Below are 57671 nucleotides of genomic sequence, written 5' to 3'. Positions count from 1 at the left end.
CTTGTAATTCACTTGCGCGATATTTCGGACCCGGACACTGCCGCGCAGGCCGAGGATGTGGAACGCATCCTGGCCGATCTTGGTGTGGATGCCGCCAACACCGACCGTGTCGTCGAGGTCTGGAACAAGATCGACCTGCTAGACGAAGGCAATCGCGACCGCCTGCTGGCGGAGAGCGCCGACGGCAGGCGTCCGCCGGTTGCCATTTCCGCGGTGACGGGCGAAGGCATCGATGCACTTAAGTCGCTGATCGAGACCCGCGTGTCGGGTGAATTGCAGCGGGTCGAAGTCACCTTGCAGCCGGCACAGCTTGGGCTGGTCGACTGGCTCTATCGCAACGGCGACGTTGTTGCGCGCACCGACAACGAGGACGGCAGCGTTTTACTTTCGCTGATGGCGACGGAAAGCGCGCGGGAAGAGATCGAAGGTCGCCTGCATCGCCGGATCCAAGGCTAGCTTGCGCTCGCTATAGCCATTTCGCCAGGATTAGTCGTCGTTTAGGGCTCGCTCTTGGCTTTCTGCCAGAGCGCTTCCATTTCATCCAATGTCGCCTGCTCCAGGCTGCCGCCTGACTGGTCCAGCGTCCGTTCCACATAGTGAAAGCGTTTGCGGAATTTATCGTTGGTGCCGGCGAGCGCGGCCTCCGAATCGACCTTGAGATGACGGCCGAGATTGACGACGGCGAACAGCATGTCGCCGAATTCGTCCTTGATCGAGGCGGTGTCGCCCTTGGCAAGTGCTTCGCGCAGTTCGGCGACCTCTTCCTCGATCTTGTCGAGGATCGGAGCGGCCTCGCTCCAATCGAAACCGACACGGGCCGCTTTCTCCTGCAGCTTCAACGCCCGGGTGAGAGCGGGCAGGGCGACCGGCACGGAATCCAGGAACCCGTTGCCATGATCCTCGGGGTCCTGCCCGCGCTCCAGTCGGGCGGCGCGACGCTCCGCCTTCTCCTCGGCCTTGATCTTTTCCCACATGCCCTTGGCCATGCCGGCATCGCGCGCCTCTTGGTCGCCGAAGACGTGCGGGTGGCGGCGGATCATCTTCCTGGTGATGGCTTCGACCACATCGCCGAAAGCAAATTCACCTTCTTCGTCAGCCATTTGCGCGTGATAGACAACCTGAAGCAGGAGGTCGCCGAGTTCCTCGCGCAGGTTGTCCATGTCGTCGCGGGCGATGGCATCCGCCACCTCGTAGGCTTCCTCGATCGTGTAAGGCGCGATGGTAGAAAAGGTCTGCTCGACATCCCACGGGCAGCCGGTGACCGGCGCGCGCAGCGCCGCCATGATTTCGATGAGGCGGGAGATGTCCTTGGAGGGCTTCATGGCCGGATGCTAGCCCGCGCTCGGCAAAACGGCCAATGCCGGTATGTGGCATTGGCCGTTTGTCCACAGTCTGGCTGACTGTCGCGGCAGCCTAGTCGAGCACTGAAACGATCGCCTTGGCGAGCTTGTCCAGCCCATCCTCAGGTAGACCCGCTACGTTGATGCGGCTGTCACCAACCATATAGACGCCGTGTTCGGCCCGGAGCCGCTCAACCTGGTCTTCGCGCAGGCCGAGGCGCGAGAACATGCCGCGATGCTCGGCGATGAAGTCGAAGCGATCGGAATTGGACTGGCGGCGCAACGCCTCGGCGAAGGCGACGCGCAGTCGCAGCATGCGCTGGCGCATTTCCTCAAGCTCGGCTTCCCAATCGGCTCGCAGGTCCTTGTCTTCGAGGACGATACGGACCGCCGCCGCACCGTGATCCGGCGGCATGGAATAGAGCGTGCGGGCTGCGGCCAGCATGTGGCCTTGGGCCATGTCAGCTTCCGGGCCAGTCCTGCCCATGATCATCGCCGCGCCAACGCGGTCGCGATAGACGGCAAAGTTCTTGGAACAGCTGGCCGCGACCAGCATTTCCGGCACCTTGCCCGCGACGATGCGCAGACCGGCTGCATCGGCCTCAAGGCCTTCGCCAAACCCCTGGTAAGCGATGTCGACGAAAGGCAGCAGGCCGCGCGCTACCAGCAGGTCCGCCACTTCGGCCCATTGAGCCGCTGTCAGATTGGCGCCGGTCGGGTTGTGGCAGCACCCGTGCAAAAGCACGGCATCGCCGCTCTTGGCTTCCTTCAACGCCGCCAGCATGGCGTCGAAGCGCACGGTGCCGCTTTCCGCATCGAAATAGGGGTATTCCCGGACAGTCAGGCCGGCGCCGCGCATCATGGGGATGTGGTTCGGCCAGGTCGGGTTGGAAATCCACACCACGGCATCCGGCCTGGTGCGCTTGAGAAGCTCGGCCGCCAGGCGCAGCGCACCGGAGCCGCCCGGCGCTTGCGCGGAGCGAATGCGTGTGACGTCGGCGCTCTTACCGAATACGAGATCCGCCATTGCGGCGTTGAAAGCAAGGTCGCCGGCCAGACCGAGATAGGTCTTGGTGTCCTGCGTCTCCAGCAGGCGCTTTTCAGCCGCGCGTACGGCGCGCATCACCACGGTCTTGCCCGCGCGGTCCTTGTAGACGCCGACGCCGAGATCGACTTTGTCGGTGCGCGGGTCCGCGCGATAAAGGCCGATCAGGGCCAGGATCTTGTCTGTCGGCGCGGGCTGCAAGTCTTCGAACATCGGAGCGGGTTCCATCGTATAGCGCCGCCGGGCGGGCGCGGCGCTGTGATACGAAAAATGCCCGGGTATCGCCAGAGTTTTTGCATTGGCCGCCAAAGCGAACGGCCAGAAAGGACGATGCGGATATTGGAGCGCGCCTAACCGCGCCGCATGGCAATTTCGCGGAACAAAGTTCGAAGCCGTCGAGGCATCTGAGAAAGCCATGCTATCGCTTCGTCAAAAATAGCAATCGACAAAATCTACTGAGTTTATAGACTAAAGGAAATGGAGGACGCTGTGGCGCATTTCCAAATCCAGACCGCCGGTCGCAAGACCCGCAAGAATAGCAGCCCAGCAGCGCCGGCTCTTGCAGGTGCGTTCGCGCCTTATGCGGTGTTCGCCATATCCTTCCTCTTTGCCGGCGCCTTTGTCCTCGGCCTCGTGCACTGAGGCTCTCGCCAGGCAGCCTGCAAGCGTCTGGCGTTTTGTAGGAGTTGAATCACCCGCCTGTCAGCCACAACAAGGGAGAAGTTGTGATGAGCGTCGTGTTCACTTTCGTGCCCCCCAATAACACTGAACCACTGTCCAACACCGGCGATGCTCGCGTCCGGAGCGGCGATGTAGCGCCGGCGCTCGCCTGGAATGCGGGCTTCCGGTCCTGGCAACTCGAAGAACGGGGCGCGCCACTCGCAGAGCTCGATGAGGCCGTTGCGGCTCGCTTCAAATCGCTGCAACTCGTCGTCACGCATGGGGCCGGAGAACTGGATCCTGTGACGGCCGCGCGTCGCGTGGTTGCCTTGCAAGCACTGAGCGACGGCCGCATCTCGTTGCGCGTACCTGCTCGAGGCTTCGCAGACACTGAGTGGCAACCCAGCCACATCGCATTCTGGCGGCGTACGGACGAGTATCTGATGCTGTTGAAGCGGCTGTGGGCGAATGAAAGGCCGATCGACCATGAGGGGCCGTTCTACAGCGTTGCCGGCGGCTTCGTGCCGCGCAAGCAGCCTCCGAGCGTCCATGTGCCGATCCGCATGAGTGGGCTTTCCGGAACAGCGCTGAACGTTGCCGGCAAGCATGCCGACGTCTTTGAACTGACAGCCGGTTCTCCGGACGAGGCGCGGCTATTGGCAGGCCGGGTCCGCGCGGCGGCGGCAAGGCACGGTCGGCAAGGCAAGGTTCGCTTCGCATTGCCTGTTCATTGGGTTGCAGACGATGCACACGCCAATGCCGGTTTCGCAGACCTGCCTCGGTTGCCGGCGCAGGCAGCACTTTCGCTGCTTGGCTTCATCGATGCGGGCGTATCCGAGTTCATGGTTGCGGGCATCGAGACCACGGCCGATCTCGATGCGTTCGGCCATGTCGCGTCCTTCGTGCGGAACTCGCTGGCACGGCGGGACGCAGCTTGGGCCGCAAGCTCAGCCGTCGCGGCCGGCCGTTTCGATCTGGTTCAAAGATACGGCTTCTGACGCTTCGGGCAACAGATGGAGGGGCGCGGTCTATACGGATCGCGCCGCTTCCGTTTCTGCAATCAGCGAAAGCCCGGCGCGCTTTGCTGCGTCAATCTTCCCGCCAGCCTTGCCGTCTGGTTGCGGATATCGGGGACGGCGTCGATCTCGAAGAATGTGCCGCGCGTCAGCGGGCCGACAGCGAACAGCCGGTCGGAAACCGAGCCGCTTGCGTCGATCACCGCACAGTCCGGCGTGACGTCGAGACCGAGGCGCAACGGGTCAGGGCGTGCCAGGCCGCGATCAGTCAGCGAGCGGATGACGGCAATCGAACCGGTCGACACGTCCTTCACGATGCCGGTGCAGTCATAGACACGACCGACATGCAGTGTTTCCGTTTCGCGCGAGCGGCGCGGCAAGAGCCGCACCTTGCGTCCATGATCACCGTCCGGCTGCGTATCGAGGACGCGCGCTGCAAGGAGCCTTAACCGGCCGGAACGCACAGCTTCGCTCACCTTCGCATGGATCTGCGGCGCCATGCGGTGGCGGTGGATATCCCACCAGGCCTTGGTGTGTTCGAGAAAGCGGCGTTTGGCGGTAGCAGGCCAATTCTGCCAGATGCGCTGGTTGAACGGCCTCAGCCCATCGACGACGTCGCGCCAGTTGCCGCCGGCTTTTTCGGTCTCGCGCACCAGTTTGTGGAACCAGTCCACGAAATAGGAGAGCTCAGTACCAAGTGGGATGTCGGCGCTGTCGAGCTTGATCGGGTTGCCCTTCTGGTGCGGCCAGGGCAGCAGCCCGCGTCGCGATACGGCAACGACTTCGCCCTTGTGTCCACGATGCTGGAGCGTGAGCCACGCGTCGGCCATGCTGAGGCCGGTTCCGAGCACAAGCACCCGGGCGTCAGGGTCCAGTGGCGTATCTTCGGCCGAGCCGACACGGAGCGCGAAATTCTGGTCCGTGGCCGGCGCCTCGTCGTGACCGGTGGCGAGCACGACGACATGACCGACCAGGCTGGTGCCGTCGGCCAGCCGTGCCTCGACGCCGCCCTGCGTGGTGGCGACACCGATGCATTCCTGCTTCACCAGCCGCAGGCGGCCGGTAGCGCTTTCGCGTTCGACGCAAGTGGCCAGAACATGCTCGAGATAACGCCCATAGATGCCGCGTGGCGTGTAGACCGGCCCGGCATTGGCCGCGACGAGCCGGTTTTCCACGAGCCAGCGCCAGTAGTGGCCAGGATCATCGGGAAACGCGCTCATATTGGTGGCGGCGACGTTCAGGAGATGGTCGGGCAAGATGGTGGAATAGGCCATGCCCTTGCCGAAACTGTCGCGACGCTCGACCAGCGTGACACGCAAACCCGGATCGGTCGAACGCAACAGATGTGCTGTGAGAATGACGCCACTGGCGCCACCGCCAATGATGATGACGGAATTGCGCGAACGCTCGATCATCGTCGCTCCTCCCTTAAGTCCATAAGGATAGTGAACTTAAGGACGAATGCGCGAAATGGAATGCTGAAATTCTGACATTGCGTAACAATCGAATGCGCATTCGGAACGGCACGATGGAATGGTGTTGCTCGGTATGGCCGGTTGGCGGATGTCCATTCGTGTCCTTTCGCGGGGCCGGTCTGCGTTGGACGGATTCCGTTCCCGGCAGGTCTCGCAAAATATACCGATGGCGCCTATGTCCGCTTCACTCGATGATTGTGGGAGGTTCGTTTGGTGGGACGGTTTGCAGGGAAGCTGGTCGTTATCACCGGTGCGGGAAGGGGGCTGGGTGCGGCTCTTGCCATATCGCTGGCGGAACTCGAAGCCCGTCTCGTTTTGTGCGGTCGCAACGAACAAGCGCTGGCCGATATCGCGTCGATCATCGTGGAACGCACTGGAAATGCACCAACCTGTATTGCCGTCGACCTGGCTGATGTAGGCAGTGTGACTGAGGCAAGCCGGGCGATTTTAGCTTCCAACCCGACAGTCGACGTTCTGGTCAACAATGGCGCGATGTGGCTGGAGGGGCGGAAAGAGCCCTATACGGCCGATGAAGTCGCAGGCGTGGTCAACGCCGCGATTACCGGCACGTTCCTGTTCACGCAGGCGCTTCTGCCCGGGCTGGAGCGTTCGGAAAGCCCCGACATCGTTACGATCGGGTCGATCAGCGGCCTACTCAACGCGTCGTTGCATACGGTCTCGGTGCCATTCTATGCCGCCAAGCATGGCCAGTCAGCGATTGCCGAAGGATTGAAGCAGATGCTGGTCGGCTCGCCAGTTCGCTCGATCACGATCCATCCGCCCTATCTGGACGATATTTTGCCAACCGATCCCGAATGGGAGGAGGTGGCGCATCGCGCCAAAGGCGGGCGCGGCACCAACCGCGATGTCGTCGAGGCTGTGATCTTCGCGCTGACGCGCCCGCGGCATGTCACCTTGTCGATGGTGTTGGACACGGACAATGGTGGCCAATATGCCGCGCCGTGACGGCGACAAGGTTGGTGCCTTGCCGCCGTTGCCTGTTTCGGATCAGAAATGGTGACGCGTCAGCGGGCGTTCAGCAGACCCGGCTGTTTTTCGATGGCCGTGATGATCTGATATGCAGCCTTGACCCGGATCGGGTTGGGATAGCTTTTGTTGGCCAGCATGACGATGCCGATCTTTTCCGCCGGAACGAAAACGGCGTAGGCACCAAAGCCGTTGGTGGAGCCGGTCTTGTTGATCAGCACGTCATCTCCCGCCTCTTGCGGCGGAACCAGTCTTTCCACCTTGTGTGGCTTGAGAGCCATGTCCGATGAATTGCCGGCAAGCAGCACGTCGAGTGTCGTCGGATAAGAATAGGTCTCCCATCCCAGGCCCTGGGTGGTGTTGTCGACTTTGTAATATCCGGTGTGGGTGGCGACGATCGCGCCTTTCATCGCGGCATCGAGGCTGGAACTGTCCATGTTCAGTTCCAGATACCGCGCCATATCCGTCGAGGTCGTCTTGACGCCATAGGCTTCCGAACCGAACGGACCTGACGAGACTCGGATCGGCTTGTCGGCCTTCGAATAGCCGAAAGCATAATCGGCCATGCGGGATTCAGGGACCTTGATGAAGGTGCTCGTCAGGCCGAACGCGGGGAAAAGCTTCTGCTCCATCAGATCAGCGAAAGGCTTGCCCATGCTCTTGGCGGCCAATTCTCCGAAGAGGCCGATGCTCGGGTTGGAGTACTGGCGGTAGGTGCCGGCAGCATAGTCCGGCCGCCAGCTCTTGAAGAAGGCGACAATTCCATCCTGACCCTTCACGCTGTCCGGAAACTGCAGGGGCAGGCCGCCGGCGGCATAGGTGCCGAGATCAAGCAGACTGACCTTCTCGAGCGCGCTGCCAGCCAAGGCCGGCATGTATTTGACCGCTGGATCCGATAGAGCCATCGTACCGGTTTGCTGCGCATAGGCGGCAAGCGTGGCGGTGAAGGTCTTGCTGATCGAACCGATCTCGAAAATGGTGTTTTCAGTGACCTTCTGGCCGCTTTCCTTCGATGCCACGCCGTAGTTGAAGAAGTAGCGCTTGCCCTTGATGGTAACGGCAACGGCCATGCCGAGAACGTCGTTTTCCTTCATGACCGGTTCGATCGCCTTGGCGACGATGCGGCCGAGTTGACCTTGTTCGCTTTCCGCCGCCTGCGCATTCGCGCCGAGCGCGAGCCAGGCAAAAGCAACAGACCCAAGCCTCGAAAAGGTAATATTTCTCATGGCAGCTACAGCATCCTCGTGGTTGTGCGATCCGCGGCGCCTGGGAGGGCTGCGGTCGTTGATCGCTTTTGTATGTCCAAAGACCCGCATATCGAAATCCGGGCTGTAATTTGAAGCAGGGAAGCCGATCGGGTGAAGCTGGTATAGGTGGCCTGTACGCATCGAACAAACGACGATATCTAGCGCCAGCCATTAGAATAATTTGGGTGTTCCGTGGTTCGACCTCATCTTCCCCTCAACGCGCTGCGGGCATTCGAAGCTTCGGCGCGGCACCTTAGCTTCACCAAGGCGGCGATCGAGCTGTGCGTGACGCAGGCCGCCGTCAGCCATCACGTAAAGAGCCTCGAAGGCCAATTGAACGTCATCCTGTTCAACCGGCTGCCTCGCGGCCTGATGCTGACGCCGGAAGGCGAAACGTTGCTGCCGGCGCTGCGCGAGGCGTTCGACCGCATCGCCGGAACGCTGGAACGTTTCGAGGGTGGCCACTATCGCGAGGTGTTGCGCGTCGGTGCGGTGGCGACGTTGGCGGTCGGCTGGCTGTTGCCGCGCCTCGCCGATTTCCAGGCGCGGCATCCTTTCATCGATCTGCGTCTTTCCACGAACAACAACCGTGTCGACATCGCCGCCGAGGGGCTGGACTACGCGATCCGCTTCGGGGCAGGGGCATGGCATGGTGTCGAGGCGGTCCGACTGCTGGAGGCACCACTTTCGGCGCTATGCGTTCCCAGCATCGCGGAGCAGCTCCACACGCCGGCCGACGTTTCCAGGCACACGCTGCTGCGTTCCTACCGCGCCGACGAGTGGCCGCAATGGCTGGCCGCGGCCGGCGCGCCGGCTAACATGCCGGTGCCGAAGAGCATCGTCTTCGATTCCTCGCTCGCCATGATGGAAGCGGCCTTCCAGGGTGCCGGCATTGCCTTGGCGCCGCCGCTGATGTTTTCCCGCCACCTCTTGGCCGACGCCATTCGGCAGCCCTTCTCCGTTGCCGTGACCATGGGGAGTTATTGGCTGACTCGCCTGCAGTCGCGCGCCGAAACGCCGGCAATGGTGGCTTTCCATGACTGGCTGGTGGAGGCAGCGAACGCCTGATGGGTTCGACCTGCTCGACACATCTTCTCGCTGCCTGAGATCAGCTCGGAATTGGCGCGGCCCCGCGCTTTCGGCGCGAGCCAAGCGCCCACAAGCGGAACCGATCGAGATAAATGTAGATGACCGGCGTCGTATAAAGGGTGAGCATTTGGCTGAGGATCAAGCCGCCGACGATCGCAACGCCGAGCGGCTGTCTGAGCTCGCTGCCTTCGCCAAGGCCGATGGCAAGGGGGACCGCGCCGAGCAGGGCTGCCATGGTGGTCATCATGATGGGCCGGAAACGCAGAAGGCACGCCTGGGAGATGGCGTCGCGCGCCGACATGCCCTGCTTGCGCTCGGCGTCCAGCGCGAAGTCGATCATCATGATGGCGTTCTTCTTGACGATGCCGATCAGGAGGATCACGCCGATCATCGCCATGATCGAGAACTCGATGCCGAAGGCGCCAAGCGCCAGCAGCGCGCCGACACCCGCCGACGGCAAGGTCGACAGGATGGTGAGCGGGTGGACATAGCTCTCATAGAGCATGCCCAGCACCACATAGACCGCTAGCAGTGCTGCCAGGATCAGCATCGGTTCGTTCGCAAGCGATTGCTGGAAGACGTTGGCGGTACCCTGGAATCCACCGTGGATGGTTACCGGCATGCCGATACGGTCCTGGGCCGCGTTGATCGCGGCAATCGCTTCGCCCAGCGCGACGCCCGGCGCCAGGTTGAAGGAAATGGTGGTGGCGACGAACAATCCCTGGTGGTTCACCGACAGCGGCGTGTTGCCTGGGGCATAGCTGGCAACGGCCGATAGCGGCACCATGGTTTCCCGCGCCGTGCTGACGGCGGCCCCGGTCGAACTCGCCGTCTTGCCGACAGCGCCAATGGAATTGTTGGCCTGATTGACCGCGGCATCGGAAACCTGCGCCGACGCGGCGCTCTTCTGACCCGATACGAAGGTTCCAGCCACCGCGTTGGTCTTTTGCGAGCCGCTGACCGAACCGCCCGACTTGCTGATATAGACCTGCTTGAGCGTGTCGGGGTGCTGCCAGTATTCCGGCGCCACCTCCATGATGACGTGATACTGGTTGCGGGCCACATAGATGGTCGAGACCTGGCGCTGGCCGAAAGCATCGTAAAGCGTGCTGTCGATCTGGCTGACGGTGATACCCAGCCGCGCCGCCGTATCCCGGTCTATGGTGAGGTCGATGTCCAGCCCCTTGTTCTGCTGGTCGCTGTTGACGTCGGTGAGCTTGGGTTCGGTTTGCAGGGCTATCGTCAGCTTCTGCGCCCAATCGCGGATTTCATCGGCGTCGTCGCCCTGCAACGTGTATTGGAATTGGGCATTGGACTGGCGCCCGCCAGCGCGAATGTCCTGCACCGACTGCAGGAAGAGCGTGGCGCCGGGTACGACGGCGAGTTGCGTCCTCAAACGCGCGATGACCGCGTCAGCCGAAACGTTGCGTTCGGCCTGCGGCTTCAGCGCCACATACATGGCGCCCGAATTGGTCTGGCCTCCGCCTGTGAAGGCGACCGCGCTGGCGACCGCCGGATCGTTCTTCACGATCTCGGCGAAACGGTTGACCTTGTCAGACATCGACTGGAACGAAATAGACTGATCGGCTTGGACAGAACCGACCAGCAACCCCGTATCCTGCTGGGGGAAAAAGCCTTTCGGGATAATGACATAGAGGTAACCGTTGAGGCAGAGCGTGGCCAGAAGCAGCAGCATGATCAGCCGCGGATGCCCGAGCGTCCACGACAGCGTGCTGCGATAGAAGTTGAACATGGCCTCGAAGGCGGCTTCGCTTGCCCGGTAGAGGCGCCCGCGCGGACCGCGTTCTTCCTTGCGCAACAGCACCGAGCACATCATGGCCGTGGTGGTCAGCGAGACGACCAGCGAAATCAAGATCGCCGCCGAAAGGGTGACCGCGAATTCGCGAAACAGCCGCCCGATGATGCCGCCCATCAACAGGATCGGGATGAAGACGGCAATTAGCGAAACGCTCATCGACAGGACGGTGAAGCCGACCTCCTGCGTACCCTTGATCGCCGCCTGGACGGGAGACAGGCCTGCGGAGCGGTGCCGTGCGACGTTTTCAAGGACGACGACCGCATCGTCGACGACAAAGCCGGTCGCCACCGTCAGCGCCATCAGCGACAAATTGTCGAGACTGAAGCCAAGCAGATACATGACGCCCAGCGTGCCGACCAGCGAGACCGGGACCGCCACGACCGGTATCAGCGTGGCGCGTACGTCGCGCAAGAAGGCGAAGACGACCAGGATGACCAGGCCGAGCGCGATCATCAATGTGAGCTCGACCTCCTTCAGCGAGGCGCGGATCGTGTTGGATCGGTCGACGGCGACCGAAAGATCGATCGCCGGCGAGATCGACGCCTTCAGCGTCGGGATCAGATCCTTCACCCGGTCGACGGTATCGATGATGTTGGCGTTCGGCGACCTGGTCATGACGATGAGAACGGCCGGCTTGCCATTGGCCAGGCCGGAATTGCGGATATTCTCGACGGAATCGACGACCTCGCCGACATCGGTCAGCCTGACCGGGGCGCCGTTGCGGTAGGCGACGATGAGGGGACGATAGTCTTCCGCACGCAGGCTCTGATCGTTGGCATAGATCTGATACCGCTCCGGCCCGACGTCGATGGCTCCTTTCGGCGCATGCGCGTTGGCTGAGCTCAATGCTGCGCGCACGTCTTCCAGCCCGATGCCGTAATGATAGAGGGTCTGCGGCGTTAGTTCGACACGCACTGCTGGCAAAGAACTGCCCGCGACGTCGACCTCGCCGATGCCTTCGACCTGCGAAAGTTTCTGCGCCAGAACGGTGCTTGCGGTGTCGTAGATCTGGCCGCGCGTCAGCGTGTCGGAGGTCAGCGCCAGGACCAAGATCGGCGCGTCCGCCGGGTTGACCTTCCTGTAGGTCGGGTTGGAGCGAAGGCTGGCTGGCAGGTCCGCCCGAGCTGCGTTGATGGCGGCCTGCACGTCACGCGCGGCACCGTCGATGTCACGATCGAGACCGAATTGCAGCGTCACCCGCGTCGAGCCGACACTACTGGACGAGGTCATTTCATTGACGTCGGCGATTTCGCCGAGATGCCGTTCGAGCGGGCTCGCCACCGTGTTGGCCATCACCTGCGGACTGGCGCCAGGCATGGAGGCGCGCACGGAAATGACGGGATAGTCGACCTGCGGCAGTGGCGAGACCGGCAACAATGGAAAAGCCACCAGTCCCGTCGCGAACAGGCCGATAGTGAGCAGCATGGTCGCCACCGGACGCCGGATGAACGGGACTGACAGGTTCATGGCGCGAAGTCCGCGCCACGTCCCCGGGCTATTTCCGGGCCGGCGCCACGCAGGCGGGTCGCCAGCCGGTCGAACCACAGGTAGATGACCGGCGTCGTGAACAGAGTCAGCACCTGGCTGAACAGCAAGCCGCCGACGATGCTGACGCCGAGCGGATGGCGCAGTTCTGAACCGACACCGGTGCCGAGCATCAGCGGCAGTGCGCCAAGGACGGCGGCGACCGTGGTCATCAGGATCGGCCGGAAGCGCAGGAGACACGCCTGGAAGATGGCATCGCGCGGCGACTTGCCTTCGTTGCGTTGTGCGTCGAGCGCGAAGTCGATCATCATGATCGCGTTCTTCTTGACGATACCAATCAGCAGGATGATGCCGATCAGCGCAATGATGGTCAGGTCTTCGCCGGCGATCATCAGCGCAAGCAGTGCGCCGATGCCTGCGGATGGCAACGTCGAGAGAATGGTGATCGGGTGGATGAAACTCTCATAGAGAACGCCGAGCACGATATAGACCGTCACCACCGCCGCCAGGATCAGGAACAGCTCATTGCCAAGCGAGGCCTGGAAGGCACTGGCCGTGCCCTGGAAAGAGGCGGTCACGGACGCCGGCATGCCGATTTCGGCCTGCGCCTGCTGGATTGCGGCCACCGCGCCGCCGAGCGAAGCGCCCGGCGCAAGATTGAATGAAACGGTCGTCGCCGGGAACTGGCCCATATGTGTGATCTGGAGCGGCACCGTGTCGACCCGCATCTTGGCGAAGACCGACAGCGATATCGGGCCACCGCCGGTCGATGTCGGCACGTAGATCGACGAAAGCGATTTGAGGGACTGCTGCAGTTCGGGATCGGCCTCGAGGATGACTCGGTACTGGTTGGAGGCGGTGAAGATGGTCGAGACGATGCGCTGGCCGAAAGCATCGTAGAGCGCGTTGTCGACCGTGGCCGGCGTGACGCCGAAGCGGGCAGCCTGGTCGCGATCGATATCGACGAAGACGGCGAGACCACGATTAGAAAGATCGCTCGCAACGTCAGCCAGTTGCGGCAAGGTGTTTAGTTTGTCGATCAGCTTCGGCGTCCATTCGGCCAGCTCGCCGGCGCTCGCATCCTGGAGCACGAATTGATACTGCGTGCGGCTGACGGTGCCGTCGATCGTCAGATCCTGCACCGGCTGCATGTAGAGGGTGATGCCGGGCAGGGCGGCGGCTTCCTTTTTCAACCGGGCGATGACGGTCGAGATGTCAGCGGTGCGCTGCTCGTGCGATTTCAGATTGATCAGCATGCGGCCGACATTCAGCGTCGTGTTGGTGCCGTCGACGCCGATGAAGGAGGACAGGCTTTCCACGTCCTTGTCTTGCAGGATGACTGCGGCAAGCCGCTGTTGCTGGTCCGCCATCGCTGCATAGGATGTCGATTGCCGCGCCTCGGTGACGGCCTGGATCACGCCGGTATCCTGAACCGGAAAGAAGCCCTTCGGGATTTCGACATAGAGGATCGCGGTGGCCACCAGCGTGGCAAAGGTGACCGCGAGCGTCACTGCCTGCCGGTCGAGCACCCAGTTCAACATGCGACCATAGCCGCGGATCACCCATTCGAAGAAATCGTGGCTGGCGCGCTGGAAGGCGTTTTCGCGCACCTCAGAGATCGGTTGCAGCAGCCTGGCGCAGGCCATGGGCACGAGCGTCAGCGAGACCACCGCCGATATCAGGATGGTGGTGGCGAGGGTGACGGCGAATTCGCGGAACAGCCGCCCGACGACGTCGCTCATGAACAGCAGTGGGATCAGCACCGCGATCAGCGAAACGGTCAGCGAGATGATGGTGAAGCCGATCTGCTCGGAGCCCTTAAGCGCCGCTTGCAGCGGTGTGTCGCCTTCCTCGATGTAGCGCGAGATGTTCTCAATCACCACGATGGCATCATCAACGACGAAGCCGGTCGCCACTGTCAGTGCCATCAGCGACAGATTGTCGAGGCTGTAGCCGAACATGTACATGACGCCCAGCGTGCCTACGAGGGAGAGCGGTACCGACAGGCTGGGGATCAGCGTGGCGCGGGCGCTGCGCAGGAAAACGAAGATGACCAGCACGACCAGGACGATGGCCAGCGACAGCTCGTATTCGACATCGTGCACCGAGGCGCGGATGGTCGTGGTGCGGTCGGTGAGCACAGCGACGTCGACGGAATGCGGCAGCGAGGCTTGTAGCTGTGGCAGCAGCGCCTTGATGCGGTCAACCACGTCGATGACGTTGGCACCGGGCTGGCGCTGCACGTTGACGATGATCGCCGGCGTGGTGTTCATCCAGGCGGCGAGCTTGTTGTTCTCGGTGGCGTCCACCACGGCGCCGACATCGCTCAACCTTACGGGCGCGCCGTTCTTGTAGGCCACGATCAGCGACCTGTACTGATCGGCGCTCTGCAGCTGGTCGTTGGCGTTGACGGTGTAGGCGCGCGAAGGGCCGTCGAAATTGCCCTTGGGCTGGTTGACGTTCGCGCTGGCCAGCGTGGTGCGCAAATCGTCCATGTTGAGCCCGTAGGCGGCGAGCTTGCGCAGATCGGCCTGGACACGCACGGCCGGTCGCTGCCCACCCGACAACGAAACCAGGCCGACGCCGGGAAGCTGCGAGATTTTCTGCGCCAGACGCGTGTCGGCGAGCGCCTGCACGTCGCGCAGCGCCATGTTCGTCGAGGTGAGGCCGAGCGTCAGCACCGGCGCGTCGGCGGGGTTGACCTTGGCATAGATCGGCGGTGCCGGCAGATCGGCTGGCAGCAGATTGCCGGCCGCGTTGATGGCCGCCTGGACCTCCTGCTCGGCGACGTCGAGCGAAATGGCCAGGCTGAACTGCAGCGTGATCACCGAGGAACCGGCCGAGCTGATCGAATTCATCTGCTCCAGATTGGGGATCTGGCCAAGCTGCACCTCAAGCGGTGCAGTGATGGAAGAGGTCATCACGTCCGGGCTGGCGCCGGGATAGAAGGTCTGGACCTGGATGGTCGGGTAATCGACCTGGGGCAGGGCGGAAATCGGCAGGAAACGAAACGCCAGAATGCCCGACAGCATGATCGCGACCATCAGCAGCGATGTCGCGACCGGCCGCAGGATAAACGGGCGGGACGGATTCATGGCGATTGGCCGGTCTGGTTGCGCCGGTGTTTGCCGTCGCCGTGCTTGTGTGCTGAGGCATCCGGCTTGGCCGGGTCGCCTTGCTGCGGCGCGGGCGGCGTGGCTGCGACTGGTGGCGTCGCGGCATCATTGCCCGGTTGCGCCGCGTTGATCTTCATGCCGTCGCGCAACCTGTCGACGCCATCGACGACCACCGTCTCGCTGGCCTTCAAGCCGGAGAGTATCTGGGTTTTCTCGCCATTCATGGTGCCAAGCGTCACGGTGCGCACGGAAACCGTGCTGTCGGCGTTCACCACATAGACGAAGGTGCCCGGCGCGCCGCGCTGGACAGCGGCGGTCGGCGCGATGATGGCGTCGGCATGGGTGTCGACGAGAAGCCGGATGTTGACGAATTGGTTGGGGAAGAGGGCGTGGTCCTCGTTCGCGAAGGTCGCGCGCAACTTGATCGTGCCGGTCGTCGGGTCGATCGCGCTGTCGAAGGTTTCCAGTTGCCCGTCGCCCAGTTTGGCATTGCCGGTGCGGTCGAACGCGGTGACGGGCAGCGTGGCGCCCTGGCCGAGACGCCGGCGGATTGCCGAGAGCTGGTCCTCCGGCACGGTGAACAGCACGCTGATCGGCTGCAGCCGCGTGATGACCACGATGCCGTTGGCATCGCCGGGCGTTACGTAGTTGCCTTCGTCCACCAGGCGCAGGCCTGCACGGCCGTCGACCGGCGAGACGATGCTGGTGTTGGAGAGATTGACCTTGGCCGCCTGCACGGTTGCCAGGTCCGACGCCAGCGTGCCCTGATACTGCGTCACAAGGGCCGCCTGTGTGTCATAAGCCTGGCGCGTGGTGGCGCCGGTCTTGACCGTCGTTTCGGCTCGGGTCAGATCCAGTTTCGCGTTGTCCAGGAGGGCCTGGTCACGGGCCAGCTGGCCCACCGCCTGCCCGAGTGACGCCTCAAAGGAGCGCGAGTCGATCTTGGCGAGCAGGTCGCCTTTCTTGACATCCTGTCCTTCCTTGAAGGCGATCTGGACAAGCTGACCGGTGACCTGGGTACGCACCGTCACGGTGGCGAGCGATGTCACCGTGCCCAGGGCGTCGAGCGTGACGTCGACATTGCCGGTCGAGATCGTCGCGGTGCCGACGGCGGCGGGCGGCGCGGAGCGCCGGCTGAAACTGGGAGCCGGTTGCTGCGTCGGTTGCGACCGCTGCCACCACCAGTAGCCGCCGGACGCGATCACCGCCAGAACGACAAGCCATGCCAGCCAACTGCCCGATCGACGTTGCTCGGCAGCCTGCGCTTCCTTTGGAAGTTCCACACGCTGTTCCAAGGCCGCACTCTCCAGCGATTCGCCTGTTTTTTAAGACGAAGGCCCCGGCGTGTCGAATTAACAGTTCGCAAGGTTGGCTTGTCGGGACCAGTGCTCAGGGACCAATGGCGGCGCGGAAACGGAACGCGAAATCCTCCATTACGCTCGGTTCCGCATCCGAAACGGCCCAGTAGGAGAAGGCCCCGTCGTCCCATCGCAGCATTGAGAAGCCTCCACCTGTCGGCTTGGAGGGCATCGGCGTGGCGGTTCCTTCACGGGGGATTGCAACCAGCGTGATCAGGTGTTCGCGATAGCGGTAGACGAGTGCAGGCACCGGCCGATTGCCGACGACTTCGACGCGCCCGCCGACGAGCGAGAAACCGTCCTTGGTCAGATCCGGCGCAGGAGGAGACACACCGATCCTGGCATCCAGCCACGGTTTCACCGTATGGCGATCCGAAGAGACGACATCCACTGGCGCGGCTGCCAGCAGGCTGCGGCGATGGTCATTGGCGATCGCCGTGGCAAAATCCTCCTGCATGCCGGGCGCCATCATCCAGTAGGTTGCTCCGCTCGCCAGCCCGGCGGTGACAACGACCGACGCGGCAAGGGCGCGCCAATCGTCCCACCGAGCTTTCCATGAGATGTTGTTGTTGGCTGGCGAGGGTGCCTTTTCGCCTTCCTGCGCCAACGCCGCCATGCGCGCGGCAAAAGCGGGATCGGCTTCCGTTCGAGGCAATGCGAGAACTGCCCGCCGCAGGGCGACGATGCGCTGATGTTCCGCAGCAAGCGTTGGGTCTTCGGCGAGCCGCCGCTCGAGCGTCATGGCCTTCGCTGCGTCGAGTTCGCCATCGACAAGCGCGTGAAGGAGCAGGTGCAAATCCCGAGAATCTCTGGGCAATCCGTCCTTGTCAATCATGACTTGCCCCCGAGCTTCGAGATCAGCGCGGCACGTGCCCGCGCGAGGCGCGACATGACGGTGCCCAGCGGCAGATCAAGCACCGCCGCGATCTCGCGATAGGCCAGATCGTTGACATCGCGCAACACGATCACCTCGCGAAACGGATGTGGGAGTGCCGCGATGGCAGCCTCTAAGGCCGCGTGGTCGCTCTTGGCGATGAGCGCTGCCTCCGGACCATTGGCGAACGGAGCGTCGTTGCCGTACCCCGTCGCCAATTCATCAAGGTCGGTCATGTCGCCGACCACGACGACATTGCGCGGACGATTGCGTGCAAGCCACGAATAGGAGGTGTTGCGTACGATCGTCAGCAACCAGGCCCGGGCGTTGCCGCCGGCATAGGTGCCAATACCGGCATGGGCCTTGAGACAGGCCTCCTGGACGACATCTTCCGCGTCGGTTGCGTTGCCGGTGAGCCAGCGAGCCAGCGACAAGGCATCGCCGAGATGGGGCAGAACCACCTCGCCAAACCGTCCGGCAGGAGCCTTGCCGCTCAACTCCACAGCATCATCCGGCACTCCGTAGCAGTGTCCAGAACCGCATTCAGGGCGTGACGACGACCTTGCCCTGCATGTGGGGGTGCAGTCCGCAATAATAGGCGAAGTCGCCAGCCTTGGAAAAGGTGAAGGTATAGGTGTCGCTGGTGTCAAGCGCCTTGGATCGGAAACCGCCGTCCGTTGCCACGATCTGGTGCGGAATGTCGTCATCGTTACGAAAGGTGACCGTTGTCCCCGCCTTCACGGTCAGGGTCTGTGGGGTGAAGGCGAAGTTCTCGATCTTGATTGCGGGCGCATCCGCGGCATGCAGCGGTGCATTCACCGCAACGGACAGGCTGAGGCCGAAGAAGATCGCTGCCAGTTGCGGGGCAGGGGGACGAAAACGGAGCATAAGGTGTGTTCCTTTCCATTGGAATTCAGACATCTGCGAGGGTGGTGTCGATGATGGCGAGTTCGTTGGAACCCTGCTTCACCGAAACGCCGCTGGTACCGAGCAGGCCGCGCAATTTGCCAGCGTCGACCGTCATCGGTCCGGGCGCGGGGGCGGTGCCGGGCGCAGGCTGGGGGAAGGCGGTCGAACGCGCGGTATGGAATGTCACATTGCCTTCCACCTTCTGCATGATCTGGTGGATGTGGCCGTTGAGGACGGTGACCGAGCCGAAGCGCTTGAGCAGTGCCAGCGCTTGGGCCGCGTCGTCGGTGCCCCATCCCCATTCGGGATAGATGGCCCAGAGCGGAATGTGGGCGAAGACCACGATCGGCGTGGAACTGCTCAATGCGCGTAAATCATCGGCCAGCCAGGTGAGCTGCTCGGCGCCAAGATTGCCAAGTCCTCCTGCCTTCAGATTGACGACGTTGACGAGACCGACGAAGTGCACGCCGTTCTGGTCGAAAGAATACCAGCCGGCGCCCTTGGTACCCTTGCCGTAACGGTCGAGATAGGCTTGCCCGTTGGCGTCATCGACGAGGTCGTGCTCGCCGGGCACGTAATGCACGTCAAAGCCCGCGCCACCGATAATCTGGGCGGCGTTGTCGAACTGTGCCGGCTTGGAAAGATGCGTGATGTCACCGGTGTGGATCAGGAAGGCTGGCTTCACCTGCAACGTCGCGATCTTCGCCATCGCCTCTTTCAGCGTGTCGATGGCGTGCGGGTTGGCGGCCTTGTCGAAGCCGATATGGCTGTCCGATATCTGCAGGAAGGTGAATCCGGACGAAAGCGCCTCGGCTGCCTCGGCCTGGCCGAGCAGATTGAGCGATTTGGGAACGCCGCCTGAAATCGTCCATAACACGCCTGTACCCGCCCAGATCATGCATTCGAGTGCGTGGCGCCGGCTTATGCCATGCTCGTCATTGTCGTGATGGTGGCTCATGTGGATCTCCCATCGCGCCGTGTGTGGCGCATACTGGGGAGACCCGTGGAGGCGGCCGTTTATTCCATCGGTCCCTGCGTTGTTCGGTCACGAAGGCGTGATGGTGGATCGGTGACCTGTATGATCTGCAAGCCGGGCTGTTAGCGTCCGCCAGCGCCCAGGGTCAGCACTTCGAGCGGGGTTGTGATAACGATGTCCGCGGCTGACGACAGCGACTGCCCGATCCCTTGCGCGAAGCGGTTGACGCGGCTGGTCACGTCGGCATTTCTCCCAAGCGCGCGTGCATCTTCTTCGTTCAACCCTTGTCCCAAGAGTTTGATAACATTTGCATTGTCGGCAAAAGTGGTGTGACCCAGCTCATCGCCCGGCTTGACCTTGGAGAGGTCGACGACGATCACGCCGTAGCTGACAATGTCCTTGGCGTTGAGGTAGTCGCCCAGCCTTGGCTTGTCGCCGGCGATCCAGCTCGAAATATCCAGAGCCCGATCGTCCTTCGAGGCGAGCACGATGAAGGGATGCTTTGGTTTGCCATAGCGCTCCATCTGGCTCTTGAAGACATCGACGTCGAGATCGGGTGAAGCGAGCACAACATCGCCGAGCTTGCCGCTAAGGTCCTTGTCCTTGGTGATGGCGAGCTGGCGCAATGCCTCCATGGTCACCCAATTGCCGAGCGAATGAGCGACGATGTCGATGCGCTTGGCGCCGGATTTGGCGACGAGGCGGAGCGTTTCCTCCAGCGCGTCGCGGGCGACGGTGGCGCTGTTGGTGTCGTAGACATAGTCCACGGTCTTTCCTGCCGACGCCCAGGTAAACAGCACCGGAGCGCCGGTGTAGCCGGAGTCCTGGGCGATCTGGGTGATGCGGTAGACCGCGTCGTCAAAATGGGTGTTGTAACCGTGGATGAACACCAGGGCATGACCTCCATGCGCCTTGATGTCGGCACTGAGCGCCCTGGAAAAAGCCTCGTCGTCGCGATAGCCGGAAATTTCCTTCGCGGTGAAATATTTGGCTGGGTCCGCGACATTGCCGGGCGGGCGTTCGATACGGCCTGGTTTGTGGATCGCGGGCACGCTGACATCGACCATCGCATAGGCGGCCTTTCGCGATCGCTGGCCTGAATAGACTTCGCGTGGGTCTTTCGCTTTGGCGCGCGTGGTGGCGATGTAGATGTGGTGGTCGCGTGCGATCGACGAGGCGGGGGCCGCCGTCTCGGTGGCAGGAAGCAGATCATGCTGATTTCCGGCACAACCGCCCGCCAGTGCCAGGCTGGCGACTGCCAGTGCGCGGATGTGTGCGGAAATGCTGGAAAATCGTAGCACGGCCATTCCTCTAGCTGCCGGTCCGCAGCCAATCCAACAGTTTCGCCTCAAGACCACTGAAACCGCCGGTCCGAACCAAGAGCTAACAGTGCGCGTTTCCACTTTTGTCGAGCCGCTCAGGGCAAACGTCAGTGCTAATCAAGTCAAGGCAACCACGGCAGGACCAAGGATGGTGAGCAGGATGTTGCCGATCGCGTAAGGCACGGTGAAGCCGAGCGCGGGCGCTGGGCTTTCCGCGACATCGCTGGCGGCAAGCATGGCCGCATCCTGCGTCTGTGCACCGGCCAGCGCGCCCATCAGCAGCACCGGGTTTATCTTCAGGACGAAGTGACCAACGAACAGGCCGACGATCTGTGGCACCAGCGTGACGATGACACCGGCAAGCAGCAGAGTGACGCCGTGCGATCCCATCGCGGAAATGGCTTGCGGCCCGGCCGTCAAGCCAACGAGGGCGCAGAAGGAGGCAAGGCCGAAATCCCACATGATCTGGGTTGCCGCCACCGGCACGTTGGAGCGCTCGGGCCGGCGTGCATGCCACCAGCCGAAGATCAGGCCCGCGACGAGCGCACCGCCACCGGCGGAAAGCGTGATCGGCAAGCCAGCAACGGTCAGCGTCAGCAAGCCGATCAGCACGCCGACAAGCAGGCCGGCGGCAAGGAAGGCGACATCTGAACGGTTGTTGTTGTTTGCCACGGTGCCGATTTGCGGCAGCGCGGCGGCAAGCCGGTCGGCCGGGCCGGCGAGCGACAGCGTATCGCCCGGCAACAATATGGTTTGCGCCGTGACGGGGATGTCGTGTGATTGGCGGCGGATGCGACGCAGGAACAAGCCATGGCCAACGGCGCCCAGCTTTGCCACGGCATCGTGCAGGCTAAGCCCTGCGAAGGATGGATGAACGATCACCTCCGCGCCGTCGCCCAGAAGATCGTTGACGAGTTCCTCTGCGGCAACTTCCTTGCCGATCTGGCCGGCGACCTTGACGATGGCCGGTCGGTAGCCTTGGACAGAGACGAGATCGCCTCGCTGCAGGAGTAGGTCCGGCGTGACCATTAGATCCGCGCGGTTGCGGCGTACACGCTGTACCGCTGCCTGTGGACCGAACTTCCGTTCCAGTTCGCCGACTGTTTTGCCGTCGGCGGCATCGACACGGAAGACACGTGCCACTAGCGAACGGAAGTCGAGCAGTTCGCCGCCGGTGGTCAGGGCTTTGGCCTGCTCCGCTTCCAGTTTCTGCGCTGCATCCTTCAGATTGACGCCGATGAGGCGTGGGCCGACTTGCGAGCAGAACAGCACCACGCCGATGGTGCCGAAAACATAGGTAAGCGCGAAGGCAACCGCGGCATCGCCTTGCACCTTGCGCAACGCGTCCGCCGACAGGCCGAGTTCGTTCAGAGCACCGTAGGCGGTGCCGAGCATCGCAGTCTGGGTAAGGCCACCGGCGGCAACGCCGATGGCGATGCCCTGGTCGAGGCCGAACAGTCTGGCCACAAGCGCGGTGGTGAAGAGGCCAACCACAGCGACGACAACGGCGATCAGGGCCTGCGGCAATGTCGAGCGTCCGAGCGAGGCGAAGAATTGCGGGCCACTCTGGAAACCCACCGCGAAGACAAAAAGCAGGAAGGCGACGGACTTGAGTGTTGGTGACAGATCCGGCACCGCCCCGCCAAACACCGCGCCGAGGAAAGTTCCGGCAATAAGCGTTCCGGCGGCGTTGCCGAAGGAGAAGCCGGCAAGTTTCTGGCGCCCGAGCAGCACGCCGAGCGCCACGGTGAGGAACAGCATGGCTTCGGGCGTGCCGATGATGGGCTTCAAAAGGTCAAGCATCGGCGGTTTTCCAATCCCCAAAACCATCTCGACATCGCGGTGCGCCGGGCCGGGAGCCGTGCATGGCCCGGACCGGCGTCAAACCCGATGTAGCGTCAGTGTGCGAGCAGCATCGCGAAGTAGCCGAAGACGGTGAGCAACACGCCCGACACCGCATAACCGACCGGAAAACCGATCCACGGCACGTTGGAGCCGAGCAGCTTCGCCGCCTCGCGTGCTGGGCCGGAATGGCTGCGCGCACCGGCGACCCCGCCCATCAGAAGCGCTGGGTTCATCTTGAACACGTGATAGCCGATCGCCCACACCACGAAGGGGGGGATCGAGCAGGTCAAGAAACCGACGATGAATATCTTCACGGCAATGGTGCCAGTGAGCTGGGTCAGCAGATCGGCGCCGGCATTGATGCCGACGATGCAGACGAAAACGATCAGGCCCATGTCTTCCAGAATGTTGCGCGCGGCATTCGGCGTGTTGCCGAAGAAACGCAGCCTCGACACCACCGAGGACACCAGGATGCCGGACACCAGCAGGCCGCCGGCATTGCCGAGGCCGACGGCGGAACCGAAAGCCGGCACCTCGATCAGGCCGATGAGCAGGCCGAGGATCATGCCGAAGGACAGCGTGAGCAGATCGGTAGCCGTGTTATGGCGTGCGACCTTGCCGACCAGCTTGCCGGCGGCATCGACGGCGCTCTTCAAGCCCGTGAAGAACAACACGTCGAAACGTTCCAGCTTGGTTTCCAGACCGATCGGGATCGGCACGCCGCCGCGCTCGATGCGGGTGAGCTGCACCTGGCCGGCGATCGGCGAGGAGCGGTATTCCTTGAGCGCCTTTCCGATAGCGTCCTTGTTCATGACGACGATCTCGGCCTGATCAAGCGGGATGTTGAGCACGCGGGCGTCCGGAACTTCGGGGCCGATGATGCCCATGTGATCGGTCAGCGCGTTCAGGTTGCCGCCAAGCGCAAGGATGTCGCCGCGCTGAAGCTTGAGATCGGCATCGGCGCCGAGCAACTGTTTGCCACGCTCGACATTCTCGATCTGGTATTCCGGATAGGACTTGCGGAACTCGGCAATGGTCTTGCCCGCCACCTTGTCGCTGTCCAGCCGGTAGGCACGGAAACCGAACGGCTGGTAACCAGACAGGCCGGCATCGTCAACATTCGGCACACCGTGCTCCGCCTCATATTGCGTCGCGGCTGCCTTGGCGTCGACGCCCCACCATTGCGGCAGATATTTGGTGATCAGGATGATGCCGACCGTGCCCCAGATGTAGGTGATGCCGTAGGACAAGGCGATCATCGCCGAAACCTGGTCATGCGTGGTGCCGCCGGGCAGCGGCACGACGCCCGAGGTTATCGCCTGGTCGGCGGAACCGAGGGCGGCCGACATGGTCATGGCGCCGGCCAGGATGCCGCCGGCCGTGCCGATCGGCAGGTTGAGCAGCTTCACGCCGGCTACCACGATAAACAACCCCAAGAACGAGCAGAGCACCGCAAGGAAGGCGAACTTCAGCCCGTCGCCCTTCAGCCCGTTGATGAAGGAGGGGCCGACACGCAGGCCGACGCCATACATGAACAGGTAGTAGAAGAGCAGCTTGGTGAAATCGTCGAGCTGGAAGCGGGTGCCATAGTAGGACCCCAGCACCGCGACCGCGCAGCCGACGATGATCGACGCGGCGACCGAGCCGAGACCATACCCCTTGATCTGCCACGAGCCGACCCAGATCGACAGGCCGACCACGAGAAACAAGAGGATGTAAGGGTTGGCGCCCAGGAAACTCATAAAAGCAGCCATGGAGATGTCCTTTCGCTCCGGGGCGCCGGCCCCTTGCGTTTAGCTGGATTCTCAGATGATCAGCACTTGCTCGGCGTCACCTTGTGCGGGTCGTGCAGCTTGGGCGGCGTGGCGTTGCCGCCATGCTGCTTCAGCCAGTCGCAAGCGTTGATGATGTCCTTGGCCAGGCCGTTGATGACATTGTGGTTGAGATGCGGGCGCACCACCACGCGCAGGCTGTTCACCGTCTGGGCGTCCGGCGGCATCGTGTAGGCCGACAGGACCCAGCCGCGCTCGCGTACCTTGGCCGAAACATCGAACTCGTTGAAATTCTTGAATTCCGGCTTAAGCGTCAGCGCCACGACGGGGATGCGCTGTGTCTTGTTCATGATCTCGAAATAGCCGCTCTCGACGAGCAGTTCGCGCAGATGCTCCGCGTTTTCCAGCGTACGCGTCATGATCTCCTTGTAGCCTTCGAAACCAAGGCGCAGGAACGCGTAATACTGGTAGGCGATCTGCGCGGCATTGCGGCTGAAATTCAGCGTCGCGGTCGGCATCTCGCCGCCGAGATAGTTGACGTAGAAGACGAGATCCTCGTTGAAGATCGAGCGCTCGCGGAAGATCACCCAGCCGAGCCCCGGCGGGACCAGGCCGAACTTGTGGCCCGACGCATTGATCGACAGCACGCGCGGCAGGCGGAAATCCCATTTGTAATCGGGGTAGAGGAACGGGTTGACGAAGCCGCCGGAAGCGCCGTCGATGTGCATCGGGATCGAGATGCCGGTGCGCTTCTCATAGGCGTCGAGCCAGTCATGGATTTCCTGGATGTCGTCGTCTTCGCCGGTGAAGGTCTGGCCGGCGATGGCGACCACGGCGATGGTGTTTTCGTCCACGAGCTTGTCGAGATGTTCGGTGGTCAGCCGGTAGTTGCCTGGCTTCAGCGGCGCGATGCGCGGCTCGACATCGAAATAACGCAGGAACTTCTTCCACACGATCTGGACGTTACCGCCGGTGACCATGTTGGGTTTCGAACTGTCCTTGCCGGCAGCTTCGCGCGCCTTGCGCCAGTTCCACTTGTGAGCGAGGCCGGCCAACATGCAGGCTTCCGAGGAGCCGACCGTGGCGGTGCCGTAAGGCTCGACGCCCTTGGGGCCGTTCCACAGCTGGTGCAACCAACGCACCATACGGCCCTCCATGGCGAAGAGCTGCGGGTACATGTCGTGATCGATGTAGTTCTTCAGGAAATGGCTGTGCAGGATTTCGAGCGCTTCCGGCTCGGTGAATGTCGTCACGAAGGACGACAGGTTCATCACCGGCTGCGAGTCGGTCCATGCCTCGCTGTTCACCACCGACTTGGCAGCGAAAGCCGACATGCTGTTTCTCGGAAATTCATCTTCCGAAATATCCTCGTTGAATTGATCGAAGAAGATGTCGAAGGGCGATTTGTGTTTCACGGTGAATTTCCTCGCATGGTGGTTTCGACGTGTAGTCCGCACAGGCTTGCAGCTGCAGGCCAGTTCTGGACGAGTTCGAGTGATGCCGACCTGGCACGAAGATAGCCGGCATTCTTGCCGGTCAGAGCGACCGGCTGGCCCGACCCTATGAGCAGGAGATGTCGGCACGGTGAATGCCGAACAATATCGAGAAGGGCGTCGCCAGAACGGCGAACGAACATGGCCATCCCCTCAGTCTGCCCTCGCAATTGAGAGCAAGTTCAGCCCCCGCCAACCTGCTAATATAAGTATTCCTGCATAACGGGACTGGATTGTCCAGACGATTTTCTGAACACTCGTCCAGTTATTTTTACCTCATGAAAGATGCTTAACGAATTGTACGGACAGCATAATGGGCGCGCCGAATGATGCTGGCGACGTTCGATATTTTTATGCTGCGCGGACGCCACGCCTGAGCAAGAACTGCACGGTTTTCTGGCGAAAGATGACGATCTGCCACTAAGTTTTGCGTCGCGGAAAAGAACATACTTATCCCAGCGGAAATCCCGGGACGGTTGTTGCCGGGTCTTCCGGGAGGAAGTCGGCAAACGATCAGAAGCGGCCGGGGCCATTGCGATTGGTGAGCGTGCCGGTGGCAAAGGCGAGCGTTGCGGCAGCGACCAGCGAGTCCGAATAGGCGGTGGCCTTGGCGAATTTCGCCTGGAGGAGGGCGGTCTGCGCGATGGAGACGTCGGTGATCGTGCCGAGGCCCTGCTTGTAGTAGTCGAGCGCGGCGTTATAGGCGGTCTGTGCCGAACTGGTCAGCTCACTCGCCGCGCCGTAGCCGGCGAGAGACGTTCGCAGCATATCGTATGCAGTGACGATCTCGCGCGCCGCCGTGTTCTGCAACTGCGCCATTTCCTGTTCGGAAGCGGCCGCCTGGGCAACCGCGCCTTGCAGGCGCGCGTCGCGCAGGCCGCCGTCGAAGATCGGCATGGTGATCCCGACAACGAGATTGGCGTTGGGCTGGTTCACGTTCAGCCTGGTGCGCAGGTCGAACCGCGAATCCTCGGTCGAGAGCGTTCCAATGTTGCGGTTGATGTTGCCGGCGATCGCGATCTTGGGCATGAACTCGGCGCGGGCAGCGGCAATGCCACTGCGATCAGCTTGCAGCTTCGCAAAGGCAGCCTGCACATCCGGTCGGCGTTGCAGCGAGGTGGCGATCAGCCGGTCGAGATCGGCCGGGACGGCCTTCGGCAGCACGCGGCTGGAAATGTCCTGGATATTAATCTCGGTCGTGGGCGTAATGCCGATCGCTTCCAGCAATCCCATGTAGGAACTGCGCTCGTGCCCCTGCGACTGGGTGAGGTTGAAGCGCGCTTGCGCCACCTGTTGTTTGGCGGTGGCCGCCTCCATGGTGGTGGCGAGCCCACGCCCCATACGGGCCTCGGCGGCTTCAAGAACCAGTCTGGAGTTGGCCAGCGTGCCCTGGGCGATCTTCAGTTGCACGCGGGCCGCGGTCAGGATGAAGAAGGCATTCGATACATCGAAGATCAGCTTCTGATGCGTGCCGTTGAAAGTGACGTTGGCGCCATAGGAAAGATGATTGGCGGCATCCCGCATCGCTTCCCGCTGGCCGAAGTCGAACAGCAACCACTTGACCGTGAGGGAAGGGACCACCTGCGTGCCGGTGGTGGTCAAGGTGCCGGCCGGTATCGGAATGGGAATGAGATTGAGGCCGGGCGCGGTCGCCGAAGTCTGTTCGAACCCAGCTACGACATCAGCCGTGATAATCGGCAGGTAGGTCGCCTCCGTCGCACCAACCGCGATCGCCGCCTGCCGTGCCCGCTGCCAGGCCGCCCGCGTGACCGGATTGGCCATCTGGGCCATGTCGATCAGTTCGGGCAGCGAATAGGCATGCTTGGGGTCGATGGTCGGCGTGTTGAGCGTGATCGGGATCGCCGGATTTGGTGTCAGCCCGAAATCGGGCTTGCCGTCGACCGCCTTCGGAGCGGCGGCGATATTGCCAGGAGCCTTCGAGGACGGTTTGTCGGCGCTCGGCGGTGCAAGGTCGTGCAGCGCGGATGCGGTGCAGCCGGATAGGAGGAAGGCGGCGCCAATAAGGGCGTAGCGAAGCACGCGCAGCCGACCAACCCGGCCATCAGCGGGCCGGTCAATCGAACATGCCGTGCGCGATCGCAGGCTCATGCCGGCTTTCCCTTCGCTTCCGCCCGCTCCACGGCCTGCGCGATCTCTTCATAGAGCGCAAGCCGTGCCGCCAGTTCAGCGCGAAGTTTTCGGGGAAAACCGCCGGGAGCACCGCGTTCGGTGCGCAGCAGCCTGGCTTCGATGCGCCGCAGTGCGGCCCGCACGGAGCCTGAGGTGCGATCCCAGCGACGAGCCCCCAGATCGGCCGAACGTTCACGCAGCCACGCGGCGACCGTGTCCTCAAAGTTCCGTGTTGCAGCGCGCACCGGTTTCGGCAGGCGATGAAACGGATCGGTATTCTCATCCCGTTCGCGGAGCAGAATGATCGGCGTCGCCATCGTCTCGATTTCGTCGGCAATGCGCTCGGCCGTCTCGGCTCCGATTTCACCATGCCGCACCCGCTTCAGTTCGAAACGCAGCATTTCGGCTTGTCGCATCGCTTTCGACAAGCCGCTTGCGAGGCCGGCATAGGCGCTGACCTTTTCGCCCTGCCGCGCCATCAGGTCGGCGAGCGCCGAGATGCCGTTCGCCAATTGCTTGCGCACACTAGCGCCGACACTGACCGGCCAGATGGTGGAGAACACCAATGAGACGACGACATTGCCAAAGATGATGCCGATGATGCGGTCGCGCGCCACATCCATGTCGAGGCTCGGTCCGAAGCCGTGCAGGGTGACCAGGAAGAAGCACAGCGCGATCTGCCAACCCATATAGGAGATGCGCTCCGAACCGACCGAAACCCAGGCGGCGACAAAACTGGCGCCGCCGACCAGCAATGCCAGATGGCCGATATCGGTCATGTGCGGAACCAGCCAGACGATTGAGCCGACACCCATTGCACCGCCGATCAGGCAGCCAATGATGCGCAGCGTCAGCTTGTGGACCGTCTCGCCGGTAGAACCCAGCGCCACCATGAAACAGGTGATCATGGCGGTATGGATCTCGAACCAGTTCAGCGAAGTGTAGGTGATGTAGGTGATCATCACCGCCAGCAGGGTCTTCAACGCGAACTGCGTGTAGACCGGGTTGGTGAACGCGTCCGGCGCGAAGAAGCCCTCGCTTTCCCCCGGCGGCAGCGGCCGCGGTTCGTACGTCCGCATCTGGATTTGCGCGATCCGGTTGATCAGCCGAGCCGTTTCCGGATCGCCTGCATGCAGCAATCTTGTCGCCACTGTGTTGCGCAAGCGGCGGGCGCGAATATCGCCAGCCAGTTCCCGCAAGGTGTCGGCGGCATGGGCGTCTTGGCCAAATCCTTCGCCATTGACGACCCGCGCGAGCACGAGGGTGAGCAGCGCATAACTTGCTTCAGCGAGTTCGCCGGCCCGCATCGCCTCCTTGTTGTCCATCAGCGAAAGGATGCGCGCGAAGACGCGGTATTTGGCAAGTTCGTCATTGCCGGCGGCCAGCAGTTTGCCGGCGCGACGTTGTGTTTCTTCGCTACCGCTTTCGATCAACGCTGCGGCCGTTTCGAGCCGCTCCTCTATCTCACGGCGCAACAGCCTGGCAGGGCTGCGCCCGGCCACGACATTGAGCGCGATGAGATAGACCATCGGGAAGAACACCACGACCCACATCCAGGCAAGCGCCCGCACAAGCAGTTCGGCGATCGGCACGATGTCATAGAGGGTCATGACGAAGGCGAAGACCATGGCGACCGTGCCGACCGGCGGTCCGGCCTTGGACGCCTGCGCCAGATACATGCCGCCGAAGGTGAAAAGCGCGACCAGCCCCAAGCGCAGCATCGGACTGTCGGCGACTACCATCAGGCTCAGAATGCCGATCGCGATGCCGAGGGTAGCGCCGACCAGCACGCCGGCCGCGGTCACGATGCCAGAGCCGGCGTCAGCGCGCGAGGCGAAGAAGACGAGATAGCAGGAGAGGGCGGCTTCCGGCACCTCCAGCGCCATCGCCGTCATCGTGACCAGCACACAGACCAGTGCGATGCGCAAAGACAGGTCGAGCCGCCCCGGATAGGGCTGCAATTCGTCCCAAAGGATCGAAAGCAGGGTGGTCTTACTTGGCGGCTGGTACAGCATCTGCACCGTCGCCATTCGCCGGAGCCGGCCCGACGATCACCACGGCGGAAGCGCCGACGCGCATGAGGTCTTCCGGTGGGTTCTCCAGTCTCACATAGACCGGGAAGCGCTTGGCCACGCGCACCCAGTTGAGCGACGAGGAAACGATCGGGATGCCGAGAATGGTGGCGGCTTCATCCGAACGCACGCCCCAGCCTAAGCTCGAGATCGTGCCTTTGATGCGGCGGGTGGAATCGGCCATCACGAAGACGTCGGCGGCATTGCCGATCCTGATGGCGCCGAGATCGGTCTCGCGGAAGAACGCGACCGTTTCCCATTCGGCCGTGTTGATGAGCGTGAACAGGGTTTCGGCGGGGATCACCACCTTGCCAACCGACAATTGCATGCCGACGATCTTGCCGTCGAAGGGCGCGCGCACCGTGGTGTTGTCAAGATCGCGCTGCGCCAGATCGACCGTTGCGCGGGCAACGTCGGCCTGGGCCTTGCGGGTATCCAGCGTGCCGATGATCTTGGTGGCGCCTTGCGCCTGCTGCAGGGCCTGCCGCAGGCTGACCTGCGCATCGTTGGCGGCGGTGCGCGCCATGTCGACTTGCTGCGCGGTGACGAAACGCTTGGGCAGAAGCGGTTCGAGCCGCTGCAGCGTCTGTTTGGTCATCTCGGCGTTAATGCGCGCCCGTTCGATCTGCTTGTCGGCGATGCCGGCATTGTCGCGTTCAGTGGCGAGGTTGCGACCGCCTTGCGCCACTTCCGATTCAGCAGCGCGCTGCTCTGCCCGCGCCTGCTCCAGGCGTAGGCGATAGGGTTCCGGATCGAGCTGAAAGAGGATGTCGCCCTTCTTCACCGAAGCGTTGTTGGTTACGCTGACCGAGATGACTTTGCCGGGCACGGAAGCTGCGATCGGCACCGTCGGTGCGTCGACCTCGGCAACGTCAGTGCGCGGGCTGCGATCCGCTTCCCACAGAGCGAGATAGACCGCTACGGCCGCACCGGCGATGATGGCGAGCGTCAGAATCCACGCCACGCCACGCCGGACATGGTCGAGCGCGCTCACCGGGGCACTCCGCCAAACAGCGCGAACCAGGCGCCGATGCCGCAAAGCAGGGCAAGCGAGAGATAGACCAGCAGCGGCACCGGCAAGTGCTCGTCAATGCCGGCGGCCACCAGAAGCAGACGGATAACGATAGTGGCGATGATGCCGATAACCGCAGCGATGATCCAGGCGGGAAAGTAGGATCCGAATATCGGAATAGCAGGGGCGGCGGGAGAATTGACGCAGGCGGATAGGATGAGAAGAGCACCCAACGGACCCAAGCGCTTCAGCGCTCCGGCTATCCAGCCGAATTTCCCGTGCATTTCATTCATACGGACTTTCGGCTCCCCCAAAAGCATCGATTTTCTATCGATAGAGCAGGGAACAGCCGCAACCAAGTCTCCGGGTGGGGAAGTCTGATCAATCCACTGAATATTGGCTCGACGGCGACAGCGGGAAATCGGGGCGGCGCGCCGTTTGACCTAGGCAGTATTGCGTTCTCGGTCGTCATTCCCGGCATTGGCGAGGTCGAAGCTTCGTCCACCATAATCTGAACGGCCCCTGCATGTGTTTGCTCCGAGGCGCATGTTTTGTGTTGAGTTTTTGGTTCCCATCGACTAGTCAGAAGCTACCAGGCCGGGCCCCTCTGGCAGCCATCATGGCTGTGATGTCGGACTGGAATTTCAATCCGGTGGCCTGGCTCTGATGTTTCTAGCTCTTCGCTAGTCCCTGACAACATTCGCGTTGCGCGAGTGTACGGGGCATGTCTGAACGCTGCGCCGCCCATGCTGAATGCAAAGGGTGCCGTATGACAGAATTCTTCACTCCAGAAGCGATGACCGCCTTGTTCCAGGTCATCATGATCGACCTTGTCCTGGCCGGCGACAACGCCGTCGTTATCGGACTTGCCGCCGCGGGGCTGCCAAAGGCACAACGTGCCAAGGCAATCCTCGTCGGCATTATCGCCGCAACCGTTCTTCGCATCATCTTCGCCGCGGCCACGACGCAACTCCTCCAGATCGTCGGGCTGCTGCTTGTCGGTGGCGTCCTCCTGCTATGGGTATGCTGGAAGATGTGGCACGAGCTTCGGTCCGGACACGGACAGGAGGCTCATGCAGGCGAGAATTCCGCCGAGGGCGCCGCAGGTGCGCCGACAAAGACCTTCGCCCAGGCCGCCTGGCAGATCGTCATCGCCGACGTTTCCATGTCGCTCGACAATGTGCTGGCCGTTGCCGGTGCCGCGCGCGATCATCCGAATGTTCTGGTCTTCGGGCTCATTCTGTCGATCGCGCTGATGGGTATCGCTGCCAGCTTCATTGCCAGCCTGCTGCAGAAGCATCGCTGGATCGCCTATGTCGGCCTGGCAATCATCCTCTATGTGGCCGGCGACATGATCTACCGCGGCGCGCTGGAACTGATGCCATACATCGGCAAATCGTAAGGCCTGAAAACGCCAGCTGAGCGGGCTGCGACCCTCCATTCGGTAATACCGACTGGAGGGTCGCTCCAACACTTAGATGCTCGCAAAACGCTGGACCGCGGGCGGCCGTTTCAGTCTGTTTGGCGACATCCGCTCCGAAGATCAACGCGGCCGCGGGGGCTGGAACCAGATATTCCAAAGCAAACCCTAGGCGGACGGCTTTTCGTTCGGTAGGATTGCTGCTTGCCTGCATCAGCGGGCAAATCTGGTGGCGGCATCGTCGATGCCGCCTTTTTTTTCCCTGGCGCGCGTGTCGCGTCGCAACCCTTATGAGGAGATCATGCCTACGGGCGATGGTAGTAGTAGCTTGGCCGACATTTTCGGAATTGTGTCGGTCCTCATTCTCGTTGCCGCAAACGGCTTCTTCGTTGCAGCGGAATTCTCATTGGTCGCGGTTCGCAAAAGCCGGGTGGCTGAACTGGTGGCCGCAGGCCGCATAAATGCGATGGCATTGCAGCGAGCCGTCGACAATCTCGACGCCAATCTCGCAGCAACCCAGCTCGGCATCACCATCTCATCACTGGCGCTCGGCTGGATCGGCGAACCAGCATTGGCCCATCTGATCGAGCCGCTTTTGTCCGGCCTACCGGAAACGCTCGTTGCCTTCGGCTCGCACGCGATTGCGGTGGCGATTGCCTTCATCATCATCACGACCCTGCACATCGTGCTGGGCGAACTCGCGCCAAAGAGCCTTGCCTTGCAACGTAGCGAAGGCACGGCGCTGTGGATCGTGCGCCCGCTCGGACTGTTTCTTTTCCTGCTGCGCCCGGCAATCCTCGCACTCAACGGCCTCGGCAATCTGATCCTGCGGGCTTGTGGGCTGCAACCGGGAGCGGGCGAGGGCGCATTGCATTCGCCGCAGGAGTTGAAGCTCCTGGTGCAGGCGAGCCAGGAAGCCGGCATCCTTGAACACGCGCAGCGTGAGGTGGTGGTTCGCGCCCTCAACATCGCCGATCGCCGCATCGGCAGCATCATGACACCCCGTCATGAGGTGGACTGGATCGACGCCGACGATACGCGCGAGGACATGATACGCACCATCCGGGAATGCCGGCATGATCAGTTGCTGGTCGGGCGAGGCGATATCGACGAACCATTTGGCATGGTGCTGAAGAAAGATCTGCTCGATCAGTTTCTCAATGGGCAGCCGCTCGATCCTCTTGCGGCGATGCGCGAACCGCTGATCGTCCACGAAGTCACGTCGGTCGCCAAAGTGCTGGAATTGTTCAAGCAGTCTCCCGTTCGGCTGGCTGCGGTCGTTGACGAATATGGCAGCCTTGAAGGCATCGTGACCCAAACCGACCTGCTCGAAGCGATTGCCGGCGATTTGCCCGGCATGGAGGGCGAAGAGCCTGACATTGTCGAGCGTGAGGACGGCTCGCTTTTGATCGACGGGATGATGTCGGCCCATGACGCCCTTAGCCGCCTGGGCATAGGATCGCGGGCCGGCAGCGACCATTTCCACACGATTGCGGGGTTTGCGCTGTTCCAGTTCGGACATCTGCCCAAGATTGGCGAGACCTTCACCTATGAAGGCTGGCGCTTCGAGATCGTCGATCTGGACGGTCGCCGGATCGACAAGCTGCTGGCGCGAAGAAGCGTCCGCTAGAGCAGGGGATGGCGACCGCTATGGCTCGCGAACGATCTCAGCATAAGTCCTGAGTTTGCCATCATGGCCGCGGAACTGCCAGGTCGACCCGTCCTGTGCCTCGGCATAGGACGGGTTGATCGGCACCTTGCCGCCGCCTTCGGGAAGATCGAGAACATAGACCGGATTGCAGATTCCGGACAGGCGCGCGCGCAGCTCGCGCACCAGCGCCTGCCCATCGGCGATCGTGGTGCGCCGATGCGCCATGCCGCGGGCGAGGTCGCCATGATGAAGGTAATAGGGCTTGACGCCGAGCCGGTACATCAATTCCCGGCATAACTCTTCCAGGACGTCGACCGTGTCATTCACGCCCTTCAGGAGAACCGTCTGATTGAGCAGGACAAAGCCTGCGTGTCGCAAGATACGGCAGGCCTGTTCGGTCGCCGGCGTGATTTCGCGGGCATGGTTGAAGTGGGTGACGACCGTAACCATCAGCCGGCCCTGTAGCGCTGCAACCATCTCATCCGTCACGCGCGATGGCAGCACGACAGGCACACGCGTATGGATACGCAGCAGCCGCACATGCTCGATGGCTTCGACGCGCGCTCTGATTTCCGCCAGCGCCTTGTCGGGCAGGGACAATGGGTCACCACCGGTCAGGATCACCTCGCGTATTTCCGGATGGCTCTCGATATAGGCGAATGCGGCCTCGAGAGCCTCGCGGGAATAACCGCGGCCGATCGAGGTCAGCGATTCCTTGCGGAAGCAGAACCGGCAATAGACCGCGCATTGATAGGTCGGATACAGCAGGACCCGGTCGGCGTGGCGGTGCGTCAGGCGTGGTATCGGGCTGAAGGCGTGATCGGCGATCGGGTCGACGAGTTCTCCTTCGTCGAATTCGAGTTCCTCGGGCGAAGGAATGACCTGAAGCCGGATGGGGTCCGCTGCGTTGTCCCAATCGATCAGGTCGAGGTAGCTCTTGGGTGCGCGGATCTTGTGAATTGCTGCGGCTGCTTCTGCGGCGGCACGTTCCTGCGGCGAAAGTGGCAGGCGATCGAGATCGCGTACGTTGCGCACGCCATCGCGACAATCGTCCTGCCAGGGGACAGTGCCATTTGTCTTGCCGGGGCTTCCCATCGACATATCGCGTTCGCTCATGGTTGGCTTGGTTGTTCGGCGTTGCCGACGTTAGAAGTTGCGATCAGTACAGGTTTATCCTCAAGTCGCATAAGATAGATTATGGAACTTATGAATATGGGGCCAAGAGGCTTTGTCGGCGCCGGCAGCACTTCGATTTCCGATCGCGGGATTGGGCAACGCCATCACAATCACCGGATAGACCGACCGCACCACGAGATACTTTCCGTTCGCAGTGCGCACGAGGAAAATTGTGCTCTAGTTTGAATCATAAGGGATTTCTATGATCATGCCGTCGAACGCCGGTTCGACGTGATCAGGCGTCTCGGCCTGCACGGCGGCATAGTCCAGCGGCACATGCATATGCGTCAGCACCGCTCTTTCCGGCGCCAGCCGTTCGATCCAGGAAAGCGCTTCCGACAACGAAAAATGGCTGGGATGGCGGCGGTACTGCAGCGCATCGATAATCAGCACCTGCAGATCGGTCAGCCGCTCGGTCGTAGCCGCCGGAAAGTCGGACACGTCGGAACAATAAGCGAGCCCGCCGATGCGAAAGCCCAGCGAGACGATATCGCCATGCGCCTGAGGTAGCGGTTCTAAGGTGAGGGGACCCCCCTCTCCTTCGACGACCACCGGCCTGTCATGATCGATCAGATGCGGCTTGAGGATGGGCGGATAGGAGCTGCCCGGCGGCGTCTCGAAGCAGTAACCGAAGCCCTGTTTCAAGCGCTCCAGCGTCAGCCGATCCGCATGGATGTCCATCAGGCGATGCTGGTCGACGACAAAGGTCCGCAGGTCGTCAATGCCATGGATATGGTCGGCATGAGCGTGAGTGTAAACAACGGCATCGATGCGTTTGACCGACGCCATCAGCATCTGTGAGCGGAAATCCGGCCCGGTGTCGATGGCAACCGTGGTCGTGGCGCCGTTGGCGGCAATCCTCTCCACCAGGGCTGCGGCGCGCATGCGGCGATTTTTCGGGTTGCTAGGGTCGCAATTGCCCCAGTCACCGGTGAGCCTCGGCACGCCAGGCGACGAACCGCAGCCTAATATGGTGAGGCGCAGCGTATCCGGCATCGCTCAGGCCGGCTTTGGCATCTTGGTGAACAGCCGGAAGAAATTGGCCGTGGTGATCGTAGCAATTTCAGCGGCGCTGACGCCGATCGTTTCGGCCAAAACCTTAGCAGTCTCAACCACATAGGCCGGTTCGTTGCGCTTGCCGCGATGCGGCGGCGGCGCCAGATAGGGTGCGTCTGTTTCGACCAGCAGCCGCTCATGCGGTACGTCCTTGGCGATATCGCGCAATTCGGCCGAATTCTTGAAGGTCAGGATACCGGAGAACGACACATAGCCGCCGAGCTCGATGCCGACACGAGCAAGCTCGGCGCCGGAGGAGAAGCAATGCAGGATGAAGGGGAAGGTGCCCTTCCCTGTCTCTTCCGTCAGGATCGTCGCCATATCCTCGTCGGCGTTGCGGGCGTGGATCACCAGCGGCAATCCGGTCTGACGCGCCGCCGCGATATGGACACGCAATCCTAGCGCCTGCGCGTCGCGCGGCGCCTTGTCGTAAAAATAGTCGAGCCCCGCCTCGCCGATCGCAACGACCTTCGGGTGCGCGGCAAACCGAATGAGGTCTTCGGTGGTTATGTCGAGCTCTTCGGCGGCATTGTGCGGATGAGTGCCGACCGAGCAATAGACTTCGTCATATTCCTCAGCAATGGCAAGCACTTGTTCGAAGCGCTTCACTCGCGTCGAGATTGTCACCATGCGGCCGACACCGGCCGCGAGGGCACGGGCGACGATGGCCGCCCGCTCCTCGGTGAAATCCGGAAAGTCCAGATGGCAATGGCTGTCGACCAGCATCACTCAGCCTTCCTGGGCCTGCTCGACATAACGTGGGAACACCGGCTGCGGCGCAGGCAGCGCCGTGCCCGGCACCAGCGCCTGTTCGTCGCCCAGATGCTCGAAGCCACGCTTGTCCGCAGCGACTGCCAGCGTGTCGAGCAGCTCTGCCGCTGAGCCCGGGATATAGGGCTGGCAGAGGATGCCGACGCGCCGAATGACCTCGGCCGTGGTCCACAAAACCGTTTCCATGCGAGCCGGATCGGTCTTCTTCAGCGCCCACGGCTCCTGCGCGGCGAAATAGCGGTTGGCATCGGCCACGACTGCGAAGATCGCTGCCAGTGCATGATGGATGCCCTGCTCCGCCATCGCCTTGCGCGCAGTCGCCAAGGCAGCCGTCGCTTGGCCAAGGATTGTTTCGTCAGCCTCGGCGAGCGTGCCGCGCTGCGGCACCACGCCGGCGCAGTTCTTGGCGATCATCGACAGCGACCGCTGCGCCAGATTGCCGAGATCGTTGGCAAGGTCGGCATTGGTGCGGTTGACGATCGCCTCGTGGCTGTAGCTGCCATCCTGTCCGAACGGCACTTCGCGCAGGAAGAAATAGCGCACCTGGTCGAGCCCGTAGTGATCGACCATCGTGAACGGATCGATGACATTGCCGACCGACTTCGACATCTTCTCGCCGCGGTTGAACAGGAAGCCGTGCGCGAAGACGCGCTTCGGCAGTTCGATGCCCGCCGACATCAGGAATGCCGGCCAATAGACGGCGTGGAACCGCACGATATCCTTGCCGATGACGTGCGTCGCCGGCCAGAATTTCCAGGAGGCGGCGGCGGTGTCAGGATAGCCGGCAGCGGTGATGTAGTTGGTCAGCGCGTCGACCCACACATACATGACGTGCTTTTCGTCGCCGGGAACCGGAATGCCCCAGTCGAAGGTGGTGCGCGAGATCGAAAGGTCCTTCAGGCCGGATTTGACGAAGGAGACCACCTCGTTGCGCCGTTCGCTCGGGCCGACGAAATCCGGCTGGCTTTCGTAGAGCGCCAGCAACTTGTCCTGATAGGCGGAAAGGCGAAAGAAGTAGCTTTCCTCCTCGACCCATTCGACCGGCGTGCCCTGCGGGCCGTAACGAACGTTGTCGGCCCGAACTTCGGTCTCTTCCTCACCGTAATAGGCTTCGTCGCGCACCGAGTACCAGCCGGCATAACCGCCTTTGTAGATGTCGCCATTGGCCTCCATCGCCTTCCAGATGGCCTGGGAAGCGACCTGATGGCGTGCCTCGGTGGTGCGGATGAAATCGTCGTTGGAGGCGTTGAGCGCCAGCGCCATGCGCTGGAATTCGGCCGCGTTGCGGTCGGCCAGCTCACGCGGTGAAATGCCTTCCTTCTTGGCCGTCTGCAGCATCTTGATGCCGTGTTCGTCGGTTCCGGTCAGGAAGAAGACGTCCTTGCCGTCCAGGCGCTGGAAACGGGCCAGCGCGTCGGTTGCCAGCAATTCGTAGGCATGGCCGATATGCGGCTTGCCGTTGGGATAGGAAATTGCGGTGGTGATGTAGAACTTGTCGCGGGACATGGCGGACCGTCATGAATGTCTGAATGGAAAGTCGGGGCGTGGATATCGCATCGGTATGGCGAAAGCCATCCCGCGCTTCAGGGCCGTCACATTCGCATTGCAGAATTCAGGCGGTCGATCATCGTAAGCGCGTGCTGCTTCTTGTCGAGATTGTAGGTTTCAGTCTCAGATATTACACGCCGCGCTTCTTGCCAAGCATCCGACAGCAGCTTGGCGCGCCTTAGATCGCCACTCAACGCCGCCGAACTTGCCGCGTCAGAGAGCAATTCCAGAGCATGACGGTTGAACGTCTCGAACGGAATGGCCTGATCGCGACCGGCAACCGTCTCAGCCAGCCGATGCGCCTTGGCGATATCCACCCTGCCCGCCGATACCAGCTTTTCCAGTGCCCCCGCAATTTCCAGGCCGCCATATTGGGTGAGCAGGATGGCGGCGCGGGCGCTGCCCCCTGCCCGCTCGGCCAACGCAGCACGCTGTGCGGCGTCATCCGGCACTGCTTGACCGACCGCATCCAGCACGGCCGTCAATTCGTCCTCGGCGAGCGGAGCAAGCCGCAACACCTGGCAACGCGATCGGATCGTCGGCAACAAGCTGCCGGGTGCATGGACGATGAGGATGAAGACCGTTCTTGCAGGTGGTTCTTCAAGATTCTTCAATAACGCATTGGCTGCATTGGTATTCATGTCGTCGGCTGGATCGACGATCACCACCCTGTAGCCACCGTCATGGGAGGTCATCGACAGGAACTGGCCGACCTTGCGGATTTCGTCGACGGTAACAACGCTCTTATAGGTCTTGGTGCGATCGTTCATCGGTCGCGTCAGATGCAGCACCGATGGGTGCGCACCCATGGCGATCTGGCGGTGCAGCGATGAGGTCGGATCAGGAACGGCAAGCGCTTCCGGCGCCGATCTGCCGTCGGGATAACGCAGAAGGTGGTGCGCAAGATGGAAAGCCAGGGTCGCCTTGCCGATACCCGCGGTGCCGCACAACATCAGCGCATGCGGCAGCTTGCCAGCCCGATAGGCGGCGGCCAGCGTCTCCGCGATGTCACCGTGGCCAACAAGGTGCGGATTCTCGGCCGGTTCCGGCACGCCGTCCAGCGTATCATGCTGTTCCGGTGCCAGCCGTTCGAAACTCATGCCGGCGCCTTATGGCTGGCGCGTGTCGGCTTGCCCTTGTCGAGTGCGGCGAAAACGGCGGCGGTCACCGCATGCTCGACCTGTTCCAGATCGCCGGACGCGTCGATGACCACACAGCGCTTCGGCTCCGCCTTGGCGATTGCCAGATAGGCTTCGCGGCGGCGTTGCTGGATGGCGAGCGTCTCCTTCTCGAAACGATCGGGAACCTCGCCGGCATTGCGCCGCTCGGCGGCGCGACGTAGTCCCTCGGTCGGATCGATGTCGAAGATCAGGGTCAGGTTCGGCACCATTCCGTTGATGGCAACGCGCTGGAGCGCATCGACATAGGCTGGATCCAGCCCGCCGGTGGCACCCTGGTAGACCCGTGACGAATCGATGAAACGATCGCACAACACAACCGCTCCGCGCTCGATCGCCGGCCGGATCACTTGTTCGACATGGTCCGAGCGGGCCGCGGCAAACAACAGCGCCTCCATTTTCGGCCCGAAGGGTTCGGCAAGGCCCGACAAAAGCACGTGGCGCACCGCTTCGGCACCTGGCGAACCGCCCGGCTCCCGGGTGACCATGACATCATATTTCTTGGTGCGCAGACGCTCGGCCAGACGCTTGATCTGCGTCGACTTGCCGGCGCCCTCGCCGCCTTCGAAAGTGATGAAGAATCCGCTCGCCAAACGCTGCGCCTCGGTTGTCGCCCCAATACCAGACATAGGTGCCGGAAGCCGCTGCGGCGAGAGGGTTAGTGCTTCTTGCCGATCTTTCCACTCTTAATGCGCGCCGGCGAAAAGGTCCAGAATGGCGACGGGAAACCGGCCACAAGAATCCGAAGATCGAGTGAATTCGCTTTGTTTATAATAGGTTGTATCGCTTTGCGCGACTAAAGACCTATCGCAACCAACCAACCGCGATTTCCTTGACGGCGTCGATGGCGCGGCGCGGCATGGAGCCAACCTCCACTGTCTCGGCCGCGAACAGCGGCGTTTCCTGGCTCAGCGTATCGCCGATCCAGATGCGCAGCGCGCCGACCGGCTGCCCGGCTTCCACCGGCGCTGGCAGCGGGCCATTGTAGACGATGCGAGCGGTGACCTTGTCGCGGCCAGCAATGGGCAGCAGGAGATCGATCGGCCCCTTGGCCTTCAGCGCCACACCGGATTTGGCGCCACCGAACACTTGCGCCTCGCCAACTGTCTCATCCTTGGCGAAGACCTCGGTCTTTTCGAAGGAACGCAGGCCCCATTCGAGGAGCTTGCGTGCCTCCTCGGCGCGTTCGCGGTCGCTGGCCAGCCCGCTCATCGTTGCAACGACCCGCCTGCCGCCCTGGTTGAGCGAACCGACGATACCGAATCCGTCCTGTTCGCTGGCGCCGACCGCCAGCCCGTCAGCGCCGATATCCATGGCCAATAGCGGGTTGCGGTTGCGCTGCGTGATCTTGTTCCAGGTGAAGTCCTTCAGCCCGAAATAGGCGTAGAGGTCCGGATATTCGCGCGACAGGCGCAAAGCCAGCTGGGTAAGTTCGCGAACAGTCGTCTTCTGGCCGCCGGCCGGCAAGCCGGTGGCGTTGACGAAGGTCGAAATCGGCAGCCCGATCTGGCGGGCATGTTCATTCATCTGCAGGGCGAAATTCTCTTCGGAACCCGCAAATCCTTCGGCGAGGATGATGCAGCCATCGTTGGCGGCCTGAACGGCGATACCCTTCATCAGGTCTTCGATGCGGATGGCCGATTTGAGGGCCGCAAACATGGTGGAGGTGCCGGATGGGGCGCCCCCCTTGCGCCAGGCGTTTTCGCTGACCACGAAGGTGTCGTTGATCGTGAGCCGACCACCCTTCACCGCATTGAAGGCCATTTCCAGCGTCATCAGCTTGGCGAGCGAGGCCGGCTGGATCGGCTTGTCGGGTTGTTTGGAAAACAACACCGTGCCGGTTTCGGCGTCGATCATGAAGGCGGCCGCCGCCTTGGTCTCGAACAGTTGCGCGGCTGCCGGCATAGCCGAGAGCACGAGAAGCGCGATGCCGAACAGGCTGGCCAAGGCCAAAGGAGTGCGGGATTTCGAAATCATGGCCACACGCTATCAGTTGAGAGGCGAGCCGATCAATCGCGCCTGCCGCCGGCGCCCAGCTTATCCCCGGCGGCGGGTCGCCTCAGTCGCGCACCGCGAATGCATCCGGCGCGCCATGGCTCCAGGCTGCTTCCAGCATGTTATCGACGGTCATGCGGCCGTCCTGATAGAGATTGACCGAATACCAGTCCCTGCCGTCGAGCTTTGCCTGGTCGATTTCGACGCGACCATAGGCCTTGAGCGCTGCAGCGACTTTCTTTGCGTCCACAGCGCTGTCGAAGGTGCCGGCAGCGACATAATCATCGGACGGGTCGTTCTGCTGTTTCCAGTTGCCTAGCGCCGCCGCCGGCCCTTCGAGCGCGGCAAAGGCCGAAGCCGAGCGCTGGTTGCGTTCGGCGGCATAAGACAGGGTCGCCATCTTGAATGGAAGGTTCTGCGGCGTCGGCAGCACATCGGCCATATCCGGACGCGGCATGACGATCGGCCCGAAATCCGGCAGGACGATGCCTTCGATGGAGCTGTTCTGCGCCACCACCAACGGTGCCGGTGCTAGTGCGACACTCGCGGCCTGGCCGGGGAACGGGATGCTTGCCGCACTGGCGGCAATCGGCGCGCTTGGCGACGAGCCGTTCATGGCAACCATGACGCCGGTCGGCAGGCCGTCGGATGGATCGGGGATCCTGTTGCCGGGATGGTAGGAAGCCAGGAGATAGGAATCGTCGCTGCCCTCGAGCGGAGCGCGGCCTACATAGTCGACCTTGACCCTGGCGGTGCCGATCCGGGAGTAGCCCAGCATGTCGGCCGCCCGTTTCGACAGATCGATCAGCCGCCCTTCGTGATAAGGCCCGCGATCGTTGACACGCACGATGATGGAACTGCCATTGTCGAGATTGGTGACGCGGGCGTAGCTGGGCAACGGCATGGTCGGATGCGCGCCGGTGATCTGCGAAATGTCGTAGACTTCGCCATTGGCGGTGAGCCGACCATGGAAGGCTTCGCCGTACCACGAGGCAGTGCCCTTCCTGGAATATTTCTGCTCTTCCTTCGGGTAATACCACTTGCCGCGAACCTGATAGGGATTGCCGAGCTGGTCGCGGCCGCCGCCGCGGCGAAAACCGTGCTTGCCCATGGCGACGCGCGGGCTGGCCTTCACACCATATTCGGCTTCCGAGAAATATTCCTTGGAGCGTTCGCGCTTGCTGGTCTTGGTCGGTTCAGAGGATGCGCAGGCTGCGAGAAGCCCGGCCGAGACGGCCAACAACGCGTAAGTCGAAATGCGACGAAGACGCGTCGGTACCTGCATCGTGAACTCTTCCCCTGCCGGCCCGAACAATGGCGCCGCTACTCAAACACTGCTGGGGACGAAGCAATTCGAACGATGACCCGCTCGACACCCAAAACCCCAGAATCCCTTTTGCACAGGAATTGCTTATTACACGCTTAATCGATTGCGGCCTTCGACCGGCAAAATTGTGGCGACAAGGTGTCGTTGTGCCGTAGAGCAATCGGGCAATAGCTTGTTTTGAAATAATATCTGGAGACTACACAGCGACCTGATCGTTCGCCGACGATCTCAGACCGGCAGCAGGCGCCGGCGTCGTCTCGCGAAATAAACAAAGGCCTTAAGTTTTAGCGGTTTCATACGCCGGCTTGGGAAGGATATGTGCAAGGGTTCGCTGATGAGACTGGCTATCATGTCCTTTTCAAGTGGCCCGCCTTCGGTAACCGCGAAATGCTGGTGAAGACGTCAGCCGACCAATGGTGAAGTGCCTTCGGCACGGGCTGAAAGCGAGATAGGTGGCGGAGGGAGTGGGATTCGAACCCACGGTGACATCGCTGCCACGCCGGTTTTCAAGACCGGTGCCTTAAACCGCTCGGCCATCCCTCCGGCATTAATCTCGCTAGCTTTTTTGGTTTTCGGCGATGGCATCCGCCATGGCTGCTGCCGTTTTGCTAACGAATGCCATCGTCGCTTCGCCTTTACCGCGCGCCAGATCACAGCGTCAAGCAGAGGTTGGAGTGGTCGCAATGGTGCGAGCGGTAGCCATTGAGTGTTCCTTGGGAGGTTGGGGTATCTTCATCCGCTCAGAAGCGGATGGAGAGGTTGCCCTTCATGGAGTGGTCGGAGGCATCGCCGCCGAGATTGCCGGTGTAGGAGATGCCGAGCGTGGTGGCGGCGCCGATGGCGAGGTCGAGGCCGGTTTCAAGCACCAGGCTGTCGCGGGCGATCGGCGCGCCGGAGATGGCGAAGGCGGAGCCGCCGCTGACGAAGCGCAAGCCCGCATCCGGCGTCACGTCGCCGAAGGCATGGCGCCAGCCCAGCATGCCGCGCGCCTTCAGGACCGCCTCGGTGCCGACGATCAGCTGCGTCTCGGCATGCATGCCGAAGGTGGTGAACGGCACGGTGTCGCTGCCGGCACGACCGTCGAGTGCGGCCGCCCCGCCCTTCTCGCGAAAGCCTTCGGAGGCGACATGCACGATGGCAAGGCCGGCGAACGGCTCGAAGCGCATGCCGCCAGCATGCATGGCATAACCGACCTCGCTGTAGAACTGGGTGGTGCGGGCATCGTAGTCGGACTTGAGACTGTCCTTGAAGCCGTCGAAGGCAACGGAGCGCGCCGCCTCGACATCATGCCAGGCATGGGCAAGGCCGCCACGCAGCGTCCAGGCACCCCATTCGGCACCGGCATAGGCACCCAGCGTGTAACTCTTGACCGAAGCCGAGGAAGCGCGCGCATCAGCCTTGAGCGTGCTGGAGGAATAACCGGCCACGACACCGGCGCGCCAGTTGTCGCCGATCTCGCCGTCGGCGCCGACGAAGAGGCCGCCGATGGAGCGGTGCAGTGCCGCCGTCTCGACCGTCGTCTGCGTCGAGCCCCAGCTGCCAAAACCCTGCAGCCACACGCCGCCCAGCGTCTCGCCGGGTTCGGCGAAGGCCTCGCGTACCCGCCGGTTGGCCGCCTCGCGCAGGAAGCGGCTGTCGTCGACAAGCGCGCTTCTTGTCGAGGCATGGGCCTCGCCCGACAATGCGTCGAAGGCTTGGCGCGCCATGGCCTGGTCGCTGACGGCGGCAATGGCGTTGTAGACGCTGTTGCCGGCACCGAGGCTTTCGGCGCCACGTGCGGCCGAACACTGGTTGCGGGTTTGGGCGGCATCGCAGAAGGCGGTGCTGTTGCGCACCATGTCGAGATAGACGTCGTTGGCGCCATAACCCAGCGCCATGTTGAGGAACGGCCGGTCCTGGTCGAGCACGGCGTATTTGCCGGTGACACCGCCGACCGCGCTCAGGATGGTGTAGCGGATGGTGCGGTTGTAGGAGCCGGCGAGCTTGGTGACACGCACGGTGCCGCCCTGCAGGGTAGCGCGGCCGCCGACGGCGATGCGATCCGAAGAACCGCCTGCATCGATCTCGGCATGGTAGACCGAGCCCGCCTCCTGCAGGAAGTCGCCGGCGACGGCCAGCGTGCCGATCGAGTTGCCGGGCGCGATGGTGGCGCCGGAGGCGATGGTGGTGGAGCCGACCATGCCGGTGCCGCCAAGCAAGGTGCCGTCGCGCATCAGGAGTTCGCCGCCGAGCTTGCCGGCGATGTCGAGCGCGCCGCTCTCCACGGTGGTGAAGCCGTCGAAGGCCGAGGAGTCACCCGTCAGCCTGACGGTGTTGCCGCTGCCTGTATTGAGGCGCAGCGCTCCCTCACCCGAGACGATGCCGGCATAGGCGCCGGAGGCGGCCTGGTCGAAACGCATCATGCCCTCGGCGCCGATCTCGACATCGCCGCCGAAACGGTCGGTGGCCGAGGCCAGCGTGCCACGGTCGACCGTCCAGTCGAGGCCGCTGGCACCCGTCAAGGTGAGCTTGCCGGCGCCGTTCTTGACCATGGTGCCGGTGCCGCCGATGGCGCCGGCGAAGGTGGCGTCGTCACCCTGGTCGAAGACGACCTTGCCGGCATTGGCGATGGCGTTGCGGATCGAGCCGGCATTGCCGACCAGGGTGCCGGCCCGCACGATGGTGTTGCCCAGATAGGTGTTGGCACCGGTCAGCACCAGGGTGCCGAGGTCGTCCTTGACGATCGCGCCGGTGCCGGTGAGGCCGGAGGCGATGGTGGCGGTCATCTGGCTGCCGGCGGCACTGCCGTCGCCGACGCGGATGTTGGTCTCGGCCTGGTTCAGCGCCAGATTGCCACCTTCGACGCGGTAACCGTCCGAGGCGAACTGCATGCCGGTGATCTTGATCGGCTCGCCATCGGCAACGACATTGACGGTGCCGGCAGTACCCTGGAACACGGCGAAGCGGCCGCCCCAGGCCGTGTTGGCGCTGCCATCGGCACTGGTCCAGTTGGGCTGCTGGGCCGCCCAGGTGCCGCTGCCGCCGTCGATGGCGCCGTTGCCTTCCGAATCCGCCCCGTCCCAGAACAGGATGTTCTTGTCCGGCCCGGCACCGCCGACAACCAGATTGATCTGCTTGGCGATCGAAGTCTGGAGGACGAGGTCTTCCTTCTTGTAGCCGTCCGGCGTGGTGCCGATGCCGATGCCATTGTTGGTGAAGGTGCCGCCATAGTCGATCAGCCGGTAGACGCCCTGCCCGAAGCCGCCGGCGTCGGAGACGTTGAAGGTGGCACTGAGCGTCAAGTCGCCCAGCACCTTGAACAAAGCCGGACCGCCGGGCTGGCCAAGGCGCACGTTGATCAATGCCGGGCCACCCTCGCCATCGGCGAAGAGTTTCCCCGCTGTCAGTTGTTGGCCTGACGTGCCTTCGAGGATGCCGCCGCCGCTGATCCAGAGATCATCGATCGTTCCATTTCCCCCCAGCACCGCGTCGCGCATCACGCCCACGGATGTGGCAGTTCCGTCGACCTGAAGGCGCCCCGCCTGGTGTCGAACATTGCCTTCGGTCGTGCCCGTCAGCGTCAGCCTGCCGAGGCCGGTCTTGTGAAACATCACATCGTTTTTCCCGGGAGACGACAGGTCCCGCAACGTCCCAGAAAGGGTGGAAATATTGCCCTCGTCGACCCTGACGGACGCGCCCTGGTTACCTGGGATGTTGAAGGCGATTTCGTTGTTGAGCGTTACGCCCCCGGTTTCGCCGAGGATCAGTTCCGTGTTGTCGTCCTCAACGGTAATCTTGCCGGTGCCGAGGGCGCCGTCGGCAGTCGCCCGGATGGCACCGTTGTTGAACACCGTACCACCAGAATAGCTGTTGGCCTTCGTGAGGATCAGTTCTCCGGAGCCTGATTTCCTCAGTGATCCGGCGCCGACGACCTGGCCTTCGAAGCGCGATTCCTTATCGACACCGGCGATGTCCAGCTGCTTGCCGGCATCGAGTTGTACGGTGCCCATGCCACTCAGAACGCTAAGCCGATCACTCTGAGCGACATGGAGCGTGGCATCTGTCCAAACAGCTACGTTGGAGTTGGCGCCGATGGCGTCGCCATTCCCTTCTGTCCGTAGGGTGCCATCATAAACTTCGTAGCGAAGCGCGGATTGCGAACCGTCACCTTGCAAGACGAGCGTACCAATACTGGTCTTGCGTATTTCCCCGCGTCCGGAACGCGCGCCCTTCAGCGTCACACTACCCTCATGAAAGACCGGGATGTCGACCACACTACCATTTTCGAAGCGCAGGTCGTTTGTGAGGGCCAAGCCTTGAGACATGGCGCGAAGCTGCAAAGTATTGCCCGTTTCCGCGTTTAAGAGGATCTCGCCGGTGCCGATGCTGATATCGCTTTGAGTGGGACTGCCTTTGTCGAATTGGATAGCGCCAGCGGCGAACTCAGTGCCACCGGAGTAGCTTTGGCTACCAACTACCGATAATAAGCGATTTCCTTCCTTCCTAAGCCGTATCTTGCCAAGGCCGTCGACGATCCTGTTGGCGCTATTGATGTTGGCCCCAACCAAGGCAAGTACTGCGGTTGTGCCTGCGGTATTGTTGCGAACGGTCCCCTCGTTTCCGTCGACGCCGGTGAACAAACTTCTGATAGCTAGGTCTTGGCCAGCCAGATCCAACGTTCCGCTTCTGAGCGCGACCTGTGTCCGTTCATGCGCCAGCAAATCTCGCCCAGCCTGACTGCCAATCTGCGCGGTCCCGGCGTCGAGAAAAATATTAACGTACGATCCTCCAACTCGATCGATGGCCGAGGGTGCGAAGATAATCGTTCCGTTATTAGCACCGTCCCCCGTGCTGCCGATGTTGAGGCGGGGTACGAACATACCGCCCTCGATATGTAGAATGCCGACAAATGTCCCGACAGCGCCGCTAACCACCGAAAGGCTGAATTCCCTCTCGGCTGAGTTTATTATGATGGTACCCGAATAAGTGCCCGTGGTTGAAAAGCGATAGCCCGCCCAGGCGGGGCCGGCGGCGGCGGCCACCAGAGCGGTGGCGGCCAGAAGGCTGCGCCGGAAGGCACGAGCGCACCTTTTGGCCGGCTGGGCGGAAATCGTCATGGTCATGGAAAAGTCCCTCTTGAAGCGTCGAACATCGCGATGAACGAAGCGCGCGGGCCGGGACCGCGCGGCGCGCCGAAAAGGTCGCGCCGATTGGCCGGCAGGGTTTCTTTTCGCCAAAACGCGGGCACATATGGCGACACCCCCACCCTGCCGGCCGCATGCGACCGCAGGAGCCGTGCGGCGCAATGCTGGTCTATGCTCACGAAAAATCGCATTTCCGGCCCGTGGATTCGTTCATTCCGGCCAAGGCGATAGCAGCGGGCGCAAAACCGCGCCCCGTATGAACAGAGGGGGAAAATCGAAAAACAGCCGTGTTCGGGACGATTTTCGGCTGAAAAACGCGCCGCGCCCGACCAATGAGTGGGAATTGCGGCCGATCCGCCGCCGTGGGCGCTCTCCGATTCCCGACTGAGTCCGACTACCGGTCGACCATGGCTGCGGGAACGGCAAAATCCGGCGCCGGATTGCTCACCTGCCCGTCGTCAGGACTATCGAGGCAATGGCGGGCCGAGCCGGCGGAGGCTCCGGCGTCCTCAAGCATATCGCACCTCAATCCGATGCATTCCGCCCGTGGCGGTTCGGGCCAAAGCCTTATGTTTCGGTGTGGAACGGAGCGTGATCCGGCCAATCCGGTGCTGCGCTTGACGCCATGATGCGATACACGTAGGGCCACATTTTATGTAGTTCGATTCAAAAACCGATGAGGGGCACTTCCGCTTATGGAAATCTTCACCGCCGCTGGTTTTTCCGCCCTTCTGCAGGTCATCGCCATCGACCTCGTGCTTGCCGGCGACAATGCCATCGTCATCGGCCTTGCGGCGGCGGGCCTGCCCAAGGACCAGCGCAAGAAGGCGATCCTGGTCGGTATCGGCGCCGCGACGGTGCTGCGCATCATCTTCGCCCTGATCACGCAATGGCTGCTGGCCTTCGGCCCGATGCTGCTCATCGCCGGCGGCCTGCTGTTGTTGTGGGTGTGCTGGAAGATGTGGCGCGAGCTGCGCGTCAGCCACGAGGAAGAGCAGGAGGCCACCGAAGCGCTGGCGGATGCGGAAAGCGACGGCGCCGCCGCCAAATCGGGAAAACCGCGCAAAACCTTTGCCCAGGCGGCGTGGCAGATCGTCATCGCCGATGTTTCGATGTCGCTGGACAATGTGCTGGCGGTCGCGGGCGCGGCGATGGAGCACCCGACGGTGCTCATCATCGGCCTGGCGCTGTCGATCGCGCTGATGGGGTTTGCCGCCTCCTTCGTGGCGCGCCTGCTGCATCGCTTCCGCTGGATCGCCTATATCGGCCTGCTGATCATCCTTTATGTGGCGCTGAAGATGCTGCTCGACGGCGCCGTCGAGCAGTTCCCGAACCATTTCGGTTTCCTGGCGCCTTGGTTCGGGCCTAGCGTCGGTGGCGCGCATTAGGTCGAGGACGACCCGGGCCACTCAGGCCCGGGCGCCCGGCTGCGCCTGAGGTTTGCTTGCCAGGCGAACTGTGCTATTGCGCGCGCCGAATAGAGCACCGCACTGGTGCCATGCCGAAAACGAACGAATTCCGGGCCGGACCTGCAAGGTTTCCGGCCCGCGTCCATTGGAACGCCGCCATGACCGCAGCACCCCGCGTCAGCTTCGTCAGCCTCGGATGCCCGAAGGCGCTGGTCGATTCCGAACGCATCCTCACCCAGCTCCGCGCCGAAGGCTACGAGATCGCCCGCAAGCATGATGGCGCCGACCTTGTCGTCGTCAACACCTGTGGCTTCCTGGATTCGGCGCGCACGGAGTCGCTCGACGCCATCGGCACGGCGATGAAGGAAAACGGCAAGGTCATCGTCACCGGCTGCATGGGCGCCACACCGGAGCTGATCCGCGAAAAGCACCCCAATGTCTTCGCCATCACCGGCCCGCAGGCCTATGAGAGCGTGATGGCGGCCGTGCATGAGGCAGCGCCGCCGGCGCATGATCCGTTCACCGACCTGGTGCCGCCGCAGGGCGTGAAGCTGACGCCGCGCCACTATGCCTATCTGAAGATTTCCGAAGGCTGCAACAACCGCTGTACCTTCTGCATCATCCCCGACCTGCGCGGCGACCTTGTCTCGCGACCGGCGGCGGATGTGCTGCGCGAAGCGGAAAAGCTGGCGAACGCCGGGGTGAAGGAACTGCTGGTCATTTCGCAGGACACCAGCGCCTACGGCATCGATGTCAAATATGCGACGTCGGTCTGGAAAGAGCGCGAGGTGCGCGCAAAATTCCTCGACCTGTCGCAGGAACTGGGCGAGCTCGGCATCTGGGTGCGCATGCATTATGTCTACCCCTACCCGCATGTCGCCGACGTCATCCCGCTGATGGCCGAGGGCAAGATCCTTCCCTATCTCGACATTCCCTTCCAGCATGCCTCGCCGCAGGTGTTGAAGAACATGCGCCGCCCCGCCCATGGCGAAAAGGCGCTGGAGCGCATCCGTGGCTGGCGCGACGTTTGCCCGGACCTTGCCATCCGTTCGACCTTCATCGTTGGCTTCCCCGGCGAGACCGAGGAAGACTTCGAGATGCTGCTCGACTGGATCGACGAGGCCAAGATCGACCGCGCCGGCTGCTTCAAATACGAGCCGGTCAAGGGTGCGCGTTCCAACGACCTCGGCCTCGAGCAGGTGCCGGACGAGGTCAAGGAAGCGCGCTGGCATCGCTTCATGCAGCGCCAGCAGAAGATTTCGGCTGCCGCACAGGCCAAGAAAGTCGGCAAACGCCTGCCGGTCATCATCGACGAGGCCAACGGCACCACGGCCAAGGGGCGTACCAAATATGACGCGCCCGAGATCGACGGTTCGGTGCATATCCAGTCGCGGCGCCCGCTGCGCGTCGGCGACATCGTCACCGTCAAGGTCGACCGCGCCGACGCCTATGACCTATACGGCTCGGCTGTGTGATCCTTGCTGAGGTGCGCTGCGCGGCGCCCTCAACCAGACAGACGGACTGAAGAGCTGTATTGCGGCGCAGTGCCATCGCGCATGGAACAGCCTGCCTCTCGTCGGCCTCAACTGTCGAACAGCGGCGTGACTTTCGAGGCAAGCTCTGCCTCCTTGGCGCGATAGCGTTTGTAGGCCGGCCGATCGGTGGCACGGGCGATGTAGTCGACAAAAACCGGAAGGCGCGGCAGCACCTTCAGGATGTTCATGGTGAAGTCGATGCCGCCGGCGAGCTGCGTGTCAGCTGCGGTAAAACTATCGCCGACCGCATAAGGATGTTTCGAAAGCAATTTTTCGAGATTGGCGACCATGTCGTCGAACAGGCCGAACGAGAAGTCGCTACCGGCATATTCCCAACCCTTCGACCGCACTGCGATGGCGGGGTCAAACACGGAATCGCAATAGACCAGCCGCGTCATATAGGCGGCGCGGCTGGCGTTGCCAATCGCGGGTGCGAGACCCGCTTCGGGAAACGCGTCGGCCAGATAGATGCAAATCGCCGCCCGTTCGGTGACGATTATGCCGTCGTGATCGATCGCCGGCACCTTCTTGTTCGGCTGAATGGCACGGTAGCCCTCCGGAACACCGCCCGGAGCGCGAATATCGACGAGTTCAATCTCGTAGGGTTGGCTGAGTTCCTCAAGTAGCCAGAAAACGGTCGAAGCCCGTGACCAGGGCGTACAGTAGAACTTCAGCATTTCGGCCTCGCCTTCCTTCTCAGGCTGTCAAAGATAGGCGATCTTTCTACCAACCCCTCCCTGACAGCCTGTTGTCAGGAGGCTTACTGCGGCAGCTTGTCGTCCACGCCCTTGACGTAGAAGTTCATGCCAAGCAACGTCTTGTCGTCGGCCACTTCGCCGTCCTTCAGCCACGGCGTGCCGTCCTGTTTCGCGACCGGGCCGGTGAAGGGGTTCCAGCCACCGGCGATCTTCTTCTGCGTGGCTTCCGCCATCGCCTTCACGTCGTCCGCCATGTTGGTGTAGGGCGCCATGTGCACGGCACCAGCCTTGATGCCTTCCCAACGGTCTTCCGGCTTCCAGGTGCCGTCCAGCGCCTTTTCGACGCGCTCGATGTAGTACGGACCCCAGTCGTCGACGATCGCGGTCAGCTGCGACTTCGGCGCGAACTTGATCATGTCGGAGGCCTGGCCGAAACCGTGCAGGCCGCGTTCCTGCGCTACCTGCAGCGGCGCGGTGGAATCGGTGTGCTGGACGATGACGTCGGCGCCCTGGTCAAACAACGCCTTGGCGGCGTCGGCTTCCTTGCCCGGATCGAACCAGGAATTCACCCAGACGATCTTGGCCTTGAAGTTCGGGTTGACCGACTGCGCGCCGAGCATGAAGGAGTTGATGCCCATCACCACTTCCGGGATAGGGAAGGAGACGATGTAGCCAGCGACGCCGGCTTTCGATTCCTTGGCTGCGATCTGTCCGAGAATGTAACGGCCTTCGTAGAAACGGGCGTTGTAGATGCCGAGGTTCGGCGCGGTCTTGTAGCCGGTGGCGTGCTCGAACTTGATGTCGGGGAACTTGGCCGCGACCTTCACTTCTGCGTCCATGAAGCCGAACGAGGTGCCGAAGATCAGCTTGCAGCCCTGGCGTGCCAGGCGCTCGAAAGCGCGCTCGGCGTCCGGACCTTCAGCGACGTTTTCGAGATAAGCGGTCTCGACCTTGTCGCCCAGCTTCTTTTCAACTGCGAGCCGACCCTGATCGTGCTGGTAGGAATAGCCGAAGTCGCCGACCGGGCCGACATAAACCCAGCAGGCCTTCAGTTTTTCGGCGGCCTCGGCCGAGACGGCGACGGACAGCGCCGCAGCCGAAGTCATCAGGGCAATCAGTAGCTTTTTCATGATGTTACCTCTCTGGATTAACCTTGCTATGCTGGTCTTTTTCTAGGTTGTCAACGATCCGGAACGAAAGCCTGTCCGAGCGAAGCGGGCGTGTTCATCATCGTCAGGCGCTTGTTGCGCGAGATGACGACGAGGACGACGATGGTGGCAAGATACGGCAGCGACGACAGGAATTGCGAGGGGACCGGGATGCCGAACGCCTGCGCATGCAACTGGCCGATCCACACCGCGCCGAAGATATAGGCGCCGGCCAGCACCCGCCACGGCCGCCAGGACGCGAACACCACCAGCGCCAGCGCGATCCAGCCGCGGCCGGCTGTCATGTTCTCCACCCATTGCGGCGTGTAGACGAGGGAGAGGTGGCCGCCGGCGAGCCCGGCGCAGGCCCCGCCGAACATCACCGCCAGATAGCGGTAGCGGATGACCTGGATGCCCAGCGCATGGGCCGAGGTGTGGCTGTCGCCGATCGAGCGCAGGGTGAGGCCGGTGCGGGTCTTGAACAGGAACCACGACACGCCGAAGACCAGCGCGATCGAGATGTAGAAAATCGGATCCTGCCCGAACAGCAATTTGCCGACCACCGGCAGGTCGGTCAGCAGCGGAATGTTGAGATTGGGCAAGCGCTCGCCCGGCAGGCCGACGAAGCCAGTGCCGATCATGCCCGACAGGCCGAGACCAAGCAGCGTCAGCGACAGGCCGGTCGCGACCTGGTTGGTGGCAAGCGACAGCGTCATCACCGCAAACAGCAGCGAGAACAGCGCGCCGACAACAATCGCGGCCACGAGGCCGACCCAGGGCGAGCCGGTCAGATAGCCGGCGCCGAAGCCGGCGACCGCACCCATAACCATCATGCCTTCAACGCCGAGGTTCAGCACGCCGGAGCGCTCGACCACCAGTTCACCGATAGCCGCGATCAGAAGCGGCGTAGCGGCCGTGGCGATGGTCAGGAGAATGTTGACGGTGATGTCCATGTCAGTGGGCCTCTTCCAGCTTCGGCGTCGTGTCCAGCTTGGTCGCAGGGGCCAGGCCGACGAGCCGGATGCGGTAGTGGATCAGCGTGTCGCAGCCGAGAACGAAGAACAACAACATGCCCTGGAACACACGCGCCACCTTGTCGGAGAGGCCGAGCACGCTTTGGACGGCTTCGCCGCCGAGATAGGTCAATCCGAGCACAAGGCCCGCCGCGACGATGCCCAGCGGATTGAGACGACCGAGGAAAGCCACGATGATCGCGGTGAAGCCGTAACCCGGCGAAATCGACGGCTGCAATTGGCCAATCGCGCCGGACACTTCGGAAATGCCGGCAAGCCCGGCGAGAGCGCCTGACAGCATGAAGGCGAAGAACACCATGCGGTTGAAGCTGAAGCCGGCGAACCGCCCTGCCCGCGGGCTGGAGCCGAGGACGCGGATTTCAAAACCTTTCAGCAGGCGGCTCATCAAAAGCCAGACCACCACGGCGGCGACCAGCGCGAAGACAAAGCCCATATTGGCGCGGCCCGACATCGGCATCAGTTCCGGCAGAACCGCCGACGGGTTGAACTGGACGGTCTGGGGGAAGTTGAAACCCTTGGGATCGCGCCATGGCCCGCGCACCAGCCAGTCGAGGAACAGCTGCGCGACATAGACCAGCATGAGGCTGGTGAGGATTTCGTTGGTGTTGAAGCGGGTCTTGAGCAGTGCTGGGATGGCCGCGTAAGCCGCACCGCCGACCATGCCCATCAGAAGCATCAGCGGCAGCACGAACGGCCCCTGCATCTGAGGATACAGCACCGGGATGATCGAGCCGGCGATGGCGCCGAAGATGAACTGACCCTCGGCACCGATGTTCCAGATGTTGGACCGGAAACACACCGACAGGCCGACTGCGATCAGGATCAACGGCGCTGCCTTGATCGCCAGTTCGTGCAGCTGCCAGACCTCGGTGATCGGCGAGATGAAATAGGTGTAGAAGGCCGACAGCGGATTGATGCCCAACAGGGCGAACAGGATCGCGCCGGCAATCATTGTCAGGGCGAAGGCGATGAAGGGCGAAAGCGCTGAAAACAGCGCGGAACGCTGGGGACGCTTGACGAGTTCGAGGCGCATCACGCGGTCTCCAGGCTGTGTTCGGCGTGACCGGGCTCGGCGCCGCCCATCAGCAGGCCGATCCGTTCGAAAGTGGCTTCCGCGATTGGGATCGGTTTCGACAATTCGCCATTGTGCATGACGGCGATGGCGTCGGATATCTCGAACAGTTCGTCGAGGTCCTGGCTGATGACCAGCACTGCCGAGCCGCTGCGCGCCAGCTCGATCAGGGCTTGGCGGATATGGGCCGAGGCGCCGGCATCGACGCCCCATGTGGGCTGGTTGACGACCATGACCGTCGGGTTGCGATCCAGCTCGCGCCCGACGATGAATTTCTGCAGATTGCCGCCGGAAAGCGCCGCGGCTTCGGGATCGGGAGCACTCTTGCGCACGTCCATCACCTTGATGATGCGTTGCGCGGCTTCGTAGACGGAGCCGTTCTTGACCATGCCGCCGGCACCGACAAAGGCTCTGGCGTCGGTGGCGTGCCGTGAAAGCAGCAGATTTTCCGAGAGCTTCATGCGCGGCGCGGCACCATGGCCAAGGCGTTCCTCGGGAACGAAGGCCGCTCCCAGCATGCGCCTGCCGGTGATGCCGAGCAGCCCCGCATCCTTGCCGCGAATCCGCACGATATCGCTGCTCGCTTGTTGCGTCTCGCCGGACAGTGCTTCGAAGAGTTCGCCCTGGCCGTTGCCGGCGACACCGGCGATACCGAGAATCTCGCCCGCCTTGACCGAGAGCCAGATGTTCTTGAGTGGCATGGAGAACGGCCCGGCCGGCTTGCGGCTCAATCCGCAGACACTCAGCAGTTCCGGCGCATCGGCCAGCGATACCGGCGTGCGTTCAGCCGACTTGACCTCGCTGCCCACCATCATGCGGGCGAGCGACGCGGCCGTTTCCTCTCGCGGATTACAGTGGCCGACCACCTTGCCATGACGCAGCACCGTTGCACGATCGCAAAGGCGCTTCACCTCTTCCAGCCTGTGCGAAATGTAGAGGATCGATTTGCCCTCGGCGCGCAAACGTTCAAGCGTCTCGAACAGCTTGTCGGCCTCCTGCGGGGTCAGCACCGAAGTCGGCTCGTCGAGGATGATGAGTTGCGGCGCCTGCAGCAGGCAGCGGATGATCTCGATGCGCTGGCGTTCGCCGACGGACAGGTCGCCCACCAGCGAGTCCGGATCGAGCGGCAAGCCGTAAGAATAGGAAAGCGCCCTCGCCTTCGCGGCGATCGTATTGATTGGTGCGCCGTCATCCAGCGAAAGCGCGATATTTTCGGCCGCCGTCAGCGCCTCGAACAGCGAAAAATGCTGAAAAACCATGCCGATGCCGAGCTTCTTGGCAACGCTCGGACTGGTCATCCTGACGGCCTCGCCATTCCAGCGGATTTCGCCGGAATGCGGCTCCAGCGAGCCGAACAGCATTTTCACCAGCGTCGACTTGCCGGCGCCGTTCTCGCCGAGAAGCGCGTGGATTTCGCCTTTCGCGATGGTGAGGTCGACATGATCGCACGCGGTCAGCGTGCCGAATATCTTCGTCAGTCCGCGGACCTCTAACAGGTTCGCGGTGCCGTCTTGTGCACTCACAGTGCCTCCCATCCGGTTTTCCCAGATATGTTCTGTGTTCCCGCAATCATCGTAGGCAGCAGCTGCTTATTTCGGATAGCGGCACGCATATTGAAAGAGCTTCAAGAATTTCAGCAAGACACCTAGGTTCGCGCTCAAGGAATAAGCACTGTCGCTCCTGTCGTCTTGCGCCCTTCAAGATCGGCGTGGGCTCTTCCGGCGTCCTTCAAAGCATAACTCTGATTGATCTTGATCTCGACCGCGCCGGCCAGCACGACGTCGAACAACGCCCGAGCCGACGCTTCGAGATCCTCGCGCCTGGCGTTGTAGACGAACAGCGTCGGCCGGGTGGCGAAGAGCGAGCCTTTCTGCGCCAACAGCGCAATGTTGAAAGGCGGGATCGGACCTGAAGACTGGCCAAACGATACGAACGTGCCGAGCGGTCGCAAGCAATCCAGCGAAGCCGGGAACGTATCCTTGCCGACCGCGTCATAGACGACATCGCATTTGCGGCCACCGGTCAGGCGGGCAACCTCAGCAACGAAATCCCGCGTTTTGTAATCGATGACATGGTCGTAGCCATGCGCCCTGGCCAGTTCCGCCTTGTCGGGCGAGCTGGCCGTGCCGATCACCGTCGCGCCAAGGTGCTTGGCCCATTGGCCGAGGATCAGGCCGACGCCGCCGGCCGCGGCATGATAGAGAACGGTGTTACCTGGCCCCACCTTGAAGGTACGCCGCACGAGATATTCGGCGGTCATGCCCTTCAGCATCATGGCTGCGGCCTGTTCGTCCGAAATGCCGTCGGGAATTTTCACCACGCGATCAGCCGCGATCACCCGCTGTTCGGCATAGGCGCCGACGGCAACCGCATAGGCAATGCGATCTCCCACCTTGAGGCCTTCGACGCCTTCGCCCAGTTCAAGCACGACGCCGGCAGCCTCGCCGCCCGGGATCAGCGGCAGGCCGTCCGGGGCCGCGTACAATCC

At 62.5% G+C, this 57671-nt stretch carries 43 protein-coding genes and 1 tRNA gene (2 of these 44 only partly in view); 9 read left to right on the top strand and 35 right to left on the bottom strand.

Annotation, left to right across the window (positions count from 1 at the left end; all coding sequences use genetic code 11):
- Nucleotides 1-456 carry the 3' end of a GTPase HflX gene (gene hflX / locus AB4136_RS24610; protein WP_024924045.1) on the top strand. The gene continues 933 nt to the left of window position 1, outside the view, so the window shows 456 of its 1389 coding nt (coding positions 934-1389); its start codon lies beyond the left edge, outside the window; the stop codon is at nt 454-456.
- Between the two features lie 41 nt (nt 457-497).
- Here hflX and mazG read toward each other — a convergent pair whose 3' ends face one another.
- Together mazG and AB4136_RS24600 are read right to left on the bottom strand one after the other, a co-directional pair.
- Nucleotides 498-1322 carry a nucleoside triphosphate pyrophosphohydrolase gene (gene mazG, locus AB4136_RS24605; protein WP_024924044.1) on the bottom strand — a complete coding sequence of 275 codons (825 nt, stop codon included), beginning with the start codon at nt 1320-1322 and terminating at the stop codon, nt 498-500.
- Nucleotides 1323-1413: 91 nt separating this feature from the next.
- On the bottom strand, nt 1414-2598 hold the full coding sequence (locus AB4136_RS24600) for an amino acid aminotransferase (RefSeq protein ID WP_024924043.1): 1185 nt from the start codon (nt 2596-2598) through the stop codon (nt 1414-1416).
- A 276-nt stretch (nt 2599-2874) separates the two neighbouring features.
- Here AB4136_RS24600 and AB4136_RS24595 point away from each other — a divergent pair, with 276 nt between their 5' ends.
- On the top strand, nt 2875-3027 hold the full coding sequence (locus AB4136_RS24595; RefSeq protein ID WP_161773096.1) for a hypothetical protein: 153 nt from the start codon (nt 2875-2877) through the stop codon (nt 3025-3027).
- A gap of 86 nt (nt 3028-3113) precedes the next feature.
- Complete coding sequence (locus AB4136_RS24590; protein WP_024924042.1) at nt 3114-4043, top strand: LLM class flavin-dependent oxidoreductase; 930 nt, start codon at nt 3114-3116, stop codon at nt 4041-4043.
- Nucleotides 4044-4105: 62 nt separating this feature from the next.
- Here AB4136_RS24590 and AB4136_RS24585 read toward each other — a convergent pair whose 3' ends face one another.
- Nucleotides 4106-5476, bottom strand: a complete 1371-nt coding sequence (locus AB4136_RS24585; RefSeq protein WP_024924041.1) for an FAD/NAD(P)-binding protein — start codon at nt 5474-5476, stop codon at nt 4106-4108.
- 273 nt (nt 5477-5749) lie between these two features.
- Here AB4136_RS24585 and AB4136_RS24580 point away from each other — a divergent pair, with 273 nt between their 5' ends.
- A complete protein-coding gene (locus AB4136_RS24580) occupies nt 5750-6502 on the top strand; it encodes an SDR family oxidoreductase (protein WP_024924040.1) in 753 nt (250 codons plus the stop codon).
- A 59-nt stretch (nt 6503-6561) separates the two neighbouring features.
- Here the strand turns inward: AB4136_RS24580 and ampC are convergent, their stop codons facing one another.
- Nucleotides 6562-7749, bottom strand: a complete 1188-nt coding sequence (gene ampC, locus AB4136_RS24575; protein ID WP_024924039.1) for a class C beta-lactamase — start codon at nt 7747-7749, stop codon at nt 6562-6564.
- Between the two features lie 213 nt (nt 7750-7962).
- Here ampC and AB4136_RS24570 point away from each other — a divergent pair, with 213 nt between their 5' ends.
- Nucleotides 7963-8838, top strand: coding sequence for a LysR family transcriptional regulator (locus tag AB4136_RS24570; RefSeq protein WP_024924038.1), 876 nt, complete (start codon nt 7963-7965; stop codon nt 8836-8838).
- Between the two features lie 40 nt (nt 8839-8878).
- Here AB4136_RS24570 and AB4136_RS24565 read toward each other — a convergent pair whose 3' ends face one another.
- The 15 genes from AB4136_RS24565 to AB4136_RS24495 all read right to left on the bottom strand — a co-directional run bounded on the left by AB4136_RS24565 (nt 8879) and on the right by AB4136_RS24495 (nt 31401).
- Nucleotides 8879-12145 (bottom strand): efflux RND transporter permease subunit, encoded by a 3267-nt coding sequence (locus AB4136_RS24565; RefSeq protein ID WP_137901225.1) that lies wholly within the window; start codon nt 12143-12145, stop codon nt 8879-8881.
- The gene (locus AB4136_RS24560; protein ID WP_024924036.1) at nt 12142-15258 is read right to left on the bottom strand and encodes an MdtB/MuxB family multidrug efflux RND transporter permease subunit; all 3117 of its coding nucleotides are present in this window, start codon (nt 15256-15258) and stop codon (nt 12142-12144) included. Before AB4136_RS24560 ends, AB4136_RS24565 begins: the two co-directional genes overlap by 4 nt.
- Entirely contained in the window at nt 15255-16574 is a 1320-nt protein-coding gene (locus AB4136_RS24555; RefSeq protein ID WP_024924035.1) for an efflux RND transporter periplasmic adaptor subunit, read from the bottom strand. The genes AB4136_RS24560 and AB4136_RS24555 overlap by 4 nt, the downstream gene beginning before the upstream one ends.
- Before the next feature lie 94 nt (nt 16575-16668).
- Entirely contained in the window at nt 16669-17433 is a 765-nt protein-coding gene (locus AB4136_RS24550; RefSeq protein ID WP_244431306.1) for an anti-sigma factor family protein, read from the bottom strand.
- A gap of 35 nt (nt 17434-17468) precedes the next feature.
- The gene (locus tag AB4136_RS24545) at nt 17469-18029 is read right to left on the bottom strand and encodes a sigma-70 family RNA polymerase sigma factor (protein WP_373426363.1); all 561 of its coding nucleotides are present in this window, start codon (nt 18027-18029) and stop codon (nt 17469-17471) included.
- A gap of 25 nt (nt 18030-18054) precedes the next feature.
- Complete coding sequence (locus AB4136_RS24540) at nt 18055-18399, bottom strand: cupredoxin domain-containing protein (RefSeq protein ID WP_024924032.1); 345 nt, start codon at nt 18397-18399, stop codon at nt 18055-18057.
- Nucleotides 18400-18424: 25 nt separating this feature from the next.
- Nucleotides 18425-19378 carry a metallophosphoesterase family protein gene (locus AB4136_RS24535; RefSeq protein ID WP_024924031.1) on the bottom strand — a complete coding sequence of 318 codons (954 nt, stop codon included), beginning with the start codon at nt 19376-19378 and terminating at the stop codon, nt 18425-18427.
- 140 nt (nt 19379-19518) lie between these two features.
- A complete protein-coding gene (locus tag AB4136_RS24530) occupies nt 19519-20703 on the bottom strand; it encodes an alpha/beta hydrolase (RefSeq protein WP_051504898.1) in 1185 nt (394 codons plus the stop codon).
- A gap of 132 nt (nt 20704-20835) precedes the next feature.
- On the bottom strand, nt 20836-22521 hold the full coding sequence (gene aspT / locus AB4136_RS24525; protein ID WP_024924029.1) for an aspartate-alanine antiporter: 1686 nt from the start codon (nt 22519-22521) through the stop codon (nt 20836-20838).
- Between the two features lie 95 nt (nt 22522-22616).
- Entirely contained in the window at nt 22617-24317 is a 1701-nt protein-coding gene (locus tag AB4136_RS24520; protein ID WP_024924028.1) for an aspartate:alanine exchanger family transporter, read from the bottom strand.
- A 59-nt stretch (nt 24318-24376) separates the two neighbouring features.
- Nucleotides 24377-25750, bottom strand: coding sequence for a glutamate decarboxylase (locus tag AB4136_RS24515; protein WP_024924027.1), 1374 nt, complete (start codon nt 25748-25750; stop codon nt 24377-24379).
- Between the two features lie 591 nt (nt 25751-26341).
- Nucleotides 26342-27937 carry a TolC family protein gene (locus tag AB4136_RS24510; protein WP_137901224.1) on the bottom strand — a complete coding sequence of 532 codons (1596 nt, stop codon included), beginning with the start codon at nt 27935-27937 and terminating at the stop codon, nt 26342-26344.
- Complete coding sequence (locus AB4136_RS24505) at nt 27934-29988, bottom strand: FUSC family protein (protein WP_051512150.1); 2055 nt, start codon at nt 29986-29988, stop codon at nt 27934-27936. Before AB4136_RS24505 ends, AB4136_RS24510 begins: the two co-directional genes overlap by 4 nt.
- A complete protein-coding gene (gene mdtN, locus AB4136_RS24500) occupies nt 29951-31024 on the bottom strand; it encodes a multidrug transporter subunit MdtN (protein ID WP_024924024.1) in 1074 nt (357 codons plus the stop codon). Before mdtN ends, AB4136_RS24505 begins: the two co-directional genes overlap by 38 nt.
- Nucleotides 31021-31401: a YtcA family lipoprotein gene (locus AB4136_RS24495; protein WP_287499020.1), complete on the bottom strand. Its 381-nt coding sequence runs from the start codon at nt 31399-31401 to the stop codon at nt 31021-31023. The genes mdtN and AB4136_RS24495 overlap by 4 nt, the downstream gene beginning before the upstream one ends.
- 410 nt (nt 31402-31811) lie before the next feature.
- On the opposite strand from AB4136_RS24495, the gene AB4136_RS24490 reads away from it, so the two are divergent.
- Both AB4136_RS24490 and AB4136_RS24485 read left to right on the top strand, forming a co-directional pair.
- Nucleotides 31812-32444, top strand: coding sequence for a TerC family protein (locus AB4136_RS24490; RefSeq protein ID WP_024924022.1), 633 nt, complete (start codon nt 31812-31814; stop codon nt 32442-32444).
- Nucleotides 32445-32763: 319 nt separating this feature from the next.
- Nucleotides 32764-34092 (top strand): hemolysin family protein, encoded by a 1329-nt coding sequence (locus AB4136_RS24485; RefSeq protein ID WP_024924021.1) that lies wholly within the window; start codon nt 32764-32766, stop codon nt 34090-34092.
- Between the two features lie 18 nt (nt 34093-34110).
- Here AB4136_RS24485 and AB4136_RS24480 read toward each other — a convergent pair whose 3' ends face one another.
- The 10 genes from AB4136_RS24480 to AB4136_RS24435 all read right to left on the bottom strand — a co-directional run bounded on the left by AB4136_RS24480 (nt 34111) and on the right by AB4136_RS24435 (nt 47153).
- Nucleotides 34111-35229 (bottom strand): KamA family radical SAM protein, encoded by a 1119-nt coding sequence (locus AB4136_RS24480; RefSeq protein WP_024924020.1) that lies wholly within the window; start codon nt 35227-35229, stop codon nt 34111-34113.
- 237 nt (nt 35230-35466) lie between these two features.
- Nucleotides 35467-36285, bottom strand: a complete 819-nt coding sequence (locus AB4136_RS24475; protein WP_024924019.1) for an MBL fold metallo-hydrolase — start codon at nt 36283-36285, stop codon at nt 35467-35469.
- Nucleotides 36286-36288: 3 nt separating this feature from the next.
- Nucleotides 36289-37071, bottom strand: a complete 783-nt coding sequence (locus AB4136_RS24470) for a TatD family hydrolase (RefSeq protein ID WP_024924018.1) — start codon at nt 37069-37071, stop codon at nt 36289-36291.
- A gap of 3 nt (nt 37072-37074) precedes the next feature.
- Nucleotides 37075-38622, bottom strand: coding sequence for a methionine--tRNA ligase (gene metG, locus AB4136_RS24465; RefSeq protein WP_024924017.1), 1548 nt, complete (start codon nt 38620-38622; stop codon nt 37075-37077).
- Nucleotides 38623-38708: 86 nt separating this feature from the next.
- Nucleotides 38709-39764: a DNA polymerase III subunit delta' gene (locus AB4136_RS24460; protein ID WP_024924016.1), complete on the bottom strand. Its 1056-nt coding sequence runs from the start codon at nt 39762-39764 to the stop codon at nt 38709-38711.
- Nucleotides 39761-40435 carry a dTMP kinase gene (tmk, locus tag AB4136_RS24455; RefSeq protein WP_024924015.1) on the bottom strand — a complete coding sequence of 225 codons (675 nt, stop codon included), beginning with the start codon at nt 40433-40435 and terminating at the stop codon, nt 39761-39763. Before tmk ends, AB4136_RS24460 begins: the two co-directional genes overlap by 4 nt.
- A 211-nt stretch (nt 40436-40646) precedes the next feature.
- Complete coding sequence (locus AB4136_RS24450; protein ID WP_024924014.1) at nt 40647-41819, bottom strand: D-alanyl-D-alanine carboxypeptidase family protein; 1173 nt, start codon at nt 41817-41819, stop codon at nt 40647-40649.
- A gap of 82 nt (nt 41820-41901) precedes the next feature.
- Nucleotides 41902-43122 carry a septal ring lytic transglycosylase RlpA family protein gene (locus AB4136_RS24445; RefSeq protein ID WP_024924013.1) on the bottom strand — a complete coding sequence of 407 codons (1221 nt, stop codon included), beginning with the start codon at nt 43120-43122 and terminating at the stop codon, nt 41902-41904.
- Between the two features lie 495 nt (nt 43123-43617).
- Nucleotides 43618-43707: transfer RNA gene (locus AB4136_RS24440), tRNA-Ser, on the bottom strand.
- A gap of 197 nt (nt 43708-43904) precedes the next feature.
- Entirely contained in the window at nt 43905-47153 is a 3249-nt protein-coding gene (locus AB4136_RS24435; RefSeq protein ID WP_171020991.1) for an autotransporter domain-containing protein, read from the bottom strand.
- A gap of 1829 nt (nt 47154-48982) precedes the next feature.
- On the opposite strand from AB4136_RS24435, the gene AB4136_RS24430 reads away from it, so the two are divergent.
- Together AB4136_RS24430 and rimO are read left to right on the top strand one after the other, a co-directional pair.
- On the top strand, nt 48983-49675 hold the full coding sequence (locus AB4136_RS24430; RefSeq protein WP_024924011.1) for a TerC family protein: 693 nt from the start codon (nt 48983-48985) through the stop codon (nt 49673-49675).
- A 179-nt stretch (nt 49676-49854) separates the two neighbouring features.
- Nucleotides 49855-51171, top strand: a complete 1317-nt coding sequence (gene rimO / locus AB4136_RS24425) for a 30S ribosomal protein S12 methylthiotransferase RimO (RefSeq protein WP_024924010.1) — start codon at nt 49855-49857, stop codon at nt 51169-51171.
- A gap of 107 nt (nt 51172-51278) precedes the next feature.
- Here the strand turns inward: rimO and AB4136_RS24420 are convergent, their stop codons facing one another.
- From AB4136_RS24420 to AB4136_RS24395, 6 genes are all read right to left on the bottom strand, one after another.
- The gene (locus AB4136_RS24420) at nt 51279-51908 is read right to left on the bottom strand and encodes a glutathione S-transferase family protein (protein WP_024924009.1); all 630 of its coding nucleotides are present in this window, start codon (nt 51906-51908) and stop codon (nt 51279-51281) included.
- Between the two features lie 83 nt (nt 51909-51991).
- Entirely contained in the window at nt 51992-53059 is a 1068-nt protein-coding gene (locus tag AB4136_RS24415) for a BMP family ABC transporter substrate-binding protein (RefSeq protein WP_024924008.1), read from the bottom strand.
- Between the two features lie 50 nt (nt 53060-53109).
- A complete protein-coding gene (locus tag AB4136_RS24410; RefSeq protein ID WP_024924007.1) occupies nt 53110-54030 on the bottom strand; it encodes an ABC transporter permease in 921 nt (306 codons plus the stop codon).
- A 1-nt stretch (nt 54031) separates the two neighbouring features.
- Nucleotides 54032-55147: an ABC transporter permease gene (locus AB4136_RS24405; protein ID WP_024924006.1), complete on the bottom strand. Its 1116-nt coding sequence runs from the start codon at nt 55145-55147 to the stop codon at nt 54032-54034.
- Entirely contained in the window at nt 55144-56718 is a 1575-nt protein-coding gene (locus tag AB4136_RS24400; RefSeq protein ID WP_036255255.1) for an ABC transporter ATP-binding protein, read from the bottom strand. The genes AB4136_RS24405 and AB4136_RS24400 overlap by 4 nt, the downstream gene beginning before the upstream one ends.
- Before the next feature lie 122 nt (nt 56719-56840).
- Nucleotides 56841-57671, bottom strand: the 3' portion of a protein-coding gene (locus AB4136_RS24395) for a quinone oxidoreductase family protein (RefSeq protein WP_137901220.1). Its footprint extends 147 nt past the window's final position; the window shows 831 of its 978 coding nt (coding positions 148-978); its start codon lies beyond the right edge, outside the window — the gene reads right to left on this strand; its stop codon occupies nt 56841-56843.

Origin of the sequence: Mesorhizobium sp. 2RAF21 (assembly GCF_052115345.1) — a bacterium.
GTDB lineage: Bacteria > Pseudomonadota > Alphaproteobacteria > Rhizobiales > Rhizobiaceae > Mesorhizobium > Mesorhizobium terrae.
Note: the sequence above shows the minus strand (reverse complement) of the source record. Positions and strands in the feature narration are given on the sequence as shown.

What these genes read in the sequence shown, in the direction of transcription:
- mazG (WP_024924044.1), bottom strand. Translation starts at nt 1,322, where the DNA reads ATGAAGCCCTCCAAGGACATCTCCCGCCTCATCGAAATCATGGCGGCG.
- AB4136_RS24600 (WP_024924043.1), bottom strand. Translation starts at nt 2,598, where the DNA reads ATGTTCGAAGACTTGCAGCCCGCGCCGACAGACAAGATCCTGGCCCTG.
- AB4136_RS24590 (WP_024924042.1), top strand. Translation starts at nt 3,114, where the DNA reads ATGAGCGTCGTGTTCACTTTCGTGCCCCCCAATAACACTGAACCACTG.
- AB4136_RS24585 (WP_024924041.1), bottom strand. Translation starts at nt 5,476, where the DNA reads ATGATCGAGCGTTCGCGCAATTCCGTCATCATCATTGGCGGTGGCGCC.
- ampC (WP_024924039.1), bottom strand. Translation starts at nt 7,749, where the DNA reads ATGAGAAATATTACCTTTTCGAGGCTTGGGTCTGTTGCTTTTGCCTGG.
- AB4136_RS24565 (WP_137901225.1), bottom strand. Translation starts at nt 12,145, where the DNA reads ATGAACCTGTCAGTCCCGTTCATCCGGCGTCCGGTGGCGACCATGCTG.
- AB4136_RS24560 (WP_024924036.1), bottom strand. Translation starts at nt 15,258, where the DNA reads ATGAATCCGTCCCGCCCGTTTATCCTGCGGCCGGTCGCGACATCGCTG.
- AB4136_RS24540 (WP_024924032.1), bottom strand. Translation starts at nt 18,399, where the DNA reads ATGCTCCGTTTTCGTCCCCCTGCCCCGCAACTGGCAGCGATCTTCTTC.
- AB4136_RS24535 (WP_024924031.1), bottom strand. Translation starts at nt 19,378, where the DNA reads ATGAGCCACCATCACGACAATGACGAGCATGGCATAAGCCGGCGCCAC.
- AB4136_RS24530 (WP_051504898.1), bottom strand. Translation starts at nt 20,703, where the DNA reads ATGGCCGTGCTACGATTTTCCAGCATTTCCGCACACATCCGCGCACTG.
- aspT (WP_024924029.1), bottom strand. Translation starts at nt 22,521, where the DNA reads ATGCTTGACCTTTTGAAGCCCATCATCGGCACGCCCGAAGCCATGCTG.
- AB4136_RS24520 (WP_024924028.1), bottom strand. Translation starts at nt 24,317, where the DNA reads ATGGCTGCTTTTATGAGTTTCCTGGGCGCCAACCCTTACATCCTCTTG.
- AB4136_RS24510 (WP_137901224.1), bottom strand. Translation starts at nt 27,937, where the DNA reads ATGAGCCTGCGATCGCGCACGGCATGTTCGATTGACCGGCCCGCTGAT.
- AB4136_RS24505 (WP_051512150.1), bottom strand. Translation starts at nt 29,988, where the DNA reads ATGGCGACGGTGCAGATGCTGTACCAGCCGCCAAGTAAGACCACCCTG.
- AB4136_RS24490 (WP_024924022.1), top strand. Translation starts at nt 31,812, where the DNA reads ATGACAGAATTCTTCACTCCAGAAGCGATGACCGCCTTGTTCCAGGTC.
- AB4136_RS24485 (WP_024924021.1), top strand. Translation starts at nt 32,764, where the DNA reads ATGCCTACGGGCGATGGTAGTAGTAGCTTGGCCGACATTTTCGGAATT.
- AB4136_RS24480 (WP_024924020.1), bottom strand. Translation starts at nt 35,229, where the DNA reads ATGAGCGAACGCGATATGTCGATGGGAAGCCCCGGCAAGACAAATGGC.
- AB4136_RS24475 (WP_024924019.1), bottom strand. Translation starts at nt 36,285, where the DNA reads ATGCCGGATACGCTGCGCCTCACCATATTAGGCTGCGGTTCGTCGCCT.
- AB4136_RS24470 (WP_024924018.1), bottom strand. Translation starts at nt 37,071, where the DNA reads ATGCTGGTCGACAGCCATTGCCATCTGGACTTTCCGGATTTCACCGAG.
- metG (WP_024924017.1), bottom strand. Translation starts at nt 38,622, where the DNA reads ATGTCCCGCGACAAGTTCTACATCACCACCGCAATTTCCTATCCCAAC.
- AB4136_RS24460 (WP_024924016.1), bottom strand. Translation starts at nt 39,764, where the DNA reads ATGAGTTTCGAACGGCTGGCACCGGAACAGCATGATACGCTGGACGGC.
- AB4136_RS24450 (WP_024924014.1), bottom strand. Translation starts at nt 41,819, where the DNA reads ATGATTTCGAAATCCCGCACTCCTTTGGCCTTGGCCAGCCTGTTCGGC.
- AB4136_RS24445 (WP_024924013.1), bottom strand. Translation starts at nt 43,122, where the DNA reads ATGCAGGTACCGACGCGTCTTCGTCGCATTTCGACTTACGCGTTGTTG.
- AB4136_RS24435 (WP_171020991.1), bottom strand. Translation starts at nt 47,153, where the DNA reads ATGGGCACCGTACAACTCGATGCCGGCAAGCAGCTGGACATCGCCGGT.
- AB4136_RS24430 (WP_024924011.1), top strand. Translation starts at nt 48,983, where the DNA reads ATGGAAATCTTCACCGCCGCTGGTTTTTCCGCCCTTCTGCAGGTCATC.
- rimO (WP_024924010.1), top strand. Translation starts at nt 49,855, where the DNA reads ATGACCGCAGCACCCCGCGTCAGCTTCGTCAGCCTCGGATGCCCGAAG.
- AB4136_RS24420 (WP_024924009.1), bottom strand. Translation starts at nt 51,908, where the DNA reads ATGCTGAAGTTCTACTGTACGCCCTGGTCACGGGCTTCGACCGTTTTC.
- AB4136_RS24415 (WP_024924008.1), bottom strand. Translation starts at nt 53,059, where the DNA reads ATGAAAAAGCTACTGATTGCCCTGATGACTTCGGCTGCGGCGCTGTCC.
- AB4136_RS24410 (WP_024924007.1), bottom strand. Translation starts at nt 54,030, where the DNA reads ATGGACATCACCGTCAACATTCTCCTGACCATCGCCACGGCCGCTACG.
- AB4136_RS24400 (WP_036255255.1), bottom strand. Translation starts at nt 56,718, where the DNA reads ATGGGAGGCACTGTGAGTGCACAAGACGGCACCGCGAACCTGTTAGAG.